Annotated in this window: 46 protein-coding genes (2 of these 46 cut by a window edge); 8 read left to right on the top strand and 38 right to left on the bottom strand. The window is 51.1% G+C overall.

The window, feature by feature from the left end:
- From ACTHPM_RS12760 to ACTHPM_RS12770, 3 genes are all read left to right on the top strand, one after another.
- Positions 1 to 733: the 3' portion of an extracellular solute-binding protein gene (locus ACTHPM_RS12760; RefSeq protein ID WP_440395990.1), read on the top strand. Its footprint begins 611 nt before the window's first position; only the last 733 of its 1,344 coding nucleotides appear in the window; its start codon lies off the left edge, out of view; its stop codon occupies positions 731 to 733.
- An 88-nt stretch (positions 734 to 821) separates the two neighbouring features.
- Entirely contained in the window at positions 822 to 1,703 is an 882-nt protein-coding gene (locus ACTHPM_RS12765; RefSeq protein ID WP_440395989.1) for a carbohydrate ABC transporter permease, read from the top strand.
- Positions 1,704 to 1,722: 19 nt separating this feature from the next.
- A complete protein-coding gene (locus ACTHPM_RS12770) occupies positions 1,723 to 2,607 on the top strand; it encodes a carbohydrate ABC transporter permease (RefSeq protein WP_440395988.1) in 885 nt (294 codons plus the stop codon).
- 124 nt (positions 2,608 to 2,731) lie between these two features.
- Here ACTHPM_RS12770 and ACTHPM_RS12775 read toward each other — a convergent pair whose 3' ends face one another.
- Positions 2,732 to 3,637 (bottom strand): Gfo/Idh/MocA family protein, encoded by a 906-nt coding sequence (locus ACTHPM_RS12775; protein WP_440395987.1) that lies wholly within the window; start codon positions 3,635 to 3,637, stop codon positions 2,732 to 2,734.
- A 266-nt stretch (positions 3,638 to 3,903) separates the two neighbouring features.
- Here ACTHPM_RS12775 and yhbH point away from each other — a divergent pair, with 266 nt between their 5' ends.
- Positions 3,904 to 5,061 (top strand): sporulation protein YhbH, encoded by a 1,158-nt coding sequence (gene yhbH, locus ACTHPM_RS12780; protein ID WP_440395986.1) that lies wholly within the window; start codon positions 3,904 to 3,906, stop codon positions 5,059 to 5,061.
- 87 nt (positions 5,062 to 5,148) lie between these two features.
- Here the strand turns inward: yhbH and ACTHPM_RS12785 are convergent, their stop codons facing one another.
- Entirely contained in the window at positions 5,149 to 8,001 is a 2,853-nt protein-coding gene (locus ACTHPM_RS12785; protein ID WP_440421598.1) for a DUF5704 domain-containing protein, read from the bottom strand.
- 639 nt (positions 8,002 to 8,640) lie between these two features.
- Positions 8,641 to 9,891 carry an S-layer homology domain-containing protein gene (locus ACTHPM_RS12790; protein WP_440395985.1) on the bottom strand — a complete coding sequence of 417 codons (1,251 nt, stop codon included), beginning with the start codon at positions 9,889 to 9,891 and terminating at the stop codon, positions 8,641 to 8,643.
- Positions 9,892 to 10,461: 570 nt separating this feature from the next.
- Between ACTHPM_RS12790 and ACTHPM_RS12795 the strand changes: the two genes are divergently transcribed.
- Entirely contained in the window at positions 10,462 to 11,901 is a 1,440-nt protein-coding gene (locus ACTHPM_RS12795; protein ID WP_440395984.1) for a SpoVR family protein, read from the top strand.
- A gap of 203 nt (positions 11,902 to 12,104) precedes the next feature.
- On the opposite strand, the gene ACTHPM_RS12800 is transcribed toward ACTHPM_RS12795, so the two are convergent.
- From ACTHPM_RS12800 to ACTHPM_RS12815, 4 genes are all read right to left on the bottom strand, one after another.
- Positions 12,105 to 12,797, bottom strand: coding sequence for a response regulator transcription factor (locus ACTHPM_RS12800; RefSeq protein ID WP_440395983.1), 693 nt, complete (start codon positions 12,795 to 12,797; stop codon positions 12,105 to 12,107).
- A 148-nt stretch (positions 12,798 to 12,945) separates the two neighbouring features.
- On the bottom strand, positions 12,946 to 13,965 hold the full coding sequence (locus ACTHPM_RS12805; protein WP_440395982.1) for a LacI family DNA-binding transcriptional regulator: 1,020 nt from the start codon (positions 13,963 to 13,965) through the stop codon (positions 12,946 to 12,948).
- Between the two features lie 165 nt (positions 13,966 to 14,130).
- Positions 14,131 to 15,138, bottom strand: a complete 1,008-nt coding sequence (locus ACTHPM_RS12810) for a protoglobin domain-containing protein (protein WP_440395981.1) — start codon at positions 15,136 to 15,138, stop codon at positions 14,131 to 14,133.
- Positions 15,139 to 15,304: 166 nt separating this feature from the next.
- Positions 15,305 to 17,200 carry a PrkA family serine protein kinase gene (locus ACTHPM_RS12815; RefSeq protein ID WP_440395980.1) on the bottom strand — a complete coding sequence of 632 codons (1,896 nt, stop codon included), beginning with the start codon at positions 17,198 to 17,200 and terminating at the stop codon, positions 15,305 to 15,307.
- A 435-nt stretch (positions 17,201 to 17,635) separates the two neighbouring features.
- Between ACTHPM_RS12815 and ACTHPM_RS12820 the strand changes: the two genes are divergently transcribed.
- Positions 17,636 to 18,385: a DUF2161 domain-containing phosphodiesterase gene (locus tag ACTHPM_RS12820; RefSeq protein ID WP_440395979.1), complete on the top strand. Its 750-nt coding sequence runs from the start codon at positions 17,636 to 17,638 to the stop codon at positions 18,383 to 18,385.
- On the opposite strand, the gene ACTHPM_RS12825 is transcribed toward ACTHPM_RS12820, so the two are convergent.
- Positions 18,382 to 19,605, bottom strand: a complete 1,224-nt coding sequence (locus tag ACTHPM_RS12825; RefSeq protein ID WP_440395978.1) for a PLP-dependent aminotransferase family protein — start codon at positions 19,603 to 19,605, stop codon at positions 18,382 to 18,384. The two genes, ACTHPM_RS12820 and ACTHPM_RS12825, sit on opposite strands and share 4 nt — an antisense overlap.
- Positions 19,606 to 19,699: 94 nt before the next feature.
- Positions 19,700 to 20,356, bottom strand: a complete 657-nt coding sequence (locus ACTHPM_RS12830; RefSeq protein ID WP_440395977.1) for a response regulator transcription factor — start codon at positions 20,354 to 20,356, stop codon at positions 19,700 to 19,702.
- Between the two features lie 326 nt (positions 20,357 to 20,682).
- Between ACTHPM_RS12830 and ACTHPM_RS12835 the strand changes: the two genes are divergently transcribed.
- The gene (locus tag ACTHPM_RS12835) at positions 20,683 to 21,090 is read left to right on the top strand and encodes a hypothetical protein (protein ID WP_440395976.1); all 408 of its coding nucleotides are present in this window, start codon (positions 20,683 to 20,685) and stop codon (positions 21,088 to 21,090) included.
- Positions 21,087 to 22,154 carry a phosphodiester glycosidase family protein gene (locus ACTHPM_RS12840; RefSeq protein ID WP_440395975.1) on the top strand — a complete coding sequence of 356 codons (1,068 nt, stop codon included), beginning with the start codon at positions 21,087 to 21,089 and terminating at the stop codon, positions 22,152 to 22,154. Before ACTHPM_RS12835 ends, ACTHPM_RS12840 begins: the two co-directional genes overlap by 4 nt.
- Before the next feature lie 326 nt (positions 22,155 to 22,480).
- On the opposite strand, the gene ACTHPM_RS12845 is transcribed toward ACTHPM_RS12840, so the two are convergent.
- The 29 genes from ACTHPM_RS12845 to metA form a co-directional block, all read right to left on the bottom strand.
- Positions 22,481 to 22,735, bottom strand: a complete 255-nt coding sequence (locus tag ACTHPM_RS12845) for an AbrB/MazE/SpoVT family DNA-binding domain-containing protein (RefSeq protein ID WP_440395974.1) — start codon at positions 22,733 to 22,735, stop codon at positions 22,481 to 22,483.
- Between the two features lie 173 nt (positions 22,736 to 22,908).
- Positions 22,909 to 23,373: a tRNA (uridine(34)/cytosine(34)/5-carboxymethylaminomethyluridine(34)-2'-O)-methyltransferase TrmL gene (gene trmL / locus ACTHPM_RS12850; RefSeq protein WP_440395973.1), complete on the bottom strand. Its 465-nt coding sequence runs from the start codon at positions 23,371 to 23,373 to the stop codon at positions 22,909 to 22,911.
- Positions 23,374 to 23,501: 128 nt separating this feature from the next.
- Entirely contained in the window at positions 23,502 to 24,593 is a 1,092-nt protein-coding gene (gene serC, locus ACTHPM_RS12855; RefSeq protein ID WP_440396250.1) for a 3-phosphoserine/phosphohydroxythreonine transaminase, read from the bottom strand.
- Positions 24,594 to 24,881: 288 nt separating this feature from the next.
- Positions 24,882 to 26,111, bottom strand: coding sequence for an alpha-L-fucosidase (locus tag ACTHPM_RS12860; RefSeq protein WP_440395972.1), 1,230 nt, complete (start codon positions 26,109 to 26,111; stop codon positions 24,882 to 24,884).
- 85 nt (positions 26,112 to 26,196) lie between these two features.
- The gene (locus tag ACTHPM_RS12865; protein WP_440395971.1) at positions 26,197 to 27,909 is read right to left on the bottom strand and encodes an ABC transporter substrate-binding protein; all 1,713 of its coding nucleotides are present in this window, start codon (positions 27,907 to 27,909) and stop codon (positions 26,197 to 26,199) included.
- A gap of 126 nt (positions 27,910 to 28,035) precedes the next feature.
- The gene (locus ACTHPM_RS12870; protein ID WP_440395970.1) at positions 28,036 to 28,935 is read right to left on the bottom strand and encodes a carbohydrate ABC transporter permease; all 900 of its coding nucleotides are present in this window, start codon (positions 28,933 to 28,935) and stop codon (positions 28,036 to 28,038) included.
- Positions 28,936 to 28,991: 56 nt separating this feature from the next.
- The gene (locus ACTHPM_RS12875) at positions 28,992 to 29,987 is read right to left on the bottom strand and encodes an ABC transporter permease (RefSeq protein ID WP_440395969.1); all 996 of its coding nucleotides are present in this window, start codon (positions 29,985 to 29,987) and stop codon (positions 28,992 to 28,994) included.
- A 210-nt stretch (positions 29,988 to 30,197) separates the two neighbouring features.
- The gene (locus tag ACTHPM_RS12880) at positions 30,198 to 32,462 is read right to left on the bottom strand and encodes a helix-turn-helix domain-containing protein (protein WP_440395967.1); all 2,265 of its coding nucleotides are present in this window, start codon (positions 32,460 to 32,462) and stop codon (positions 30,198 to 30,200) included.
- A 145-nt stretch (positions 32,463 to 32,607) separates the two neighbouring features.
- Positions 32,608 to 34,032 (bottom strand): type I glutamate--ammonia ligase, encoded by a 1,425-nt coding sequence (glnA, locus tag ACTHPM_RS12885; RefSeq protein ID WP_440395966.1) that lies wholly within the window; start codon positions 34,030 to 34,032, stop codon positions 32,608 to 32,610.
- Positions 34,033 to 34,282: 250 nt separating this feature from the next.
- Entirely contained in the window at positions 34,283 to 35,335 is a 1,053-nt protein-coding gene (gene aroF / locus ACTHPM_RS12890) for a 3-deoxy-7-phosphoheptulonate synthase (RefSeq protein WP_440396249.1), read from the bottom strand.
- A gap of 332 nt (positions 35,336 to 35,667) precedes the next feature.
- A complete protein-coding gene (locus ACTHPM_RS12895; protein ID WP_440395965.1) occupies positions 35,668 to 36,612 on the bottom strand; it encodes a 4-hydroxy-3-methylbut-2-enyl diphosphate reductase in 945 nt (314 codons plus the stop codon).
- A gap of 56 nt (positions 36,613 to 36,668) precedes the next feature.
- Positions 36,669 to 38,132 carry a sensor histidine kinase gene (locus tag ACTHPM_RS12900; RefSeq protein ID WP_440395964.1) on the bottom strand — a complete coding sequence of 488 codons (1,464 nt, stop codon included), beginning with the start codon at positions 38,130 to 38,132 and terminating at the stop codon, positions 36,669 to 36,671.
- A gap of 2 nt (positions 38,133 to 38,134) precedes the next feature.
- Positions 38,135 to 38,824 carry a response regulator transcription factor gene (locus ACTHPM_RS12905; RefSeq protein ID WP_440395962.1) on the bottom strand — a complete coding sequence of 230 codons (690 nt, stop codon included), beginning with the start codon at positions 38,822 to 38,824 and terminating at the stop codon, positions 38,135 to 38,137.
- Positions 38,825 to 38,973: 149 nt separating this feature from the next.
- A complete protein-coding gene (locus ACTHPM_RS12910; protein ID WP_440395961.1) occupies positions 38,974 to 40,614 on the bottom strand; it encodes a S1C family serine protease in 1,641 nt (546 codons plus the stop codon).
- 364 nt (positions 40,615 to 40,978) lie between these two features.
- Positions 40,979 to 41,635 carry a response regulator gene (locus tag ACTHPM_RS12915; RefSeq protein WP_440395960.1) on the bottom strand — a complete coding sequence of 219 codons (657 nt, stop codon included), beginning with the start codon at positions 41,633 to 41,635 and terminating at the stop codon, positions 40,979 to 40,981.
- A complete protein-coding gene (locus ACTHPM_RS12920; protein ID WP_440395959.1) occupies positions 41,632 to 42,693 on the bottom strand; it encodes a histidine kinase in 1,062 nt (353 codons plus the stop codon). The genes ACTHPM_RS12915 and ACTHPM_RS12920 overlap by 4 nt, the downstream gene beginning before the upstream one ends.
- Positions 42,694 to 42,697: 4 nt before the next feature.
- Positions 42,698 to 43,777: a cell wall-active antibiotics response protein LiaF gene (gene liaF / locus ACTHPM_RS12925; RefSeq protein WP_440395958.1), complete on the bottom strand. Its 1,080-nt coding sequence runs from the start codon at positions 43,775 to 43,777 to the stop codon at positions 42,698 to 42,700.
- Positions 43,778 to 43,996: 219 nt separating this feature from the next.
- Positions 43,997 to 44,167 carry a hypothetical protein gene (locus tag ACTHPM_RS12930; protein ID WP_440395957.1) on the bottom strand — a complete coding sequence of 57 codons (171 nt, stop codon included), beginning with the start codon at positions 44,165 to 44,167 and terminating at the stop codon, positions 43,997 to 43,999.
- A 188-nt stretch (positions 44,168 to 44,355) separates the two neighbouring features.
- Positions 44,356 to 45,156, bottom strand: coding sequence for a 3D domain-containing protein (locus tag ACTHPM_RS12935; RefSeq protein ID WP_440395956.1), 801 nt, complete (start codon positions 45,154 to 45,156; stop codon positions 44,356 to 44,358).
- 217 nt (positions 45,157 to 45,373) lie between these two features.
- Positions 45,374 to 47,314: a threonine--tRNA ligase gene (gene thrS, locus ACTHPM_RS12940; RefSeq protein ID WP_440395955.1), complete on the bottom strand. Its 1,941-nt coding sequence runs from the start codon at positions 47,312 to 47,314 to the stop codon at positions 45,374 to 45,376.
- A gap of 383 nt (positions 47,315 to 47,697) precedes the next feature.
- Positions 47,698 to 48,600 carry a sporulation protein YtxC gene (ytxC, locus tag ACTHPM_RS12945; protein ID WP_440395954.1) on the bottom strand — a complete coding sequence of 301 codons (903 nt, stop codon included), beginning with the start codon at positions 48,598 to 48,600 and terminating at the stop codon, positions 47,698 to 47,700.
- 214 nt (positions 48,601 to 48,814) lie between these two features.
- Positions 48,815 to 50,392 (bottom strand): hydantoinase/oxoprolinase N-terminal domain-containing protein, encoded by a 1,578-nt coding sequence (locus ACTHPM_RS12950; protein ID WP_440395953.1) that lies wholly within the window; start codon positions 50,390 to 50,392, stop codon positions 48,815 to 48,817.
- On the bottom strand, positions 50,389 to 51,504 hold the full coding sequence (locus ACTHPM_RS12955) for a DUF917 domain-containing protein (protein ID WP_440395952.1): 1,116 nt from the start codon (positions 51,502 to 51,504) through the stop codon (positions 50,389 to 50,391). The genes ACTHPM_RS12950 and ACTHPM_RS12955 overlap by 4 nt, the downstream gene beginning before the upstream one ends.
- A 4-nt stretch (positions 51,505 to 51,508) precedes the next feature.
- Entirely contained in the window at positions 51,509 to 52,819 is a 1,311-nt protein-coding gene (locus ACTHPM_RS12960; protein WP_440395951.1) for a cytosine permease, read from the bottom strand.
- 52 nt (positions 52,820 to 52,871) lie between these two features.
- A complete protein-coding gene (locus tag ACTHPM_RS12965) occupies positions 52,872 to 53,453 on the bottom strand; it encodes a TetR/AcrR family transcriptional regulator (RefSeq protein WP_440395950.1) in 582 nt (193 codons plus the stop codon).
- Positions 53,454 to 53,626: 173 nt separating this feature from the next.
- On the bottom strand, positions 53,627 to 54,760 hold the full coding sequence (mqnC, locus tag ACTHPM_RS12970) for a cyclic dehypoxanthinyl futalosine synthase (RefSeq protein WP_440395949.1): 1,134 nt from the start codon (positions 54,758 to 54,760) through the stop codon (positions 53,627 to 53,629).
- A 223-nt stretch (positions 54,761 to 54,983) separates the two neighbouring features.
- Positions 54,984 to 56,162: an aminotransferase class I/II-fold pyridoxal phosphate-dependent enzyme gene (locus tag ACTHPM_RS12975; protein WP_440395948.1), complete on the bottom strand. Its 1,179-nt coding sequence runs from the start codon at positions 56,160 to 56,162 to the stop codon at positions 54,984 to 54,986.
- A complete protein-coding gene (locus ACTHPM_RS12980) occupies positions 56,155 to 57,342 on the bottom strand; it encodes an aminotransferase class I/II-fold pyridoxal phosphate-dependent enzyme (protein ID WP_440395947.1) in 1,188 nt (395 codons plus the stop codon). Before ACTHPM_RS12980 ends, ACTHPM_RS12975 begins: the two co-directional genes overlap by 8 nt.
- A gap of 40 nt (positions 57,343 to 57,382) precedes the next feature.
- Positions 57,383 to 57,671 carry the end of a homoserine O-acetyltransferase MetA gene (gene metA / locus ACTHPM_RS12985; protein ID WP_440395946.1) on the bottom strand. It continues 647 nt past the right edge of the window, so only the last 289 of its 936 coding nucleotides appear in the window; its start codon lies beyond the right edge, outside the window; it ends in the stop codon at positions 57,383 to 57,385.

Consider the following 57,671-nt stretch of genomic DNA (forward strand, 5'->3'; position numbering starts at 1 on the left):
GGTCACCCCGATTGCCCTCGGCTCCAAAGATGCTTGGACCGGCTCCTTCTGGTACATGTACCTGGCGGATCGCATCGGCGGACCTGATGTGCAGGATCAAGCCGTCGCGAGCAGTACCTTCAGCGATCCGAGCTTGATACAGGCCGCCAAGGAAACCCAGGAGCTGGTGAAAAGCAACGCCTTTGTCAAAGGCTTCAACGGGCTTTCGAACGACGAGGCCAAATCGGAATTCATGAATGAAAAAGCCGCCATGTATGCCATGGGAACCTGGGAGGTTCCGAATTATACGACGAATCCGGACATTCCGCAGGAATTCAAGGACAAAATCGGTTTCTTCAAATTCCCGACGTATGACGGCGGAAAAGGAAACATCAACGACTGGGTAGGCGGCGTCGGTGTCGGATTATTCGTATCCGAAAATTCGAAGGTGAAGGATGACGCCAAGAAGTTCGTGAGCTACTTCGTGAAAAGATGGGGCGAGTTATCCGTGACCGAGGCGGGAATCATTCCCGGCACGAAGGTCGATACGTCGAGCGTCAAGCTGCCTCAAATGTTCATCGACGTGCTGAACGAGCTGAACAACGCGAGCAAGGTCATTCTTTATCTGGACGTCCAGATGAAGCCGGTGGCTTCTGAAGAGCATCATAACCTGGTCCAAGCGCTGCTCGGCAGCGCCGTGACGCCGGAAGAGTTCGCCAAGAAGCAGGAAGACGTGCTCAAAGCCGGAAAATAATTTTGCGGGAGGCAGAGGCAAAGGACGAGGTGATCAGCTGGCTTGGTCCCGTCCTTTTCTCTTTTTCCGCAAAGTAAGGAGGCATTGTATGGATAAAGTCATGTCCCACAAAGGAATCATCGCCCTGTATGTGCTGCCTTCCCTGCTTCTCCTTTTGGCTATCATCTATTTTCCGATTCTGTTAACCGGATATTATGGCTTGATGAAATGGGATGGCGTAAGCAGCATGACGTTTATTGGAATGGAAAATTACACGACCCTGATGAAAGACGACGCTTTCTGGAGCAGCGTAACCCATTCTTTGCTGTTCGCCGTTCTTTCAACGGTAAGTCTCGTTATCTATATGCTGATTGCCCTGGTGCTGGCAGGAAACATTAAAGGTGCCGGCCTGCTGCGGAAAATTTACCTGATTCCGATGCTGCTCTCTTCGGTCGCGATCGCGCAGCTGTGGCTCAAGATCTATCATCCGACAAACGGCATTCTGAATTCTTTTCTGGTCTCGATCGGGATTGCTGATCCGCCGGCTTGGCTGTCCGAACCGAAATTCGTGCTGGCTGCCCTGTTCGTACCGATTCTGTGGCAGTATGCCGGATTTTATATATTGATCTATTATGCCGCCTTGAAAAATATTCCCGCATCGCTCGTGGAAGCGGCGCGCATCGATGGCGCCAATCCATGGCAGATTGCGCTGCGGATCAAGCTGCCGCTGATTTCCGAGGTGATCAAGGTTACGATCGTGCTCGCCGTTGTCGGCTCCTTGAAATATTTTGACCTCATCTACGTCATGACGGATGGGGGACCGAACGGCGCCAGCGAGGTCATGGCATCCTATATGTATCACAAAGCGTTCCGCGGCTTTGATTTCGGCTACGGCAGCGCCATCGGCTTCGTCCTGCTGATCATTTGCATGATCGCGACCTGGGCGATCCGCAAGGCCACGGCCTCCAAAGACACGATTCAATATTCTTAAGAGTTCGGAGGTGTAACCTATGAAAACCGCAAGCCACGCTGTTATGAATCCCGCCATCCATGCTCCGCGACGATCGGCGGGATCCAAACTGGGCTACGGCCTGCTGTATATCGTTCTCATCCTAGCCGCGGTCATTCAAGTTCTGCCTTTGGTCTGGCTGCTTCTCTTCTCCTTGAAGAGCAACCAGGAGGTATTCAATCTTCCTCCGTTCGCGTTTCCCAGCCATCCCAAGTGGGAGAATTACGAGAATGTCTGGGTGCAGGGCCATATCGGCCGTTATTTCCTGAACAGTATCGTCATAACCGTCGTGTCCGTCATACTTACGATTCTGCTGGCAAGCTTTGTCACCTATGCGGTGACCCGCATGCGGTGGAGGCTGCAGTCGCTGGTTCTCGGGCTTTTCATGGTCGGAATGATGATTCCGGTCCACTCCACCTTAATTCCGCTGTTCAGCCTGTTCCAAAAAGTCGGGCTGACAGATAACCAGCTCAGCATTATTCTGTCTTATACAGCCTTCAATCTGCCGATTACGATCATGATCCTGCTCGGCTTCTACTATGCCCTGCCGCGCGAGGTCGAAGAAGCTGCGATCATGGACGGCTGCTCCGTAAACCGGATGTTTTTCCGAATCGTCATGCCGATGACAATATCGGTGATGGTAACGGCAGCGATCATCAACATGATTTACAACTGGAACGAGTTCATATTCGTCAACACCTTCATCAGTTCCGACAACCTGAAGACGCTGACCGTAGGGGTTCAGAACTTCGTCGGCCAATATACAACAGACTGGGGGGCGATCGGCGCTACGCTCATGATCAGCATTTTGCCGATCCTCATCGTGTTCCTGATCCTCAGCAACCGAATCGTGGAAGGCATTGCAGCCGGATCCGTGAAAGGCTGACAGGTGGAACGTAAGACGCAGCATGGAAACCGTTCACAGCGTGCACACGCGCTAAGACATGACAAACGGACAACGGTTAGCTTGCCGATGTCCGTTTCTTTATAGGCTTGATCCAGGCGCATCATTAAAGGCTTACCTTTTGCCCCGTGGCCCTGCTTTCATTAGCCGCTTCGATAAAACGCATGATTTCGAGCGTAATCGAAATATCGAGCGGATGCGACTCGCCCCTGAAAAACGTCATCACCTGCTCCAGCAGACTTGCATAAAAAGGCTTGGAGCCCGCGGCGATATCGACAAAGACATGCTTCTCTTCCCGATGAATCAACGCTGCAAAAGGGGTTCCGGCGAAGCGGCTCCCGCGGACGGTGCCAAGTTTGCCATGATCCCATTCAGCCACGATGATCTCTTCGTTTCCCGGTTCGCTTGTGCTCGTCGCGTATACATAACGGCAGCCCGTACCCATAATCGTATACAACATTTCGATACTGTGAATGCCGTACCAGAAATAGCCCTTTTGCGTTGATTCCATAGCCATGGGTCCGTAACATGCAGCGCCGGTAATCCCCCCTCCCTCGCTTCTTTGGAGCTCATCCGTCAGCGTCTTCTCAAAACGGAGGGCAGAAGAGCTCATGATCGGAATACCTGCTTCGCTTGCCATATCCGCCATCGCTTTGGCATCCGAATAACTTACAGCAAACGGCTTATCGATAAAGACCGGCTTCCGGAACCTTGCGATTCTCTCGAACATTTCCTTATGTAAGCGTCCATCCGCAGCCAGCAGCAGGATCGCGTCCGCTTCCTCGGCCACCTGCTCGGGCTGGGTCCTCATCTTCACTCCGTACAACGTTTGAAGTTTAGCCGCAAACTGCCCGACTCTGGTCCTGAAATCCTCGGACCCGCCTGCAAAAGCGGAGATTACTCGTCCACCCGGAACGTGAAAAGCATGGCCCGGATTGTTCAGCAGCTCCGTGAATGCCGTGGAATGGGACGTATCGGTCCCGATTACCCCAATCTTCAATGCTCCCTTCAATCTCGTTTCCCTCCCGCACCTAAACTCTTATCAGTAATAAAGGCCCCAACTTTATGTCTATTGTATAGGAATGCTTTTCGGTCGCCAAATTCAATGGAAGGCCTTGTCCGATAAAAGTAACTTCTGACTTAATATAAGGTGAGCTAAGCTTCCTAATCATTTTTAGGCCATCTCTATCACATATCGTCCCTTTGCGTGAATATACTTGATTCATAAGGATTCAATCGCTGCTTAAGCCGAGTATGCGCATATGGGAGGTGCTGAACATGAAATCCGACGATCATTCGCTGTTTGTCGTATCCAAAGAGGACTGGTCACTCCACCGCAAAGGTTATCAGGACCAGGTCCGTCATCAGGAAAAAGTAAAGGAAATGATTAAGCAGAACCTGCCCGATCTCATTACGGAAGAAAGCATTGTCATGTCGGACGGTAAACAGATCATCAAGGTCCCCATCCGGAGCCTGGACGAATACCGTTTTATCTATAATTTCCAGAAACAAAAGCATGTGGGCCAGGGAGACGGGGACAGTCAGGTTGGTGATGTGCTCGCGCGCGATCCGGCGCAAAAGCCCGGTCAGGGCGAAAAGGCCGGAGACCAGCCGGGACACGATATCGTGGAAGCCGAGGTCAGCATGGAGGATCTCGAAAACATGCTGTTCGAAGAGATGGAGCTTCCTTTCATGAAGCCGAAAGAGCAGCAGGACGTGGAAACCGAATCCATCACCTTTAACGACATCCGCAAAAAAGGCATGCAATCCAACATCGATAAGAAACGCACGATTCTCGAGAATCTGCGCCGCAATGCGACGACCGGCACCCCCGGCATCCACCACATCAGCCCCGATGATCTGCGCTACAAAACCTGGGAGGAAACCGTCGTTCCCCATTCCAGCGCCGTCATCATCGCCATGATGGATACGTCGGGCAGTATGGGTTCATTTGAAAAATACTGCGCGCGCAGCTTCTTTTTCTGGATGACCCGCTTCCTGCGGCGGCAGTACGAAAAGGTGGACATCGTCTTCCTGGCGCATCATACCGAAGCGAAGGAAGTAACGGAAGAGGACTTTTTCACCCGGGGGGAAAGCGGGGGTACGATCTGCTCCTCCGCCTACCAAAAAGCGCTTGAAATCATCGACCGCCGCTACCCCCCTTCCAAATACAACATTTATCCGTTCCACTTCTCGGACGGCGACAACCTGACCTCGGATAATGAACGCTGCGTACGACTGATCGGCGAGCTGCTCAAGGTCAGCAATATGTTCGGGTATGGCGAAGTCAATCAGTACAACCGCAGCAGCACGCTGATGTCGGCCTACCGCAATATTAAAATGGACCAGTTCATGTACTATGTCATCAAGGAAAAAGCCGAGGTGTATCAAGCGCTGCGCACCTTCTTTCAAAAACAGGAAGGTGCACTCACCTAAACGCTCCGACATTTGTAAAGCCATACTCAAGAAAAAGACGTTGTTTGTTCGCCGTTCACGGCTTCCAAACAACGTCTTTCTTCGTCTTTAATGCGGTACCTGCGAGCTGAAATCGTCCCGGCTGGATTTATCCGCGTTGTAGAACACGACATCGCCGTCCTTCAGCGTAAACCGGTATCCGTAGGCATCCTGGATGCTGCGGTTAAACCCTTCCAGCTGCCACTGGTTCATCAGCGGTGCGTTGATATACTGCAGATGCGGCCGGCTGAGATCCCCTTGCTGGATCGACTCGATATTAAAATTAACGATAATATAGCCGTCCTTCAGAAATACCGGTGATTTGGCATCCAATCCCCCGTGCGTCCGTCCATATTCGGCGACGTTCGTGCCTGCCGCAACGGCAAAGGGCTCCGCAGGCAGACTGTACTCGCCGTACCATTTCTGAATCGAAACGTTGGCCCGTTCCGTGTCCACGGATGTCGGAATCGGCTCCCTCAGCCTCAAGAAGGTTCGAAGCTGTTCGGGAAGGATCAGCGTGCTGTAGCCGCCGACCGGCGTTTTTTGCTTCGTAAACACATTCGCATATTGCTGGACATACTCATTCAAGCTCAGATGGCCCGCCTGACCATATCGCTTGTATTTATAGCTGGCCGTATCAGCCAGTTCTACCGCGGGAACATTCCGCAATCGTTCGTTCAAAAGGACATAACGCTGTACCTGATCCTGTGCCGAGCCGATTTTCACGAAATGCTGCTGACTGGTGTTGTAGTAAAGATCCACAGGAATGCGCCTGTCGCCCTTGCCATTCACGGCGCCTCCATCCTTGCGAACGAAGTCGAAGCTTGGCGTGATCCGGATGCCGTCGAGGGGGCCGAACATGTTTCCCTTCGTTTTAAAATCGAATTTGAAATGGTATCCGGTTTTGACGGACACGTTCTTGTATCCCTGCAGCGGATGGCTTCCAGGCCGGATCGGCAGTGTAAATATCGCTTGATTGCCCCTCGGTTCGCCGTCAATTCCACGTGGGCCGACCCAGTAGGACGCGCCAGTCGGATTCGCGCTGCCGGTTTGCACCCGGAACACCTTTTCCCAGTTATAATCCGCGATATCGGTCAGATGAAAATCATACAGGCGCCCGATAACCTCTACGGGTACCTTCAATCCCGCCGCATGGTGTGTCAGATTCGTGTTCGCGTTGGTTTGTTCCGTATATCCTTCCGGTGCGTTCTCGGCGATGTTACGGAAAGTGATATCGTAATCCCCTTCGTCCACCCATACCGGCAGATAAAACTCCGTGTTGATCTGGTTGACCGGGATGTCCACCCATGTCCCTTTCGGGATAAACAGCGTTCGGCTGCCGTTGTATACATCAAACGGAAACTTCACCTGCTTGGTCCGGAAATACTTCGCATAATCGCGGTTCCCGTAGCCGGGATAATTCGTATGCTGACCACGCGTCGGGATCGTTACCGTGAAAGGCCGCTCCAGGATTAGTGCATCCCTGCCCGGATTCGGGTAGGTCTTCTGGTTATGGGCCGCATCATCCGATACGGTGGAATAGTTCACGACCGGCGTATGGACCGTGACCGGGTTGATGCCGGGGATCGCAAAGCTCTTATCCTCACCTCCGTTGATGCTGCCATCCATGACCCCGTAAAATATTTCGCCTGTGCTGGGCTGGCTGCTCTTGTTCGTTTTGCTGATGCTGATCACATGGCCGGGACTATACAGTACATTTTCCGAGATGAGTTGCGGCTGTGGAATTTGGGTCGGAGTCGGACCGTTTTCCGGAGTTCGCTGATTGTTCATAATCGTTTGGCTGTTAAACTGGAGTGAATCGTTCTCGACCTCAACCTTGCCGACCGCCCTTTCCGCGATACTTTGAAATGCCCCTTGTTCATTCGGCACGCTCGGCTTCGTCTTTCCGCCATTCAGCGTTTGGGATGGAGCCGTTTGATCCCCGGGCTGGTCCGGCGGGGTATATCCGCCATCCTGGGTCGTCGTATATACCGGAGGCGAATAGCCTGCGGGTTCCAGCGTTACCGTATCCCACGCGTAATTATCCAAGGTCGCATGGTCGATACGGTACACTTCGAGATTGTCGATCTTCCAAAACGAATACGTACGCTCCACTTTATAGCTGTACTCTTTTTCCTCGGTATCATGCTGCGGATCGGGTTCCTCATGCGTCCCTTTGCCGTCAGCGTCCGGCACCGTTTTGCCGGGATCCCATTCCAGATTGTAGGTTTTCTTTACCCTTACCTCGTATGTACAGACGCCTTTCATTTGGGTAAACGTGTTCTGATACAGGTATTCCTTGGCTTTCGCGTTTCCGTACAGGCTTTCGGAAGTCGGGATGCCCTGCAGCACATCGAATTGCTCGCTTCCGCGCGCATCCGCTTTGATCACGGCAGAAACGCCCGGATCTAGCATTTTGCCCGTTTGGCTTTGTGCTGGGGCGGGGGTCGTGCAGGAAGCTTCCGGCGGGGTTGTCGGCTGTTGTTCACAGGTTTCACCTGGAGGACAGCCATCGCCGACGGTGACGGTGACGGACTCAGACAACCAGTACTTACCATCCTCACTCTTCCATTGTGCAGTAATTTTGGCGCTCCCCCTACTTTCACCCATTACTCTACCGAAACTATCAACAGTTGCTACTGAACTTTTATCACTACTCCATACTGTCTGCCCAGTTCGAGTCGTTACATCTATCCATTCTCCAAAGTTAGTTTGTCCGTTTGCTAATGTAGATACTTCAGCTTTGAAACTTGCAGATTCTCCTACTGTCAGCATATTTTTTCCAGTAGTTTGAATTTTTTTGGTTTCTGTAATACTACCTCGCCATTCAATAATGAGTGGTGTAGCATAGGCAGTTGTTTTTTTAGGATAATTAGTATGAAGACGTTTTGATTCATTGCCATCAGAGTCTATCTGATTAATATTGTAAGTTTGTCTGTATTTATATTTTCCATCTTTATCCCATTCTTCTTCTCCAGTCTGAGAAACAAGTCTGATGTAAGTCTTATTCTCTATTTTTAACTCGGTAATTAAAGCTGTATCTCCATTGTTATCTGTTGCAGCAGTTGCAATATGAGCATCCTTAATTTGACTAGGTGAATAAGGTATATTTTTATAATCTAGAAATTGGTCCGGTAGATAATTTGTATCCTTCAGATTCACTTTATCTGGAACACTCTTAATTACCGGCATAGGGAACCAGTCAGTATTATGGCTTCCTGGATTTGGATCCGCCACATTATCTGCAACTACTATTCCACCTTCAGTTTTGAATGCTACCCATTTTCCATCATCTCGTTGTACCCAGTAAACCCCTGGATTTGCAGGTTTTTCACCTTTTACAGTTGTAATAAGTTTTTGTTGTTTCGTTGGTCCTGATGGAGTAGCAACTGGCTCTGTTAATGGTCTTTGATCTGCTGGGTCTCCACTTACTGCAACTATTTTTTGATTAGTGGCTGCATCAAGCTTAGAAAGAAATATAATTGGGAAAATTAATAATACCAGAAAGGGACAGAATAATAACCGAATATACCTTCTTGATCTCATGAATTTATACCCCAATTATTCTTGGTTCGCTAACTTAAAAGTTACAAATACATTACCTATACTAAAATACGCGCCGTTTTCCCCACCGTTATAGTCTTTAGATAATTCCTTCATCATCCAAAAACGTTGAGCTTTATCTTTCACAAAAAAACCAGATCTCACATAATGATCATTATTTGGAAGTACATTTATGCCATAATTTTTTTGTGCCTTGCTACTAAACGGTGTTCCATTGAGGAAAACATATGGATTTGCCACATAAAATACTATATTGTCTAGATTATTTCCCGAGGGAATTATTGTAGATTCAAAGAATACAAGATAGGTACTTTCCTTTATTGTTCGATCAAAGCTCTTATCTACAAACATTTTCCCATATACACTATTTGACTTCTCATTAGATGCGTCAACAACTATCATTCGGTGCAACTGGGCAGTTCCCAGATTTCGAGTGAGCTGATAGACTGTATTTCTAGCCTTGTTAAACTCATACTTTTCTCCTGTAGCATCATTTTTCACAAAACGAAAAGGTGTCAGCGACTCCAAATTGGATCCGGTCAAACCGACCTCCCTCATCTCGTTCAAGTCCCGGAATGCATCAGCTTTTTTGCTCTGTACGTTCTCCAAGCGCATCAGGATGGCAGCGACCTCTGCTCTTGTTGTCGTTTTTCCCGGACCGAAGGTGCCGTCGGTGTATCCCGTCATTAATCCCGTGCCCAGCACCACCGAAACGTAAGGGTAATCAGCATGGTTCAGACCGCCTTTATAATACTCGGCAACCGGAACGAGGGTATCCTTCGTGTCCGCGATGGCTTGACCATAGTCGGAATCTGCCCGGGACAACCCCTCCGCCATCCATTTCGCCATCTCCACCCGCGTTAACGGGGTGTTAGGCTTGAATCCGTTCGGATAATCAACCGCTTTAAAATAACCCTTGCCCGCAGCCTCCTTCACTTCCTTCTCGCTCCAATGCCCAGCCAGGTCCGTAAAAGCTCCGGTATCCGCCTGTACCTCGTTCGTCGACACCCGGTCCAGAATCGCTGCAAACTCCGCCCGTGTCACTGCCGCGTTCGGTCGGAAGTACCCGTTCCCTCCCCCTTTCAAAAATCCCTTGGATACAGCATCCTCAATGGCTGCTTTGGCCCAGTGACTAGCCGGAACATCTTTAAAAGCTTCAGCAACAGCAGAGGCATGCCCCCCTTGTCCGATACCAAGCGTGCTCCACACTAGAATCCCTGCCAACAGAGACATTATTCTTTTTTTCATAGGTACACTCCTTATCAATCACTTTTTTGGTTACACAATCTCCGTCGCCGCTTTACTTTTAATTTTTTTCTTTATCCTACGGGACTGCTTGCCCACGTGAATGATCGGAGCACACCTCCCTCAAACGTATGTATGTGATGCTATGGTACTGAGGCTTAATCTATATCCTGCAATCCGCCGTATACAAATGCTGTAGTGCTTTTTATGCAGGACAATTGCAGTATACACCAAGATTTTCGCAATATTTGTCACAAACAGTCGAAAGCATTCTTTTTATCCCCTTTATGGGACTATTTACAATTAAAGAATTCAGTCCGGTGCTTTTGATCCTCGTACCAAAGCGCTGTACTGACTTACACATAAAAAAGGACGCTGTTGTCTCGCCAGAAATAGCGGTTCACAGCATCACATGCTATCTCTTCATCATACCCGGCAATCGAAAATACCAGGAAGAGCTGTCCTTAATTCGCCAAAGATCACCTACACCGGTTCATACTTCCGCCCTTTGCGAATATGTATAAATAAATCCCTGCGCACATTCTTCCGCAAACAGGAAGGAGAAATCCAAACATGAGTAGTCAAGACGAGATTAAACAGCTCGAATACGCCATTAGCGAAATTATGGAGATCGCTAACGGCTTTGGCCTGGATTATTATCCGATGCGTTACGAAATCTGTCCGGCTGATATCATTTACACGTTTGGCGCTTACGGCATGCCGACCCGATTCTCGCATTGGAGCTTTGGAAAAACGTTCAACAAAATGAAAATGCAGTACGACTTCGGGCTCAGCAAAATTTACGAGCTGGTCATTAACTCGAACCCCTGCTATGCGTTTTTGCTCGACGGCAATTCGCTGATCCAGAACAAGCTGATCGTCGCGCATGTCCTTGCGCACTGCGATTTCTTCAAGAACAATTTCCGCTTCTCCGCCTCCAACCGCAACATGGTCGAGAGCATGTCTGCCACCGCCGAACGAATCAGCCATTACGAGATGGAATACGGCACGGAGGCCGTTGAGAGCTTTATCGACGCCGTGCTGAGCATTCAGGAGCATGTCGATCCGCAGCTGATCCAGCCGCAGCACCATGACAAGCAGCGTTACATGGAGTACAAGATCAAGGAACAGAAGGAAGCCTTCAAGAAAGACTCGCCGGCCGGAGATTACGATGATCTGTGGAACCTTGACGAGCCAAAAACCAAAGACAAGGACACAGCGGCCTCCAAGCATTTCCCGCCAGAGCCCGAGAAGGATATCATGTGGTTTATTCAGGAATTCTCCGAAGTGCTTGAGGAATGGCAGCGGGACGTCATGAGCATGCTGCGCGAGGAAATGCTGTACTTCTGGCCGCAGATGGAAACGAAAATCATGAACGAAGGCTGGGCTTCCTACTGGCATCAGCGCATCATCCGTGAACTGGATCTCACCAGCGAGGAGACGATCGAATTCGCCAAGCTGAATTCCTCGGTCGTGCAGCCTTCGCGCAACAGCTTGAATCCGTATTATTTGGGCCTCAAAATTTTCGAGGATATTGAACGCCGCTGGGATCACCCGACGAAGGAAGAACGGGAGTTTGGCGGGAGAGCGCCGGGCCAGGGCCGTCAGAAAATATTCGAAGTGCGCGAATTTGATTCGGATACCTCGTTCATCCGCAATTACTTGACGAAAGAGCTGACCGAGGATCTGGATCTGTATGTATTCGAAAAGAAAGGACCGGAATGGAAAATAACAGACAAGGGCTGGGAACGCGTCCGCGATCAGCTCGTCGTCTCCCGCGTGAATGGCGGAAATCCTTATCTGGTCGTATCAGACGGAGATTACTTGCGAAGCGGCGAACTGGTCCTCCGGCATGAGTACGAAGGCAACGAGCTGGACCTGAAATACATGGAGCGGACGATGCCCTACGTTTACCAGCTGTGGGGGCGCACCGTCCATCTGGAGACGATTATCGAGGACAAAAAAGTGATGTTCACTTATGACGGCAAGAAGCTGCACCGCAAGTTCGTGTAAACGGCCTGCTTGGCTCGGTTTCATCAGAAAAGACCCGGGAACCCTCCGGGTCTTTTCTCTGTCGCTTGCTCTGCATTTTTGTTGCTATTTAAGCTTCTTCTATATCTCTTGCTGTGTCTGGTTGGGACCTCTATCTCTAGCGCAGTTCTTATCTTATTCCGCCAATACGTCACTGGTATTTCAAAGTGTTTCCGAGTTGTAAACTATTTCTCCATCGCCTTGTATCCGATCCCGTACACCGTCTGGAGAAGATACTGGGCATCCCCGAGCTTCTTGCGCAGACGCTGGATATGAATGTCCACGGTGCGCGTTCCGCCAAAATACTCCATTCCCCATACCAGCTCAAGCAGATCCTCGCGCGTATACACGCGTCCCGCATGAGAGACGAGCAGTGCAAGCAGGTCGAATTCTTTGGGCGTCAATTCCATTGGCGCCCCTTCAATGTCCGCGGTACGGCGCACTGTATCGATTTTGAGACCTGCCAGACGGTATACCTCCGAGTTCGCCTCAGGCAAAGCCTCGCTCCCCTTATCCAGCCGGCGCACGATGGATTTGACCCGAGCCACCAGCTCGCGGATATCGAACGGCTTACTCATAAAATCATCCGCGCCGAGCTCCAGGCCCAGCACCTTATCCACAATATCATTCTTGACGGTTAAAAGCAGTATGCCGAGCCCCTTGACATGCTCCAGGCGGCGGCACACCTCATATCCGCCCAGCTTCGGCATCATCACGTCCAGGACAAGCATATCCGGCCGGAAGGAGGCTACCTTCTCCAGCGCCTCCTCCCCATCTGCCGCCGTTGCCACTTCAAAGCCCTCTCGCTTTAGTGCATACGTAATGGCGCTGCGGATGCTTTCTTCATCATCGACCACAAGCACTCTTTTCTGTTCCATGAGAATCCCTTCCGTTTCAACCAATAGTTTGTAATGGCTCCATCCATGTGAAGCCTACGCTCCATTCATTATAAAGAAATATGTCCCTAGATGAAACGACGGCCATAATAAAGAGCATGCCGAAGGCGGCATGCTCTAAAGTCCTGATTCAATTGGCATCACTGGCTACCTTGCATCTTGCTGATGATGCCCGCACCACCAGACTGGAAGGCTCCGTTACGACCGGCGGCGGATATTCCGTGCTTTTGATCATCGAGATCAGCTCTTCAATCGCTTTGACGCCGATCGCGTGAATATTCTGATTCACCGTAGTTAATCCCGGCTTAAACAGCTCCGCCTCGAAAATATTGTCGAACCCTACGACCGATATATCATCCGGCACGGAAAGGCCGTTCGCTTCAATGGCGTGAATGACTCCGAAAGCCGTCATGTCGGACACACAGACGATTGCCGTCGGCCGCGGATCCATCTGCAGCAGCTTCTCCACTCCCTGAATGCCGCTGTCGTAAGAATAATCTCCGCTTAGAACATATTCCTCACGGTACGGTATGGAGAACGCCTCGAGACCTTCTTGGTACCCGGCCAATCGGCCTTCGTTCACGGGCTGCCCGGGTATGCCTGCCAAATAGGCAATCCGCCGGTGCCCCAGCTCGTATAAGTGTTGAACAGCCTTATGTACGCCGTTCCGGTTATCCGTCGTAATGTTGCCTGCCCGATGGCCGGTAGCATCCGTATCGATGAACATCGTCGGGATTCCCGATTCGATCAGCTCCTGAATGCAGCGGTGATCCTTCTCTACCCCGAATACCACGATGCCGTCCAGATTGCGGCTCTGGCAGTGGTCGATAAAAGAATAGTCCGGGTCATTCAGCCGGGCAGATAGACGCATCAGATCATATCCGCTGTCCTCCAGCGCCGTCTTGATGCCTTCCAGCAGCATCGACACATATGGATTGGTAAAAGGTATATTAATGAGGACTCCTACAGTCCACGATCTTCCGGTCACCAGACCCCTTGCGATGACATTCGGTCTGTAACGAAGCAGCTCGATCGCGTTTTTCACTTTTTTTCTTGTTTTCTCGCTGACGTCCGGATAATGATTAATTACCTTGGACACGGTCGCTACCGAAACTCCTGCTTCCTTGGCGACATCATGAATTGAAGCCATTATCAGATCACCTCGAACTACGGATTGCTATAACTCGTTTCAACAACAGTTCCTTTATCCCTTGTATTCATGATGTTTTACTCTATTATACTTGAAAAAAGTAGCCATAGATATAGAGAATTCTGCATGAAACTGGAAAAGGCAATCCTTCTTCGAGCATGAAATTCAGCTTTTATTCTGAATGTCCGCCAAGTCCTGGGTCAGCTTCTCGATCATCGTGACGAAGGAAGCAAGCTCCTGCGAACTGCTGGCCTGCTCTCTGGCATGGACCGTCGTTTTCTCGGTTTCGCTTCGCACACTGCCGAGACGCTGCATAATGCCCGCCACTTTATCTTGAATCTGTTCCAAAGCCTCACGGGAATGCGCGGCGAGCTTGCGGACCTCTCCGGCCACAATGGCAAAGCCCCTGCCCATTTCCCCTGCATGCGCCGCCTCAATCGCGGCATTCAGGCCTAACAGATGCGTCTGGTCCGCAATCCCTTTTATCAGAGAGCCCATGTTTTCGATCTGCTTCACATCTTCATGCAGCTCGTCCATCAAGACGTGGGCCGTTTCTTGGGAATCCGCGGTTACCTGCGCCGATGTCGCAATTTGTCCCGCGCTTTCATTCAGCTCGGCTATCATGCCTGTCAACTGCTGCACGACTTCTGTAACCGCTTGCAGTACATGCTCTTTTTCATCGGCCAGATCCTTCAGCTTCTCTTTTTCCTTCAGTTCATATGCCTCCAGCACCAGCTGCGAATCCAGGTTAAACATCTTGCTGAGCGAATGGATCACGGATACCCACTCATCCGGGACGACCTGGCGCATCAAGTCCGTCGCGATATCCAGATAAGTCATATAGCTGCCGAGGTAGTATTCTACGCTTAACCCGACACGCGAGTGCACGAGCCCTATGGCAATTCTTTTTTCCAAGTACGCGTCATCGATTTTTCCGTCGGCGAGGGACATCCAGTAATCTCTTTGCGTGTCTTTCAATCTCTCGATCGTCGTCGTTCTCTTGATCAGATCCATGAGCTCCGGCTCTGTCGCAATATGCTTGTAAAAATGATCGACCACTTCCTCGACGACTTTGGCAAATACGGGGCGGAACTGCAGCAAATTCTCCATGTCTTTTTCGGTCAGCCGGATATAATCGATCTGCTTCTTCCGTTTCTGGGACACTTTAATCATGTAGAAAGGGCTCCTTCTATATACCTATAATTTTCCGTTGATACAGCAACTTTGTATATTATAGACCATATTCACCGCTTATCCACTAGAATTTTACTCTTTGTTTAATATTTTTAAAGAAAACGACAAAAAAACCGCCCTCTTTCGAGGACGGTCCTGCGTCCGTTTACCTATTCAGCAAACTTCCCACGTACTTCAGCAACTCGTTGGCGCATACCGGGCAGTACCCGTGATCGTCCATCAGCCTCTTGCTGACCTCATTGATCCGTTTCAACTGGTTGGCATCCGGCGTTTTGGTGGACGTTGTGATTTTGACGATATCCTTCAGATCGGTGAACAGCTTCTTCTCGATCGCTTCACGCAGCCGGTCATGGTTATGGTATTCGAATTTTTTCCCTTTTCGTGAGTAGGAGGAAATGCGGATCATGATTTCTTCCCGGAACGCTTTCTTCGCATTCTCCGAAATGCCGATCTGTTCTTCAATCGAGCGCATCAGCCGCTCATCCGGGTTCATCTCCTCATCCGTCAGCGGATCACGGATTTTGGTCATGTTGCAGAAGGCTTCGATGTTATCCAGATAGTTCTCGAACAGCGTTTTGGCGGATTCGTCAAAAGAATACACGAACGCTTTTTGCACTTCTTTCTTGGCCAGCTCGTCATATTCCTTGCGCGCGACGGCGATGAAATTGAGGTAACGTTCCCGTTCCTCCTTCGTTATGGAGGCATGCTGATCCAGCCCGTCTTTAATGGCTCTCAGTATATCGAGCGCGTTAATGCATTGGAGATCCTGCTTAATCAAAGCACTGGATATCCGGTTAATGACATACCGCGGATCGACGCCGGACATGCCCTCTTCCAAATATTCAGTCTGCATTTCCTTCAGGTCGGCTTCTTTGAAGCCCTCGATTTCCTCGCCGTTGTACATGCGCATTTTCTTGACCAGGTCCATGCCATGCTTCTTCGTTTCCTTCAGCCGCGTCAGGATGGAGAAAATAGCCGAGGAACGAAGGGCATGCGGCGCAATGTGCACATGCTTCATGTCGCTTTGCAATATCAGCTTGTTGTAAATTTTCTCTTCCTCGGATACCTTCAAATTGTATGGAATCGGCATGACAATCATCCGCGATTGCAGCGCTTCATTCTTCTTGTTGGATATAAACGCTTTGTATTCGGCTTCGTTCGTATGAGCCACGATGAGCTCATCCGCGGAAATCAGCGCGAACCGTCCCGCCTTGAAATTGCCCTCCTGGGTCAGGGACAGCAGATTCCACAGGAATTTCTCGTCGCACTTGAGCATTTCCTGAAACTCCATCAGTCCGCGGTTGGCCTTGTTCAGCTCGCCGTCGAAACGGTATGCGCGAGGATCGGATTCGGAGCCGAATTCCGTGATCGTTGAAAAGTCGATGCTGCCCGTCAGGTCGGCGATATCCTGCGATTTGGGATCCGATGGGCTGAACGTCCCGATCCCGACTCTCGCATCCTCGGAAATAATGACCCGCGTGACAGGCACCTTTTCGATGTCTCCGCCATACTCCAGCTTCAGCCGCATTTGGCAGGACGGGCACAGGTTTCCTTCAATCCGCACGCCCAGCTCCTTCTCCACTTCGTGACGCAGCTCGAGCGGAATCAGATGCAGCGGCTCCTCATGCATCGGGCAGCCGTCAATTGCGTATAGTGCGCCCTGTTCCGTTCGCGAATATTTCTCTAGACCCCTCTTCAAGAGCGTTACCAACGTGGATTTGCCGCCGCTCACCGGACCCATCAGCAGCAAAATCCGTTTGCGGACGTCGAGCCGCCGTGCCGAGGAGTGGAAGTATTCCTCCACCAGCTTCTCCACCGAACGGTCCAGGCCAAAGATTTCCTGCTCAAAAAATTTATAGCGCTTATGGCCGCCCACCTCCTCCACGCCGTACGACTTGATCATGTCATAGACGCGGGCATGAGCCGTCATGGCCGGTGAAGGATTTTGACGGAGCAGTTCGACGTAATCTTTAAAAGTGCCGTTCCATGCAAGTTGATCGCTTTCTGCCCGATAGGCCGCTACGCGTTCGAAAATATCCATGCTAGTACCTCCTATGACTACGTTTTGAGTTGTCAAAAAATCCATCAAAGCGTCAAGGGTCAACTTCCTCCCGTTAGATCCCGTTTATCGGATGACTCTCAAATCAAAAAGTGTATTACATACCTATGCTGAAAATGGGGATTAGTTGACCTATTTTTTCGCGAAAGAAGGATTGTCTTTTAAAGGTAATTCAAAAAATTCGCTTTTGATCACGATGTATTTCAGGAAGCTGATTCGACATCGAATATTGAATTCAGCCGGGCCTTCCGATGCTCACGTACCCATTACGTACGCTCCGCTTCTCAGTCCCTATCTTCATTCAATCTTCTTGGTGCTGAAAACCGTCCTTTTTGAACACGTATTTTTATCGAATGTTATAATAAAGGAAACGAAAGAAATGACGGCTTGGCCGTCTTTGAGCAAAGGGGAATCGACATGACCGTACAGCATGAAACCGAGCTGTATGAGCCGCTCAAGGCTTTTTTTGAGCAGCATGGCTATGAAATTAAGGGAGAAGTCCGGAACTGCGATCTGGTCGGGGTTCATCCGGACCGGTCCGAGCCTTTAATCGTGGAAATGAAAAAAACGTTCAATCTGGCCCTGCTTCTGCAGGGGATGGAACGTTTGCAAATGAGCTCTCAGGTCTATCTGGCCGTCGAACGCAGCAGGACCAAACGCGGAGCCGTGAACCAGCGCTGGGGCGATATCACGAAATTGTGCCGCAAGCTGGGCTTCGGTCTGATAACGATCACCTTCTTCAAAACGAAAAAGCCCTTCGTTGAGGTGCTGTGCGAACCGGAGCAGCATGATGCACCGCCAAAAATCAAAAAAAGACGCACCGAGCGTCTTCTTTACGAATTCCATGAACGAAGCGGCGATTACAACGTCGGCGGCAGCAGCCGCGCAAAGCTGATGACTGCCTACCGCGAGAAAGCGCTGCGCGTTGCGCTTGCGCTGGCCAGCGCGCCGCCGGAAGGCGCCTCCCCCGCTTCGCTGAGGGACCTTACCGGCATCGGCAACACCGCCGCAATTTTGCGAAATAACTATTATGGATGGTTCGACCGGATCGGCCGCGGACGCTATATTCTGACACCGGCAGGCTCGGAAGGCCTGAACCTTTATGCAGCCATCATCGAAACAGCCCCTTCGTCGCTTCCCGGTGACAAGGACCAAGACAAAATTTAACTGCGGGCGGTGAATTCCGAGATGGCCTCGCCGATCAAACTCATGCCGAGCAAGAGCTCATCCCGGCCCGGATGGGTGAAGTTCAGACGAATATACCCGCTGCCCTCCCCATCGGCATGGCAGAGCGTCCCGGGCAGGAAGGTGACTCCCTTCTGAAGCGAGCATTTCAGCAGCGCTACGCTGTCCAGACCCTCCGGGAGCTTCACCCAGATAAACATGCCGCCCTCAGGTACGGTATAACTCGTATGTTTCCAGGCGGGGCGCTTCATAAGCTCCGTCATCAGCTTGAGGCGGGTCTCATATTCACGATTCAGCATCTGCACATGATCGCGGATATCAAAGGTGGAAAATTCCAGCAGGTAGTGCAGCAGACACTGGTTAAAATGGCTTGACTGCCAATCGGCCAGCTGCTTGGCCATGACCATCGTGTCGATCAGTACCTTGCTGCCCGCGGCCCAGCCCGTCCGGAGCGCCGGAACGACCGTCTTGCTGAAGGAACCGATGTAGAGCACCTGGCCTCCTTTTCCCGCCTCATCAAGCGCGAACAAGGACGGATACTGGTTATAGAACTGGTCCTCGGTGATGCCCCCAAAATGCAAATCCCCGTATGAATTGTCTTCCAAAATCAGAATGTCCCGGTCTTTGCATATCTCCAGCACTTCCTTACGCCGTTCAGTGCTCCACAGGATTCCCGTCGGATTCGTGAAGTTGGGCGAGATCAGCAGCAGCTTGGGCCGGCGGTTCGCAAGCTGCCGGAGCAGGTCACCCGGGCTGATGCCCTCCCCATCCCCTTCTACCGGTACGATATCCGCCCCCTGCATGCGCAGAATCTGCAAAAAGCCCGGTGATGTCGGATGCTCCACCAGAACCGGATCCCCCGGCTCGATATAGACGCGGGCCAGCAAATCGAATGCCTGCTGGCTGCCTGTGGTCAGCAAAATCTGATCGGCTTCCACTTCGGTATGCTTCATCTGTTTAAAATTACCGCACAGCCATTCCCGGAGCGGCAAATAGCCCTGGGGCTCGCCGTACTGCAGCGCCGCAGGGCTTTTGGATATGACGGCTGCCGCGGCAGCCTCCAGCGACGACAGCGGAAACAGCTCCTCCGCAGGCAGCTCCTCTGCAAAAGAGATCAATGAATTCCGGGCCTGCAGCGATCTCATGAAATGAAGCGGCGATGCCAGCATGGATTTCGTGCGCTCCGCAAACGAATACCGCATGATATCTCCTCCTTCCAGTTCCTATCCACCGTCTCTGGCTTATGATGCACTCCATCAGGATTATGAAAATCCTCACATGTATATATATCCCGGTTTAATTGAAAACAGGACTTTTTTGACGCGCAGTCAGTGCAAACTTTTCAATGGCCTGCGCCCGCGTGGATACTCCCAGCTTGACGTAGATTTTACGCAGGTAATTGTCGATCGATCTTCGGCTCACCGCAATTTCGGTTGCGATTTTATCATATGTAATGCCCTGCACGATCCTCTCCATGATAAAAACCTCGGTGTCCGTCAGATGGTACATGCCCCCATCGATGACCGGAGTTTGTACCTGCCAGATCCCGTTCTTGAGCCAATCCATCGGCAGCGTCGCAAGGCCTTCCCGCAGACCGTCGATCATGAGCATCAGTTGGGCCGCGGATGCCTGTTTGGACAGAATGCCGCTTCCGCCCAAATTGACAACCGAATGGAGCAATTTGATGCCATCCGTGTCCGTCAAAATGATAATGCGGCTCGATGGCGCGGCGTGCGACATTTTTTCCAGAATCGTTTCCGCGGTTCCTTCCGGCATTTGGTAGTCCAAGAGCACCAGTTCCGGCTGCTGCTCCGTAACCAGCATCAGTCCTTCATCCCAGTTCGAAGCCATACCCGTGACTTTCAATTCTTCCTTTTCTTCCAGAATTAATTTGGTTCCCAGCATACTTGTGGGGTGACTGTCTACAATCACGACCCGCCAAACCTTCGTCATTTCAATTGAAACCCCCTGCGAAATAGAGTGGAATGATTACATGGATGTATAATTCGGCTATGTCGAATAACGCGTTAAATGCTTGTTTCAAGACGTATGAAGCGTGTAGAATGGTGTCGGAGGCACTTTTTACTAAAATTTGTTAAAGTTCAGTGTCGTTCTGCCTACATTGCAAATAATCTAACAAGATTGTATCGCAACGCTTCCATTTGGTGCAATCTCTTTTTAGGCTTTTCTGTGACTTTAGATTCATTTTTGCGAAATAAGCAGGGGAATGTTAGAATGAGGACTGGAAAAAAATCCAGTTGTAACCGGGGTGATGATAAATGCAATCTTCAACACAGCCTTCCGCACCTTATCAAAACCGGACGAAACGGGACAAATCCCCCTCAGTGAAAATCATACTGCTGATATGGGTATTGCTTATTGCTGCAGGAATTACCGCCGCCTATTTATACAGCAATCATGTTAAACATGAAATGCTTCAGCAGCTTCAAGCCGATTCCCAGAAGCAGATGAACGAGCTGAAAATGAGCTATGAGGCAAAATTTGCAGCTCTGTCCGGTGAAGTGAAGGAGCTGGAAAGCAAGGTACAGTCGTTTAATGAGCTGCTGACGTTTACCAAAGATAACGCCACCAGCAAAACCGATAACAGCAACAAGCTGTATACGCAGCTGAATGAAGTCAAAAAACAGCTGAGCGCACTGCAGCAGAAGATGGATCTGCTCAAATGAACATTGAGAAAAAGCAGATCAACCGATTTTTTTTACTTGCGACTGCGCCCTTTTTAGGACTTTTTCTATTTTTATTATTCAGCGTGAAGCCGATGCATCTGGAGACCGATACGGCGTCTTTTGTTCCCGAAGTCTCCTTAAAGAATCAGACGGAACACTTAAAGCAAAATTTGGACAAGGCCGATCAATCCGTCAAAGTGACCATCGCTTCCATACGGAAACAATCGGCGCTGTACAAACAAACGACCACGGCCATGAATTCCATCGTGACGAACGCGAAGACCCAGGCGATGCGGCCGGAAATCATTTATAACCGCCGGATTACGGCCAAGCTGGGCGCTCCTTTCGAACGCGTCGAGAGCGACCGGATACGTATCGAGCTGTACCGGGTGAATCCGGGTGTGTATCAGGGCTACGCCATGAAGGTCAAGCTTAAAGACCCTGCAGCCATGCAGATGAGTCTGGGGCGGGATCAAATGGGCGGCTCGGAGACCACCATGCAGGCCGTGAAGAGACACGGGGCCGTAGCCGGCATCAATGCGGGCGGCTTCGCAGACAATGGCGGCAAGCGTTATCCGCTCAGCACGACGGTCATGAACGGCAAATACCTGACTGGCTTTGAATCCAGCTTCAAAGATCTGTTCTTCGTCGGGCTCGACCCTTCCGGCAAGCTGATCGGCGGCAAGTTCAGCAGCCAGACCCAGCTGGACAGCTTAAAGCCGAAATTCGGGGCCACGTTCGTGCCGGTGCTGCTCAAGAATGGACAACCGATGCCAATTCCGGACAAATGGCAGATATCGCCGAAGCGCGCGCCGCGTACGGTCATCGGCAATTACAAGGATGATCAGCTGCTTGTCATCGTGGTCGACGGTTATAACGAGAACGGAAGCTCCGGAGCCACGCTTCAAGAGCTGCAAAGCAAGATGTACGGGCTTGGCGTTCAGGATGCTTATAATCTGGACGGCGGCGGCTCCTCGTCCCTCATCGTGAACGGACGCGTGGTGAACCATCCGTCAGACGGCAGTTTGCGGCCGGTGCCAACCCACTTCTTATTTTACAAGTAGCATGGGGTATCCCTTTAATTTCACAAACTTGGACAATTCTCATTTATTTTTCGCGAAAGTCTGGGTATAATATTCTTAATGAGCATGGTAGATTAGCGGGAGGTGGCCTTCATGTCGTTCTCATTAGTGTTTTGGATTACTGCAGTAGTGCTTGTCATGTTCCTGACCGGCATCCTAACCGCAGGTTATAACGAAGATAAAACCAAAGGCCTGTAATCCACGGCCAAGAGGGCTTCCTGAATAAGGAAGCCTTTTTTCTTCGTGTTCCTCCAGAAAAAAAGAAACATCACGAATCCTCGTGATGCCTGTACGGTGGTTATGCGTGGTTATGCGTGTTTTTGCAGCTGTGCCATATCGGTTTGGCACTGTCCGCAAATATAACGTTCTTTAAATTCGCTCACATCATCCATGGAGCCGCAGAATACGCATTTGGGACGATAACGTTCCAGGATGATATGATCTCCCTGCACCAAAATTTCTACAGGGTCCCCCTCATTCATCTGATACCGTTTTCTGAGCGATTTGGGTAAGACAATTCTCCCCAGCTGATCGACTTTGCGAACTACACCAGCAGGTTTCATAGACCAACTACACCTCTCCTATTAACTAGTCAACTTCTTTTATGATTAGAAAGTACTCCCAAGACCGGGAATCCGCATTTCCAATCCAAAAAAATGGGTCTTTCTTAATAGTTCGATGTGAGGATGTCGAATCCTGCTAACATTTTGAATTTTTATTTCTTTCTTTTAGAAACTTACTTCATGCCGGGAAAATCCAGCTGGCGAAGCGCCTCGAAAACGATGATCGCAGCCGAATTGGACAAGTTCAGGGACCGAACATTATCGGTCATCGGCATGCGAATGCACGTTTCGGGATTCGCGGCCAGCAGCTCTTCGGGCAGCCCTTTCGTTTCTTTGCCGAACACGAGGAAATCTCCGTCCCGGAATTCGATATCGCTATATCTCTTGACGGCTTTCGTCGAAGCAAAAAAGAAGCGGCCTTCCGGGTATTTCTCCTGTACCTCCGCAAAAGAATCATGGTATTCAAGCTTCACCGAATGCCAATAGTCGAGACCCGCTCTCTTCAGCTGCGAATCATCCGTACTGAAGCCAAGCGGCCGGACCAGGTGCAAATGGGTATCCGTTGCCGCGCAGGTTCTAGAGATATTGCCGGTATTCGCCGGAATTTCAGGTTCTACAAGCACGATGTGCAGTGCCATAAATGAATCACTCCATCCTTCAGATATGAATTAATGTTTCCTATTTTCATCAAAAAACAGCAACGAAAAAGCCTTCCGCCATGGTGGCGAAAGGCTGTACGTTCAGGCAGGCTGCTCTCCAGCCTGCATTATCCATGACTCTTTTGGAAATCGGCCATGAAATCGACCAGAGCTTTGCAGCTGTCGTAAGGGACGGCGTTGTAAATGGAGGCGCGCAGACCGCCCACGCTCCGGTGACCCTTCAGACCTATGAATCCTGCTTGCTCCGAATCCTTGATGAACTGCTTCTCGAGTTCCTCCGATGCCAAACGGAACGTAATGTTCATGATCGAACGGCTGCCGGCATCGACTGGACCGCGATAGAAGCCTTCGCTGCTATCGATTATATCATAAATCATGCCCGCTTTCTTGCGGTTAGCCTGCTCGACTCCAGCCAGGCCGCCCTGCTCATCGATCCATTTCAATACCTCGTTCACCATATAAACAGAGAAGGAAGGAGGCGTGTTGTACAGAGAGTCGTTCTTCAAATGCGTACTGTAGCGAAGCATCGTTGGGATATGCTTCGGAGAATCCGCCAGCATTTCTTCACGGGCGATCACGACCGTGACGCCGGAAGGACCCAGGTTTTTCTGCGCTCCGGCATAGATAAAGTCGAACTGGTCCGCGTCGAATTCCCGGCACAGGATGTCGCTCGACATATCCGCGATCAGCGGTACGTTGCCCGTCTTCGGGTATTGCTGGTACTGCGTGCCTTCAATGGTCTCATTGGAGGTTACGTGCAGGTACGCCGCGTTATCGGGAATTTCGATGCTTCCTAGGTCTGGAATGGACATGTACTTATCCGCTTCCGAAGAGGCGGCGATATGCGTCTCACCGATCAGCTTCGCTTCCTTGATGGCTTTGTCGGCCCAGCTGCCGGACAATACGTAGCTTGCCGTTTTGCCTTCGCTCAGAAAATTCATCGGAATCATGGCAAACTGCGTGCTTGCTCCGCCCTGAAGGAAAAGCACCTTGTATCCTTTCGGGTTGCCGAGAAGAGATAACAGGCGGCTTTCCGCTTCATGATGGACTTCCTCATATACCTTGCCGCGATGCGACATTTCCATGATGGACATGCCCGTTCCCCGAAAATTAACAAACTCGTCCTGTGCGCGCTTCAAAACCTCGAGCGGCAGTGCCGCCGGCCCCGCATTGAAATTGTAAGCTCTCTTGCTCACGATAACTCCCCATCCTCTCTCTGTAACTGATTTTATAAAATGATAGCAGGTATCCCGGAGACCATCAAGTACCAAAATGCACAAACACTTCATCCCCGGTACGCATTCCCTTTCCATTCCACTTTAGCACAAATCTTTTACTTATATAAAGCATTACAGAAATAAAATATGCTGCAGCGGGATTAGAAAAAACAACGGTGGGAATGCTTCCCGCGAAGGATGGCGGCAGTATGCTGATAAATGAAAAAGCCTGTCCGTCAGGGGCGGACAGGCATAACCTCTTCGTTTATATCAGTCCACTTGGTATGCAGCCAAACTGCGGATTAAGGGCTTCTCCACACTAGAAAGAATCGTGAGGCGCAATCGATCGGTTTCAATCGTCTCGAAACGATCAATTTTTTTATGCCCGATCGCGCTTCCACGTAGTAGCTCCCTCCATTCACCCTCGCTATATGCTTCAAGCACGTATTCACGTATACGCTCCCCGTGGATGATGTCTTCCATGATGACCGCGTGATTTAGCGGCTGAAGGTGCGCAAGGGTCAGCAGTAGTTCGCTTCCTTCTCCATTCGTTTGGCCAACCGGCTGCCCGAATCTGCGGCGGATTTCATCTCCGAATTCGATGACCCGCTTCACGTCCGCTTCAGGCAGCAGCCCGCGGTTGTCCGGGGATACATTCAAGAGCAGCGTAGCGCCATGGCCGACCGAGCGGTAATAAATATCCATGACTTCCTCCAGGCTTCTTAAGCTGGCTTCGTCGTCAGGATGCCAAAACCAGTGAAGCTTGCGTATCGGAACATCGCATTCGGCCGGTACCCAGGCCGGGGTTCCTTCCATCCAGGTCATCATATCGCTGGTGAACATGCTCTCCCTTGCCGTGTTCGCCGTATTCCAGCAAGGGTAAGGCGCGACGCCGTCTTCATTCCCTACCCAGCGGATCGTCGGACGTCCCATATTAAAGACCATCGCATCCGGCTGGTACTTATCCACCAGACCGATGATTCTGCTCCAATCGTATTCCCTGCCTTGGGATCCGGCTCCGTCGAACCACACTTCGACCAGCGGACCATACCCGGTCAGCAGCTCCGTTAATTGCTCCGCATAAAAATCATCATACGCCTCCTGATCCGGATAACAGGGTTCATGCCGGTCCCACGGGGACAGGTACAATCCGAAACGGAGCCCCTCCTCCCGGCAGGCATCAGCAACTTCGCGGACGACATCCCCTTTGCCCTCTTTCCATGGACTTGATTTCACAGAATAATCGGTCGTACGCGTCGGCCAAAGACAGAATCCGTCATGATGCTTTGCCGTCAATACCAGGTACTTGAAGCCGGCACGTTTGGCGGTTCTGGCCCACTGCCGGGCATCAAACTGCTCCGGATTGAAGAGCTCCGGGGAATCCGTCCCTTCTCCCCATTCCTGATCGCAAAACGTGTTCATGCCAAAATGGCAAAACATGCCCAGCTCCATTTCCTGCCATGCCAGCTGCTGCGGAGACGGTTTTGCTAGTTCGTTCATTAAATCATACACCTGCTTCCCATGAAGTTCGATAATCCTCTCCCCGCACATGGAATGTCCGTGTGCAGGGAACAGGTTCTGCATGTTATTTTCTGGCATCCAATGCCTTTTGATAGATTTCCAGGTACTGGCTCAGCTGCATTCCGTCGAGCCCCTTCACATAAGCATCCCATTCTTTGTTGATGTCTTTGGAGCCTGTAATAAACTGGGCCATATTGGATTTCACGTAGCTGACAAGCGTCGTCTTGATCTGCGCTACCAGCTCGGCATCTTCAAGCGCTATGAACAGTCCCTCGGGATATTGCTCCTTGGAGTGATACGGTTCGTATTCCTTGGAGACCTGATTCAGGCGGGTGCCGTATCCGTCGGGAGCGAGCGGATCCTGAGGGGACGTCCAGGATGCGCGATACGCATAAGTTCTAAGCGATGGACCGATCTGCTCCCAAGCATCATTACGCGTCGGCTTTTTCTCGGCTGCAGGAATAGCCGTATATTTGGCCTGCTGTCCATTGATATCCTTTTCACCCGGCTCCGCTTTCCGCCACCCTGGGCCTTCAGGACCGTATTCCTCCAACAGGATCGCTTCTTCCGTGTACAGATAATCCGCGAGCCGGATGGCTGCAATCTGCTGCTCTTTCGTCGCTTTATTCGTAATCGCAAATTGCGAGCTTCCGATGCCCGCAAAATTCAGCGTCTGCTGTACGCCGTTCGGGCCTTTCAACGGCGGCAGGGCAACATAATCCTTATGGCGCGGCGCCTTATCATCCATACTGTAAGCATAACTGATTAAAGCAGTGGACAGTGCACCCATCAGGTTGTCCGGTTCACGATTGGCCATTTGCTGAACCGCGTCGGCATTCTGCGTGAAGGCCGCGGGATCAATTAAACCTTCTTTGTACAATTGATTCAGGTAAATGAGGCCCTGTTTCCACTCTTCTTTGTTTGCCGTAAAATCGACTTTGCCATCGATAACACGGAGGAACGTTCCCGATCCCTTGTCGACGTAGTCATCGAGGATGAATGAATTCATCAGGAAGGCCGATACGTTACCTGCCCACATTTCATCCGAGCCTGTCAGCGGGATTTCATCCTTTTTGCCGTTGCCGTTCGGGTCCTTTTCTTTGAACGCCTTCAGCACCTGATAGAATTCGTCGGTTGTCGTCGGTACGGACAGCCCCAGCTTGTCGAGCCATTTTTTGTTGATCCACATTTTGAGCGCATTGTCGCAATGATAGCATTCATTGACCTGCGGCAGCGCATAGATGTTGCCGTCCGGCGTCGTAATCGAGGCTTTCATATAGGAGATGTCCTGCATGGCTTTCTTGATATTGGGTGCATATTGTTCGATCAAATCATTCAGAGGGATAAAAACGCCCTGCTGCCCATATTTCATCTGCTCTTCCTTGGTCAAATTCCCGTGAAGAATAACTTCCGGATAATCACCGCCGGCCAGCATCAGCTGCTTGCGGTCGTTCAATGCGTTATCCGGTACGAGGTCCCAGTCGATTTTGATGTTCGTCTTGTCCTCAAGGTATTTGGTAAATAAGTTGGTATCCATATTCTCGATCGTTGCGTACTGAGGCGCGAACATCTTAATGGTCATCGGCTCCTTCACGATCGGATAGGAACCTACGGGCGTAAACAAATCGTCTGCAGCCTTGCTGTCCGCCGCCTTGCCATTGGCCTGATCGCCGGAATCGGCCGATTTGGAGCCGCTGCAGGCGCTAAGCAGGAGCACGCAAACCATCAGAGTGCAGATGGCGCCTGACCAGGTTTTCTTCCTCAAGCTCTTTCTCATTGGATATTTCCCCCATTCATCATCAAAATTGTCGGGGCGCTTGGCCCCATCCCTTCGCACCAAAAGCCTGCACTGCAACTGAATAACGTACCGCCTCACCTCCTTCATGTCTTTATCTGCCATAAATCAGCCCTTCAACGAGCCGATCATGACACCTTTAACAAAATGTTTCTGGACGAAAGGATATATGATGAGCACTGGCGCGCTGGCCACGACGATCAGCGAGTATTTCAGCAGATCCTTGAGCCCCTGCTGCGCCTGCATCTGGCTCACGTCCGCCATCATGGAAGCATCAACGGTATTTAAAATCAGAATATTGCGGAGAATGATTTGAAGCGGGAACAAGTCAGGCTTTCGCAAGAAGATCAGTGCATCAAAATAAGCATTCCAATGACCTACTGCGTACATCAACGTCATGACCGCAATAATCGGCTTGGACAGCGGCAGGACGATGCTGTAAATGAACCGGATGTCACTGCATCCGTCCAGCTCCGCAGCTTCCGCCAATTCATCGGGAATTGTGGTTTGGAAAAACGTCCTCGCGACGATGACCTGGAACACCCCCAGCGCCCCCGGCAAAATCATGGCCCAGCGCGTATCCAGCAGATGGAGATTTTTGACGACGAGATAATACGGAATCAGTCCTCCGTCAAACATCATCGTGATCACCAGCAGAACCATGAAGAAATGACGACCGTAAAGCGTCTTCTTCGCCAGCGGATAGGCAAGCATAACCGTCAGGGTTACATTGATGGTCGTTCCGACGACGGTGTAAAAAAGCGAATTCAGATAACCGACGCCAATTTGCGGATTACGGAACACCGCCTTATAGCCCTCCAGCGTAAAATCTACGGGAAACAGCCACACCTTCCCCGACACGACAGCCTGAGGCGAACTAAAGGACGAGCTGAGGATGTAGATCAGCGGCACCGCCACAAGGATGAGGACCACGGATAAAAACAGATAGATCAGGAACATAAACAGGCGGTCACCTTTCGGTTCACGTATAGCGGTTGCTTTGAACATAAAGTCTCCTCTCTTTCCAAAAGCAGCTTTTGTCATTTAAACAAAGCAGGTCCGGTTTACCACAAGCTGCTGCTGGACAACTTTCTGGCGATGTAATTGACGGATACCAGCAGAATTAGATTGATGACCGAGTTGAACAGGCCAATTGCCGTCGAGAAGCTGAAGCTGGATCCAAGCAAACCAACCTTGTACACATAAGTGGATATGACTTCGGACGTGCTTAAGTTAAGCGGATTTTGCATCAGGTATATTTTTTCAAATCCTAATTTCATGATGTTCCCCAAGTTGAGAATCAAGAGAATGACGGATACGGGAATGAGGCTCGGGATATCGATGTTCAGAATCTTTTGGATGCGGGACGCGCCGTCTACTTTGGCCGATTCGTAGAGCTCCGGGTTGACGCCGGACAGCGCCGCAATGTAAATGATTGCTCCGTATCCCGTAAACTGCCATACATCGGACCAGACGTAAATGGACTTAAACAAGCCCGGCATGCCCATAAAATTCGTATTGCTTAAACCGAGCATCTCAAAAAACTTGCTGACCATCCCAACGTTTGGCGTCAGGTTGACGACAATGATCGAAACCATGATGACCGTAGAAATAAAATAAGGGGCGTAAGATACCATCTGCACCGTCTTTTTGAATAGACCGTTACGAATCTCATTCAGCGCAAGTGCCAAAAGAATGGGCGCGGGAAAGCCTACAATCAATCCATAGAAGCTGATGCCAAGCGTGTTTTTGATATAGAGCCAAAAGTTCGGCGACTCGAAGAACTGGTGAAAATATTTCAATCCAACCCAGTCGCTGCCCCAGATTCCCTTGATAACGTTATAATTTTTGAATGCGATTACAATACCGCCCATCGGAATGTATTTGAAGATAATCAAATACAGGACGGGCAGCAGCAGAACGAGATACAGTTGCCAATGACGCCTGATCTGCTTTCTTCTCGATTTGCCTTTTCTTCGGTCCGGCGGCAGTTTCAATGACACGGAATGCTCCCGTGCCAGGCTTGGTTCGGTTTGAATCTTGGAGGTCAGTCTCGGCATGCGGTTAGCTCCTTTCGTATTCCTGACTCTCGGGTCCGGCAATGTAAGCCGATTGTATACAACAACGTCATCCGGCAACAAGAAACAAAAATTAAAACGCCTAACCATTTTCGCCTCCGGCTTCATGATCGCCTTTGCTCAAAGCAGACTGGCCGCTGATTAACAGGCTCCGTTCCCATCAAAAAAAGGCAGCGATGCAGGATCGCCGCCTTAACCGTTTTCTACTGCTGAATCATTTTCCACCTTTTGAGCTGCCTTCCGGCCGGTCCGGTATTCACCCGGGGCCATGCCGGTCGTTCTCTTGAAGACGCGTGTAAACGAAATGGCATGGGCATATCCGACCCGCTCTGCGATCTCCTGCACAGAATGTTCTGTTTCTGTCAGCAGCCCCTTCGCTTCCTTCATTCGGATCTCGATCAGGAAATCAACGAACCTTTGTCCGGTGTTTTCTTTGAATAATTTACTCACATATTTGGCGTTCAGCTGAAAACGATCACCCAGCATTTCAAGAGACAAGTTCGGATTGGCAAAATCCCGCTCAATCATTTCGCATATGTTTCTGATGATGTTAGAGTATTGGTTTTCGTTCTGGAGCTTTTTCATCATTTCATAATGGTCCGTCAGCACATGCTTGATTTCCTGCCTCATTTGTTCCAGAGAATAGGAATTATCCACCTTTTCCGTCAGCTTCGGCAATTCTTCCTGCACCCATCTGTTGTAAATCTCCTTGCTCATGCCGGACATTTCGCGGCCGGTATAATAAATCAGATAATTCATCAGGCTGAAGATTTCATCATTGTTCAGGAAGCTGTTCTTCAACTGCTCGAACCATGTTTCGTAGTCGTCGCTCCAGTGATCTTTGAGCATTCTGAAGGATTGGATGATCGAACGGATTTCTCCCAAATGCGTATACACCTCGGCGATGCCATGGCTGGAAATATCCTCGTTTTGGATCAGACGGTTTTCGCCGAGCACGATTTTATATTTTAAAGCTTGCATCGCGCCTTTATACGAATCCGGAATTTCGTTAATCTGATCCGTGTCCCCTCCTACGCCGATCGTAATCGTAAACTTCAAATTTTGATGGGTCCAAGCAATGATTTGTTCGGCAAACGGGACAAGCACGGCGTCCTCGAAGCTGTCCTGGCCCCGTTCTTCAAACAGCATGATGGACAGATTGGAAGGGGACGTCCACTCCGACCACAGCCGGCAGTCCCTTTTCGAAGCGATCTCGTCCACCACCGTCCGCAAGGTAAACTTAAGCAGATCTTGGTCCGTCTTCGAATAATCTCTACAGAAGTCTCCGTACTTATCGATTTCAATGATGAGCATTCGATATCGATCCAGCGGTGGCGGCAAATTCAGCCGAGCTGCTTCAGTTCTCCATTCGGAAACGGTTGGAGGCGAGTCCCCTTCGATCAACTGGCGGAACATATACCGGGTCCGTACATGGAGGTCCTCCCGGTATTTCTCCTGATACTCCTTGGATTGTTCCAAAATGTGGTCGAAGGCGGATTCAATAAAAGCAAATTCATCCGGTTTTCCCTTCCACCAGCCGCCGCCGACCGCCGGGAGCGAATAGCTGCTGAACCGGGCGGCGATTTCCTCAATCGGCTTGGAATTTCGTCTTGAAACATAAATCATCCAAACGAAACCGATGACAATCATGACGATACCGACAATAAACCACAGGTTATAGAGAAAAGAGACAGCGCTTACAATACTGCTGTTTAACAAACCGCTTCCATATTTCCAATGGGTATAGCTCGATACGTAATGGGAAGAGACCTGGGATGCCGGCACATCCATCGAAGTGCCGAACAAGGCATTTCCGGCAGCATCCTGAACCTGAATGAAGCTGACCTTGGAATCCAGCATCTCTTTTGTAAGCCTGTTCAGAGATTCCGCAGCTACATTGATGACGATCATGCCGAGATCATTCTTCATGTAAGGCGACCCTCTGACCAGGCTGACCACCTGCTTGCCGCCTTTCATTTTAAATTGTTCAAAATTTCTGGCGCCTGTCCATTTTGGCGTTTTGGATAATTGATATTGCTCGATAAAATCGCGGTCCGGATAGGAGCTTACATATCCGTTCGTAGCGTCGCTGAGCACATAGCCGTCGGAATTCCTCACCAGATAAATCGAATCGATTAAGGGATAATAATTAATGATTTCCTTGAGCTTCTGGACGGCTTGGATATTGATATACGGATCACTTGCAGCTGATGATTGAAAAAAACCGTTCAAGGGATCGCTGTTAATGATTTCGAGGACGATCATGTTGTCGATCACCTTCAGGGACGTGTCCACCATTCGCATCGCTTGCAGGGAGAGCGATTTATTGACGTTGAGCGCCTCCCGCCGGCTCTGTTCGCTGAATAGCTGAAAGAAAACAAAAAATATAAAGGTAATCACAATGACAAAAATGGGCATATAAGAGAGCAATAGACGTTTGTACCATGATCTTCGCATGTTTAACCCCCGTACATTTTTCCTTCTTTTAGGTTGCCGCTGTTTCATCATAACCATTTTAATATGGAAATGGAATGAAAAATTGTCGTTCTGTCACGCCAAAAAAGACTGCCCCATACGGGACAGTCTTTCACGCAACGCAGGATTAGCAGTCGAAATACAGGCTGTATTCATGCGGATGAATACGGATGGAAACGGCTTTGGCTTCGCCGCGTTTCAGGTCGATAAAGTTATCGATGAATTCTTTGGTGAATACTCCGCCTTCCAGCAGGAACTCGTAATCGGCTTTCAGAGCGTCAAGCGCTTCATCCAGCGTACCCGGAACACTGCGGATCTGCGCTTTTTGATCATCGCTCAGCTCGTAGATGTTTTTGTCCATCGGGCCGTAACCAAGCTCAACCGGATTAATCTTGCGTTTGATGCCGTCCAGGCCGGCCATCAACATGGCGGAGAATGCCAGGTAAGGGTTCGCCGTGGAGTCCGGCGTACGGAACTCGATGCGGCAGCCCTTCGGCGTTACGGCAGCGACCGGAATACGGATTGCCGCGGAACGGTTGCCTTTGGAGAATACCAGGTTTACGGGCGCTTCGTAACCTGGAACCAGACGTTTGTACGAGTTCGTCGAAGGGTTCGTCAGGGCCAGAAGCGCTGGCGCATGATACAGAATCCCGCCGATATAATGCAGCGCCATTTCGCTCAGGTTGGCATAGGCGCCTTTTTCATAGAACAAAGGTGTGTCGCCGTTGAAGATGGATTGGTGAACGTGCATGCCGCTGCCGTTGTCTCCAAAGAGAGGCTTCGGCATAAAGGTTGCCACTTTGCCATACTGGCGAGCCGTGTTGTGCACGATATATTTGTATACGAGCAGGTTATCTGCCGTTTTCTTCAAGGTATCGAAGCGGAAGTTAATTTCGGCTTGACCGGCTGTAGCCACTTCGTGGTGGTGACGCTCCACGCGCAGTCCTGCTTCATCAAGCAGACGGCACATTTCGCTGCGGATGTCCTGCTGCGTGTCGACCGGAGCTACCGGAACATATCCGCCCTTCACGCCGACTTTAAAGCCCAGGTTGCCGCCGTCTTCTTTGCGGTTCGTGTTCCATGCGGCTTCTTCGGAATCCACATAGAAGGAAGAACTGTTCATGCCGCTTTCGTAACGGACATCATCAAAAATAAAGAACTCGGACTCCGGTGCGAAAAATGCTGCTGTTCCCACGCCGCTCGCCTGCAGGAACTCCTCAGCCTTCGCTGCGATACTGCGCGGATCGCGCTCGTAACGCTCGCCGTCCGGCGTATAGATGTTGCACATAATGTTCAGTGTCGGATGCGCGGTGAAAGGATCGACGAATGCCGCATCAGGATCCGGCATCATGACCATGTCGGATTCTTCGATGCCCCGGAAACCAGGGATGGAAGAGCCGTCAAACGCTACCCCGTTCACAAACGTTTCCTCATCCACTTCTTTTGCAGGCAAAGAAATGTGATGGGCACGGCCAGACAAATCTACAAAGCGAAAATCTACCCACTCAATTGCATTATCCTTGATTGTTTTCAACACGTTTTCAACCGACATGATCTCTTCCTCCCAATATCCGAACATTAACCCACTTAATTAGCGCGAACGTTCAGTATCTAATATTTATGTCGTCATTATAAAACGAAAAACCTGACATCGTCAATATCCATGTCAGGTATTTTTTTAATATGTGTTAGGTATTCTTACACCTTTAGCCGAGTACCCATTTAAAGCATAACAAACAGCCTGCCGAACGGTTGATCCCGTATGGCAGGCCCATTATATGGTTTGGTTATGAATAAACGAATCAAACAACAAACGCTTCAGCTGGTGCTTTCTCGGTATGGAATGTACGGCCGACTAGCGGTGCCAGCTTCTCCAGGTCCTTCAATAATGCCGCAAACTGGTCCGGGAACAGAGACTGTACTCCATCACCGGTCATCGAGTTGTCCGGATCGGTATGCATTTCGATGATCAGGCCATTGGCTCCGGCAGCAACAGACGCCTTGGACATCGGCTCTACCAGCTCGCGGCGGCCCGTGCCATGGCTTGGGTCGGAAATCACCGGCAGGTGGCTCAGCTGCTGCAATACAGGGATCGCGGACAGATCAAGGGTGTTGCGGGTATAGCTCTCGAATGTCCGGATTCCGCGCTCGCACAGCATGACATTCGGGTTGCCCCCGGCCAGGATGTATTCGGCAGCGTTCAAGAGCTCGTCGTACGTAGCGCTAAAGCCGCGTTTCAAAAGCACTGGCTTGCCGCAGGTTCCCAGTTTGCGGAGCAGGTCAAAGTTCTGCATGTTGCGCGTGCCGACCTGGAGAATATCGGCGTACTCCGCGCAAATATCCACGTACTCGGGTGTCATGACTTCGGTGATCGTCAGAAGGCCATGTTTTTGGCCGGCTTCGGCCATCATGATCAAGCCTTCCACGCCTACGCCTTGGAAGCTGTAAGGCCCCGTGCGGGGCTTGAATGCTCCGCCGCGGAGCACCTGTCCGCCTGCCGCCTTGACCAGTGCCGCGATTTCATCGATTTGCGCTGGAGATTCGACGGCACAAGGACCGCCCATGACTACCAGCTCTTCACCGCCGATTTTCACGCCTTTAATATCGATAACCGTATTTTCCGGATGGAAGTCACGGCTTGCCAATTTGTATGATTTTGTAATCTTCACTACATTTTCAACGCCTTTCATCTGCCGCAGATGCTCTGCAATCATTGGATCCACCTGTCCGACTAAGCCGATGACGGTGCGATCCGAACCTCTGGAAATGGATGCCTGCAGTCCGCTTTTCTCTATGACACGTACGATATCCTGAATTTGTTCTTCCGGAGTCGTGTTGGACGTAATAACGATCATGAATACCATTCCTTTCGTATTGAAGCGCAGAGCCTGCTGCGCAGCCTTGATATTTTAATTTAAAAGCTAGCGATAGGCTATTACATTTATCTCATCACTAATTTACTTAGACGCGTTTTAGCTTTTAAGCTTTTAATCACTAAAGCAACTATAACGTATTTACCTTCCTTCGTCAACACTAAGTCTTTACCAGGGAGGAATTCCGGCAATAAACCTGCATCTCTAAAATCGATCCGACCCAGCCATGACCCCGGAGCAGACAATTAGTTGAAATAAGCAGCATAACAAAAAAAGCAGTCCTCCCATACACGGGAAGCCTGCTTCGTTAACGATTATTTTTTGGCTTTGACCGGAGGCAGCAGCTTCTGCATGTTCACGGTCCGCTTGATTTCCCAAGTCTCCGGGTTGCCCGGATCGTACTGCTCCAGGTAGTTGATAACCTCTTTCGTGATCGGCGTCGGCGTCGATGCACCTGAAGTTACAGCTACCTTCTCAATGCCTTCCAGCCACTCCCGCTTAAGCTCGGTAATATCCGCGATCCGGTAGGCTTTGACATTCGCAATTTCTTCGGATACCTGAGCCAATCGGTTGGAGTTGTTGCTCCGAGGATCGCCGACGACGATCACCAGATCGGCTTGGCCGGCCTGCTCCGCTACCGCTTCCTGCCGCACCTGCGTCGCAAGACAGATTTCGTTGTGAACCTCTGCCCAAGGATACAGCTCAAGCAGACGCTTAACAATATGCTTGATATCCCATTGGCTCATGGTCGTCTGGTTCGTAATGATAATTCGCGAAGCGTTGACCTGGAGATCTGCGATCTCCTCTTCCTTCTCGATGAGATGCACGTGATCCGGGGCAATGCCAATCGCGCCTTCCGGCTCGGGATGGCCTTTTTTACCGATATAAATCACTTCGTATCCGTCCGCTACTTTCTCGCGAATCAGATCATGCGTTTTCGTCACGTCCGGACAGGTCGCGTCAACCGTTGTCAGACCTTTATCGCGGGCGATTTTGCGGACCTCGGGAGAGACTCCGTGCGCCGTAAAGATAACCGTCCCCTTCTCAACCTGGTCAAGGATATCCAAACGATTCGCACCGTCCAGCGTGATGATGCCCTCATCCTCAAATGAATTCGTGACGTGACTGTTATGCACAATCATGCCCAGTATATATATAGGCCGCGGGAGATCGAGGTTTTGCGCTGCCTGGCGCGCGAGCACCATGGCATCCACAACGCCGTAACAGTATCCGCGCGGTGATATTTTAATGACTTCCATTGCTGACTTCACCTGCTTTCCTCATGCTTAAAAAGCTATCGACTCCTTATTATACCCTATTCGAGGGGCGTCGGAAAGACAATCGGCAGCCAGATGACGAAGGTCGTCCCTTCTCCCTGTGTGGTGACCACTTCGACGGAACCCTGCAATTCATCGATAATCCATTTTGCGATGGACAGGCCAAGCCCGATGCCCTCGGTCATGCCGCGGGATTGATCCGCACGGTAGAAGCGTTCGAAGATATGAGGCACTTCCTCCTTGTCCATGCCTATTCCGGTATCGCTGATGCGAAGACCCACTTGATTTTGGTAAATGAAGGCGTCGAAGGTAACCTCCCCTTCAGGCGTGTATTTGAACGCATTTTCAATAAAAATGAACAGCATTTGCTGCATGTAATCCTTATTGCCGTTCACATAAATACCATTCAGGATGGAAAAGTCCCCTGTAACCCATTCCGCCTGACGCGGCAGCATTTGAGCCCTCCGCGCAACTTCCTCCACGAGAATCTCGAGAGGCACGGGCTCCTTCTCAAAGGTACGACCCGTATCCGCGCGGGCCAGAGACAGCATGTCGCTAACGAGTCGGCTCATCCGCTTGGATTCGTCTGCAATATCGCTGACGGCTTCCAGAGACATCGCATTCAGCGTTTCCTCATCCAGGTTCGGACGGTCCGAAACGTCTTTGGACCACATCTTTTGAAGCAAGTCGACATTCCCCCGGATGGTGGTGAGCGGCGTACGCAGCTCATGGGAAGCGTCCGACACGAATCGGCGCTGCGCCGCATAGGATTCCTCGAGGTTTTTATAAAAGCCCTCCATCCGGCCGAGCATGCTGTTGACCGTGTTGATCAGCTGTCCGATCTCGTCCTGCGGACCGTCGTAGGCAATCCGCACGCTAAGGTCCGATCCGTTCTGAATCTGTCCCGCGGCTTCAATGACCTTGCCGATCGGCGCCATGGATTTGCGGGCAAGGAAGAGCCCGAAGGTCGTCGCCATGAGGACCATAATGGTGCCGCTGATGATCAAAATCGTCCGAAGCAAATTCATTAGATTTTGCTCATGCCCCGTAAATACGGCCAATTGCAAAAAACCGATTACTTGTTTTTGAATTAGTAAGGGCTCTTGATAAACTAAAAAAGAGCCTCCATTCAAATAAATTGTAACAAATTGTTTAGCGGCAGTGGCATTTTTGACAGTAGGTACAGGAAATGCGGACTGAAGTTGAAGTTGATCCATATTTCTTGAAATGTAATTTAGGCCATTTTGGTAATTATGGATTTGTCCATAAATCTGAGCTGCCTGAAAATCTGTTTTACTGTCTAGTCCAAGATCAATTTTGCCACCTTGGTTCAAATCTAAAATAATATTCGTAGTGATTTGCTGACGCTGACTTATAAGTTTCTTTTTCAAATCGGAGTACGTATTATAATGAACCACTCCGTACACCGCCGACCCAAACAAGATGAGCGTAACCGCCAGAATGCAGGTATACCAGGCCGTTAGACGGAGACGTATTGACATGTTTATGAGTCACCTCGCAAAATATAGCCCGCTCCCCGGATGGTCTGAATCAGCCGTCTGCCTCCATGTTCCTCGGTTTTTTGGCGCAGCATCGCGATATAGACTTCAAGCACGTTGGATTCGCCGCTGTAATCATATCCCCAAATTTTATCCATAATCAGGTCGCGGGACAGCACCCGCTTCGGATTTTGCATGAACAAGTGCAGCAGCTCGAATTCCTTTGCCGTCAGCTCGAGCCGTTTGCCGCTGCGCAGCACCTCTCTTGAATCAACGTCGAGGACAATATCCTCAAAGGTCAACCGATGATCCTCTGCATCCTCCTGGCCAGGCTTGCGGCGGAGCAGCGCCCGCACGCGGGCCAGCAGTTCTTCCAGCGCAAACGGCTTGACCAGATAATCGTCGGCTCCAAGATCCAGCCCTTTGACCCGATGCTCGATCTCGTCCTTTGCCGTCAGCATCAGGACCGGGACGCGAATGCCTCCCTCGCGCAGGCGGCGGCATACTTCGAACCCGTCTATCTGAGGCATCATGACATCCAGGATGACCAGATCCGGCTCGCTGTTCAGCACGCTTTTCAACCCTTCCGCCCCGTTACTCGCGGTAATGATATCATACCCTTCAAATGCCAGCCCCCGGCGCAGCATGGAAATAATTTTGTCGTCGTCGTCAATAATCAATATTTTAGATCGCATATCTGAATGCTCCTTCGTTCCAGTACTCAAGCTTTGTCAAACAATGCTTTTGCTTCTATTGTAGCAGTGAATTTTTGCCTTTGCATCTTTATACAGCAACAGCGGAAGGGACCTTCCCTTCCGCTGTTAAAGTGGATATCTCCTTCTGGTTATTCCTGACCGGTTGTACTAGAAGGAATTTTGTATTTATTTTTGTCACCGATGGTTACTTTCAGATCCATCTTTTTGTTATTGCGGACAATATTCAATGTTACCGAATCGCCAACCTTTTGTTTTTGGATAGAAGCGACCAGGTCGGAGTTGGTTTTGAAGCTGGTACCATTAATGCCAGTAATGATGTCATACGGACGAAGATCGGCTTCATAGGCAGGGGATTTGAATGTAACGGCAGTAACCACACAGCCTTCCGTTATGTTCGTTCCCATTTCTTTTGCCACTTCACTGGTGAGTGTCAACAATTCAGCGCCGATGAATGGAACCGGATCTTTAGGGATCTCTTGATTATTTTCGAGCTTGCTCACCACGTTCTTGATGGTGCTGGTCGGAATCGCAAAACCAATGCCTTGGGAATCCGCGCTCACCGCAACGTTCATGCCGATGACTTCACCGTTCATGTTCAGCAGTGGACCGCCTGAGTTACCGGGGTTAATCGAGGCGTCCGTTTGCAGCAGATGCTGGTATTTGCGCGTTCCGGATCCTGTTTCTTCATTGATGTCAATGGTACGTTCACGGGCACTCAGTACGCCGCTTGTTACGGTATGATCGAAGCCTTGCGGGTTACCGATCGCAACGACGGGCTGGCCGACCTTCAAGCTGTTGGAATCCCCAAGAGGAACGACAGGGAAATCCTTGCCTTCGATTTTCAGAACGGCGAGGTCAAGATCCTTCGATTTGCCAAGAAGCTTGGCTTCGTAAGTTTTGCTGTCATTTTCGATCGTTACCTGAATGACATCGGCATTCTCAACCACATGCTCATTCGTGAGAATGTAACCTTCTTTATTGTAGATAAATCCGGAACCGATGCCGTAAGGAATCAATTTGGATTGATTTTGATTTTGAGACTGTGATTGGGATCCTTCGTTCGATTGGTTTCCATAATAATCGCTTCCGTCTCCGTTCTGATTTCCAAAGAAATACGAGAACGGGTCATTCAAGAACGGATTGGATTGGGATTGGGAGCTGCGGTTGCTTTGCTTCACGAGCGTTTCGATCTTAACGACCGCAGGTCCTGCTTCCTGCACGACACCGGATACATCCGTTGGCTTGCTCAAAGGAAGCGACGTGTTCGATGTCGTACCGCCGCTGCTGCCCGTTTCCGGTGCAGCCGATACGGTGGTGCTAGGCTGTTCGACCGATGACATCGCCGTATCCGGCGTAAAAAGATTCATTCGGTCCGAAGTGAACATCAATGCGCCAACCACTACGACGCCAGCCAGAAAAGAAATCAGGATCGCTTTAACAGAGGTTTTCGGCTGCTGCTTTTGGTTGAACTGCCAGTTGCCGCCTCCTCCTGTTCCTCCGCTGTTTCTGCCTGCATTGCCGGAATCGGTGGAAGAGTAATAAGGATTAACGGACGGAAGCGGCCTTACCGGATTCGGCGGCGTGATTTCGACGTCCTCCTGTTTATGGCTTTCCACTCCGCGCTGCTCGGCATTTTCCTTACCGATCGATTGGAACGGTCCGTAGGAATAGTAGTATGATGAAGTACCCGATTCAGAAGACTGCTGACGTTTGGTTGTGTCGTTTTCGAATTCATCTTCCGGTTGACCGGATCTGTTTCTTTCGTCCATGTGTTATGCCTCCTATACCCTCATTTATATTATTTCCGTATGGGAACTGTTTAACTGTTTATATCATGTACTATAAACCTTAATAGCAGATTAAAAACAATTAAAAAGGAGATAAGAAAACACAATTATCGATGAAATAGCACAGAAGCCAGACCGCATTTAGAGGAAGGTTTTCTTGCGAAATCAGGTGGGCTCATCAGCGATGCATCTCATTTCTGATTTCTAAAGAAAAAACCGTTTATCGACGAAAATCCTCAGAAGCCAGACCGCGTTTAGATGAAGTTTTTCTTGCGAAATCAGGTAAGTTCCTCAGTGAAGCTTCTCAATTCTGATTTCTAAAAGAAAACAAAAAAAGCGCAGTCCTCTAGGACTGCACCCATCCCTTCCGATGCGCATAAATGGCCAGCTGCGTACGGTCCTCCAGCTCGCATTTCATCAGCAGGTTGCTGACATGCGTCTTCACGGTTTTGATGCTGATATGCAGCTCCTCTGCGATATCCTTGTTGCTTTTGCCCTCGGCAATCAGCAGCAGCACTTCCTTCTCCCGCTCGGTCATGCCGGAGGAATCGCCTTGTACGGTGCGCTGGCGGATGCCGCGCGTAAGCGCCTGCGATACGTCGCCCGTCATGACGGGCATGCCGCGGTTAGCTCCCTGCAGGGCATAAATCAGCTCATCTGCCGACACGGTCTTCAGCACATAGCTGACCGCACCGGCCTCGACCGCGTCCACGACCAGATCGTCCTCCAGAAAGCTGGTCAGAATGACGATTTTCATTGATGGGTACTCCGCCAGGACCGCTCTCGTCGTCTCTACGCCGTTCATCACCGGCATCATCAGATCCATTAGGATCAAATCGGGAAAATGCTCCGGCGCTGCATTTCGCAGCCACTCCACGACCTTGGAGCCGTTATCCGCCTCCCCCACCACTTCAATGGAGGGATCCAGCATCAAATACGTTTTGAGCCCCATCCGCACCATCTCATGATCATCGACAATCATTACTTTTATGATATCGGTCATTCTTCCTCTTCCTCTCCCATCTGATGTTCCATGCCGGCCGCTTCTTCCACAAACTTCGGTATATGTACGCGAATCGTCGTTCCGGATCCTTGTCGGCTGATGATTTCCACTTTGCCGCCTAATTTTTCCGCACGTTCCTGCATTGTCGACAACCCATAGGATCCTGTCTTGTGCGGGACCTCGTTAAAGCCCTGTCCATCATCGCTGATGCTGAGCACGACCTGCCGCTGCTCCTCCCGGAGAGACATGCTGACGAGACGCGCATTCGCATGCTTGACGATGTTGGCCATCGCCTCTTGTATGATCAAAAACAGCTGATGCTCGATCGCTTCCGACAGTTGCCCCTGCAGCTCGACTTCCTTCATGCCCTTCAGGCCGTTTTGGCGGCAGTAATCCGGAAACCACATCTCAAGAGCCTCGGCCAGGTTCTTGCCCTCAAGCTCTACCGGCCGCAGCTGGGCGATCAGAGCCCTCATCTGCTTTTGGGCCATCTGCGACATCGAGATCAGCTGGGTCATGACGACCTGCCCCTGCTCCGCATTCCGCTCCAGCACCTTGGGAAGGGAAGAGGCGGACATATGGATGGCGAACAGCTGCTGGCTCACGGTATCGTGCAAATCCCGGGCCATGCGCCGACGCTCCTCGAGCACAGCCCGCTCCGCCGCCTTTTCCTTCTCTACGACCTCCTGCTCGCCCATCCGCTGCAGCAGCATCATTTTCTTTTCCATCGCTTCCATCAGATTGTTGAACTCGTGATAAAGCCGCGTAAAGGTGGGGTCATCGGATTCCTCGATCCGCACCGCCAAATTCCCTTTGGCTACCTGCAGCATGTTGTACTCCAGAATATCAATTCTGCGCTGGATCCGCTGCCCGGCCATGTAACCGATCACGATGGATAACAGCAGGAAGCCCAGGCTTGTGTAGACCCAAACCCAGGTTCCTTTGACGACCAGATATCCGCTGTCCGCCCCGATATACAGAACCGCGCTCATCAAGAGTCCGGTCAGGAGAAAATAAAACAAAAGCACCCATTTTGTGTTTTTCAGAATATTCCGCATCCGCTCAACCTACTTTGTTCACTTTAATGTCGCCGATAAACGCGCTGATGTTAATGCGTATCTTTTTCCGCGCTTCCTTATAAAAAGGCGTCTTCGTCTGGAAGCTGCTCATGAACCCGCTCCGCGCCTCGTTCAGAACCGACATATCGCCGATAAAGGAGCTGGAGTTGACCGAGATGCCCAGATCCGTATCCTCAGGCACATATACCTTAATGTCCCCGATAAAAGCCGAAATGTTGATCTTCGTTTCCCCGAACGGAATATGGGCATTGGTCAGATCGAGCACGGTATCCCCAATAAATTGGGAAAGGTTCGTCGGTTTCAATTCAAAATAATCCCGGCCCAGATGAATATCGCCGATAAAAGCCGAGCGGTTGATCTTTTCGCCGTCCCGGTGCGATTCGTGATGCTCATCCCATGCAGCATGATCGTGGCGTCTTTCATGTCTCATCTGCTGCCGGATATGCTGGTGATGCTTCTTCTGTTCCTTGTATCTCTTTTTATAATGCTTGTAACGATCCTTCACATCATCGTCCAGTTCATCCGGATCCAGATCATCGTCGTCATCGCCACCCATGCTGAAGCTTTTACGTTCCGCTTCTTTGCGCTCGCGCTCCGTATAAGGTATGCCGAATTTTTCCTCAAACTGCTGATCGAGCGTGGATTTGGCGGTCAAATCCTCCGGCTCCGGCGGTTCGGGAGTAAATGCGGGCTCGTTGTCCCTGTGCGGCTTATTCGGCGGCGTATGAGGGTCATTCGGCTTGAATATGACATATAGACCCGCGATAATCAGCAATGCCGGAATGAAGATTTTGAAAAAGCTGCCTGGCGTAAGCCATATCCACCCTTCGTTCCTTCCCAGAAAGTAAGTCCCGATGAGCAGCAGAACCGCCCCACCGATAAAAGACTTTCTTCCCTTCAACAATTCCTTCAGCCCCAAAATAATCAGTATGACTGGCCAGTATTGGCCGATGACATAACCGAGACTGACATCGATGACTTCAAGCTGGTTGAGCAGAAATATAACGCCGATCCCGATCAGCACGACGCCGCCGAACAGCCGGTCCAACCATCGTCTCTTCATGTTTCATGTCCCCTTATCCGTTAAACTTCATCTCGGAAAATAATCTGCTTTCGTGATTTGATATCAGTGTACAACATCTGCTGCATAACGGATAGCGGCGCGGGAATGATGTTATGCTCGGTCTCCAGACCGAGGCGCCTGGATAACATTTACAGCAAGCAAAAAGCACCCGCTCATACCGAGCGGATGCTTCTTGTTCAAAACGTATGTTTCCGGAGATTAGTTCTTTTCTTTGAATTCCTCGTCAAACTTCTCATCCGGTGTTTTGTAGTTGCTGTTTTGAGCCGTTTGGCTCGTTTGACTTGTTTGGGAAGAGTCCTCTAGAGCAAATTCCTCATCGAACTTTTCGTTAGGCGTTTGGTAGTTATCTTGAATTTTTTGCTTTTTCATCTGGATTCACCTCCCTGTTTCTTATATGCTCATAGCGGCGTTAAGGCAGCCCAGGGGCGTGATTCTTTTCCCCAGTCCGTAGTATGTGACGCTTCGTAAAATTTATGCAGGCTAGCGGCTCGCCAGGTTCAATTCCACAAAAAAAGCCTCTCCCCTCGATTACAGAGGGAAAAGGCTTGTTCTTCAAGCTAGACGGCTTCTTCAAGTAAAGATGCAGGAAGTGATTTGTATGTCTGGATGGCTTTGCCCAAAGCGTTCAGCATCTTCTCGCTGCATTTTCCGTTGCCGCGTTTAATGACCTGAACCTCCACTTCCTTCTTGCCCCACTCTTTGTAAACCTGCTTGGTCGTAGCGAAATACAGGTCTATTTTCCGTCCTTTGATCGCTGACCCCACATCCGCAACAATGGCATAACCATACTCAGGAATGTACAGGATGGTCCCGAGTGGAAATACGCGCGGATCGGCCGCGATGGTCGAGATGGTGTTTTTGTCCCGGCGAACCTTGACGCCTGAATACGTAATTCCGTACTGCGGATGCGTCGGATTCTTCCCTGTCGACTCATACCCGGCGGTATAGCCGGTAGCCATGACTTTCATTGTGTGGATAATCTGCTCCTGCTTTGGAGCGGTTACGGCGACCGCACCCCGTTTCGGAGCGGCCGGAGCGACCTTCGTTTCCGGTTTGACCAGCGCCGGCAATGCCTTCGAAGTGAATTTAGGCATGAACTCATTTTGAGTGACCGCGGCAAACTGCTCGGTTTTCTTCTTGTTTATGTCCACGATTTTGAACATTTCCGGCTGGGCTGCATATTTGAATGGTTTAAGATAGTAGTCGTTGGTCGAGATCATCGAGTTGGTGCCGGTGCTGTCCACCGTATAGCCGGGCGTCATTGAGAACGAACCCGCATACAGGTTTGGCATGTCCGCGAGCAGCCCAAACAAAAGCATGCATAACAAAATCCTCTGCCATGTTGTACCTTTAATCATTTGAAATCCTCCCCCTTACTAGCGAGGATGTCCAGATGATTCGGCAATTATACATGTTTTGTGAACATGAGTTCACGGCAGAGGATGGATTCCTTCAAAGACAGCTGCGGTTACGGATCGTCTTCCGATCGCTTCTTCAGAACGATTCCGTCCCCTCCGCTACTTCGCTTTTTTTGTTAATCAAATCATGTTTCTGAATCTTATTGAGACATATGCTTTAGAAAATCACGCGGTTCACGATCTGCTCCTTCAGCATGGATACCGCCTCGGACAGAGGCATTGCACCCAGGTCTCCTTCTCCGCGCTTGCGGATGGAAACGGAATTCGCGTTCATTTCGTTCTCGCCGACGATGAACATATAAGGGATTTTCTCCAGCTGTCCTTCGCGGATTTTGTATCCCAGCTTCTCGTTGCGCAGATCGGCATCCACGGCTACACCGCTAAGCTGCAACTGTTCGGACACCTGCTTCGCATAGCTTTCGAATGCAGTCGATACCGGAATGACTTTGACTTGTACCGGAGACAGCCACAGCGGCAGTGCTCCCGCAAAGTTCTCAAGCAGGAAGGCCGTAAAGCGTTCCATCGTGCCCAAGATACCGCGGTGAATGACCACCGGACGGTGTTTTTGGCCGTCGTCGCCCACATATTCAAGCTCGAAGCGTTCAGGCAGCAGGAAGTCGAGCTGAACGGTCGAGAGCGTTTCTTCCTTGCCAAGCGCCGTGCGAATCTGCACGTCCAGCTTAGGACCGTAGAACGCGGCTTCGCCTTCCGCTTCGAAGAATGGAATGCCCGTTTCTTCGACAACCTCGCGCAGCATGCGCTGGGACATTTCCCACATCTCGTCGTTCGGGAAATATTTCTCGGTATCCTCCGGATCGCGGTAAGACAGACGGAAACGGAAATCGTGGATGCCGAAGTCTTCATACACCTTCGTGATCAACTGAATGACGCGCAGGAACTCTTCCTTGATCTGATCCGGACGGCAGAAAATATGGGAATCATTCAGCGTCATCGCACGTACGCGATGCAGGCCGGTCAATGCGCCGGACATCTCGTAACGATGCTGCATGCCAAGCTCGGCAATACGGATCGGCAGATCGCGGTAGCTGTGCATGGAGCTCTTGTACACCATCATATGATGCGGACAGTTCATCGGACGAAGCACGAGTTCTTCGTTATCAAGCTCCATTTTCGGGAACATATCCTCTTGGTAGTGCTCCCAGTGACCGGACGTTTTGTACAGCTCTACGTTGCCAAGCACCGGTGTGTATACATGCTGGTAGCCGAGGCTCTCTTCCAGGTCCACAATATAGCGTTCCAGCGTGCGGCGCAGCTTCGCGCCTTTTGGCAGCCACATCGGCAGGCCTTGTCCCACAAGCTGGGAGAAAGTGAAAATTTCGAGCTCTTTGCCAAGCTTGCGGTGATCGCGTTTCTTGGCTTCTTCGAGCATGTGCAAATGCTCGTCCAGCTGCGCCTTTTTGGCAAAAGCGGTTCCGTAGATACGCTGCAGCATTTTGTTCTTGCTGTCCCCGCGCCAGTATGCGCCGGCCACGTTCATCAGCTTGAACACTTTGATTTTGCCTGTGGAAGGCAGATGCGGTCCGCGGCAGAGGTCGAAGAATTCGCCCTGCTCGTAAATCGTAATAATGCTGTCTTCCGGAAGCGCATTGATCAATTCCAGCTTATAAGGATCGCCCAGCTCGCCGAATACGTTCAAAGCCTCCTGGCGGCTGACTTCCTTGCGTACGATCGGCAGGTTCTCGCCAACGATGCGTTCCATTTCCTTTTCGATCTTTTGCAGATCTTCCGGGTTCAGCGGATGCTCAAGATCCATATCATAGTAGAATCCGCCTTCAATGACCGGACCTACACCAAGCTTCACCTCTTTGGCACCGAACAGGCGTTTAACCGCTTGCGCCATCAAGTGAGCCGTGCTGTGACGCATCACTTCCAGGCCATCCGGCGAATCCAGCGTTACGATTTCAATCAGGGAGCCGTCCTTCAATGGCGTGGACAAGTCCACGACAATCCCGTCCATTTTGCCGGCTGCGGCATTTTTTTTCAAACCGCTGCTGATCGAAGCGGCGACATCCTCAATGGTACTTCCTTCTGCATATTCCCGAACGGAGCCGTCCGGAAGCTTGATACTTACTGACACAAAAATTCCTCCTTCAAATGATCAAACCTTTAGCGGCATTTTCCAAAAAAGAAAACAAAAAAACACTCATCCCTCCTGCAAGGGACGAGTGTTTGCACCCGTGGTTCCACCCAAATTTGATAATGATCCATTTCCGAAAAATGGCATTATCCTTCATCAGCATCTGATAACGGAATGACCCGGCGGTCCTTACTGGCTTCCTCCTTATCAGGGAAAACGTTCATCACCGCAGCTACAAAGGGGTAGACCAAAGCCGGAATCACGGAAGGAAATTTCAGCCGCCGTTTCCTCTCTCTGCACCGTCCATCTCTTGGGCCCATGTCTTTGTCGAAGCTTTTATCGAATTATGAGTAATTATAAGTCCCTGCCCATCCGCAGTCAAGTCATAACTTCCCCGTTTCCCGGAAATAGGCGTGACAATCGGGGCAATATCTGCATATCTCGACCCGGTCCTCAAAAATTTGCGTTAACGTGCGGATGACGGCCATCTGGGGCTCACGCGTATGGATGACGATTTTGGCGGGAGAAACGGAAATCAGCGTGGTGACCACGGCATCCTCCATCTGCAAATCCTGCTGGTCCAGGCGCTCGACCACGACGCCTTCGTCCACACGGTAATCCAGGGGATTCAAGTCCTCATCGAGCAGCAGCAGATCCTGGCCCCCCTTATGAATGACATGCACGAGCGGGACCTGCGGCTGCTGAAAATATACGAAATACTTCAGCATGCCAACAAACTCCTCATACTGCCGGTCCATTAAAAATTCATCCACTGCATATTCCACGATTTCCTTTAACTCTTTGATGTACGCCCGGGACCGAAAGGTCAGAAATCCATCCACATGAAGCAGCGGCCTCTCGGTCAAGCACTGCTTGATGCCCTGTACCAGCATATCCGAGCGCCGGCTCCATGAATCATTCAGCTCCTGGCTTTTTTCCAGAGTCATGCTGCAGTGCTTCAGAATTTGGCTTCGCTCCTCCGGATCCGGAAAATCGAACTCCTCCTCCAATATATGCTCAACCAGGCGCTGCTCCTTATCCTGCAAAATGTATTCCGCCACCGCCCGGGCCGCGGTTTCATATACCTGCTGCAGCTGATTCCCCTTGAAAAAGCGCGGGTCGTCTTCACGACAGCTCCAAATGATCATGTCCTCATGGACCGTACAGCTGATGGCTAAAGATTTGTACTTTTTATGTAAAACCTGATTCGCTTCCGCAACCGTGCTTCTATATCGCTCCGCTTCCTGCGGAGTAGGCATTTGGGCTGCAATGCTGAACAGTTCCATGGAGTTCACTCCTTTCAATAATCCTTCTTACAAAGTATATGTGTATGCAGGGGGGATATACGGGAGTGATCAATGGAAAACAGGCTAACATTTCTCAGGTTGTACCGGGCATGTAATTGTTGGCATTCGGGTTTGTAGTATACGTATAAAATGCCAAAAAAACTCCTTCCTCGCCATGAACGGCAAAGGAAGGAGCTGTGTGATGAAATGCAGCCTATAACCGTCCTGCTGCTTTGACCTTGACCAGGAGCGCATTTCCCGGCAAATAAGCAATCGGAATGTCTTCAGTCAGCACGATTTGAACAGTGTCACGGCTGGCTCCGGCGGAAACCGCCTGCTCCATGGCATGGCTTTTTGCATCCGACATGGCCTCATCATAAGTCATATCGTCCAGGGAATAGATCCGCTCCGTCTCTCCGCTCACTTCGCCCAGAGCAGCGCCGATCGCATTAGCCGCATCATAGTGATCCGGTTTCACGATCCGTGCGACGCCTTCGAGCTTATCGGCGACAAGGATACTTCCGCCTCCGACGAGTACGACATCCACGGCCTCGGCGCTCGTCTTCATCCGGTCGATGGCATCCTCGATGTCCCGCGTGATCATCTCGTCCGCTTGGCGGCACACGTCTTCGTCGAGCGCATCCGTCAGCGCGCCCTCCCATGTGTGGCGTCCCAGCTTTACGGCGACATCCGTCGCCGTGAGCGTATCGCCGCCGAAAATGCGGCCGCGCCGCAGCAGCTCATACCCGACGCTGTCCGGTCCGACGGTTACGGCCTCGCGTGCGGCATCTTGGCGAACGATCGTCCCGCCGCCAATGCCGATGGAAAGAATATCCGGCATGCGGAAGTTGGTGCGCACGCCACCGATTTCTACCGCGGCCGAAGACTGGCGCGGGAAGCCCTGGACCAGCACGCCGATATCCGTCGTCGTCCCGCCGATATCGACAACCAAGGCATCATTCAAACCTGACAGATGCGCCGCGCCCCGAATGGAGTTCGTCGGTCCGCAGGCAATCGTCAGAATAGGGTATCGAAGCGCATATTCGCTGCGCATCAACGTTCCGTCGTTCTGGCAGATGTAGACGCCTGCGTCAATGCCGAAGCTGCGTAGCGCCTGCTCGAAGCCTTGAACGACCCCCGCAATGACGCGAAGCAGCGCGCCGTTCAGCAGCGAGGCGTTCTCGCGTTCGAGAAGCCCGATGCTTCCGATTTGATGGGACAGCGTAACCGGCATATCCTCTCCCAGCACCTGCTTGGCAAGCTGTTCGATGCGCTTCTCCTGCGCCGCGTTCACCGGCGAGAATACACCGCAGATCGCCACGGCGTCGACCTCCCCTTTCATCCGGAGGAAGCAGTCCGCAATTTCCGTTTCATCGAGAGCAACGATCTCGCGTCCATCGTATTCATACCCGCCGCGGATGACGTAGGCATGGTTACCGACTGCGGATTTAAGCGCATCATCCCAGTCCGCCAGCGGCGGGATCGAGGTCGTTGCTGGCGCACCGATCCGGATCAGGCCTACTCTGCCCAGATGCTTGCGTTCGACGATGGCATTGGTGCAGTGTGTCGTGCCGAGCATGGCGTAACGGACCTGCGCAGGATTCACGCCGCTTTCCGTAAGCAACCGGCGGATCGATTCGACAATGCCCTCGTTCACGTCGCGCGTCGTGTGCACTTTCACCGTATGAACCGTATTCAGCTTGGAATCGAGCAAAGCGGAGTCCGTATTGGTCCCGCCGACGTCGACTCCTATACGGTATACTTCCTCCTGCTCTGTGATCGTCAGAATCATGGACGTTCTCCTCCTTTCGCTGCGGCGATTTCTTCGATTGGAACATAGGGCGTATCATAGCCAAAATATTGCGGTCCTACCGTTTCAAGGCCTTTGGCCGTCCGCCATTTCGGATCGCAAGGGAAACCGACTGCCGTGACTCTGGCTCCGTATTTCAAATTCTCCGTCGTTATCGGCATACCCGTATCCTGATCCAGAAGCGAGATCAAGTCGGGGGTAACGGCAAGCGGCTCCCCATCTTCGGTCGCCAGCAGAAACTCATTCTGAAAAAACAGCCGCATGGTGCGTCCCTTCTGGGCATCGGTTCCTTCGAATATAGCCTCACCCCGCGTAAATCCGCCCTCGGTCCGGCGCCGGATGTCCACGGCTTTGCCATGAAACAAGGCGTATCCGTGAAGCTGACTCAGCAATGCCTCGATCGGATTTTGCTTCAGCTCCTTGGATTCGTACAAGGTTTTGCCGATTTCGTAGGCAAGCGTCAAGGTATGATGAATCGCGCTTTGCTTCACCTGCGCGCCCGTCACCGGATAGTCGCAGATGGAGGCCGACCCTCCCATTTGGATCGTAACCGCACGGGCCATCCGCTCTTCCCAGATGCCATCGATGGCATGCATGAGAACGGCGTTGCCGCGTTCATCCGCCATCGTGATCGGGCTGCAGTCGATGCCGTCGAGATGGAAGGTTACCATCTGGGATTCGGGGAAAGCCCTCCCCATCGCATCAGCGTCCAGCAGCGGAATTCCCCGCTCCGCCGCGGCGATGACGGGCACGAGTGAATTGCCCCCGCCGACTTCGATCGGCATGACCGCGCTCACCTTGCACCCGAGCTCCTTCTCGATCAACTCCAGCGGCTTCGTCATTTGCTCCGTTGAGGGAATTTTCTCATTCATGACGGTTGGCGCACCGATCATCGACAGAGGCACGACCAATGCGTCGTCCTCCAGATCTTCCGGTCTTAGGACCCGAACCGGTCCATATTTGCGGATGGCTTCCATCGCCATTAATTTGCCGATGTGAGGGTCCCCGCCTCCGCCGGTTCCGAGCACCGCTGCACCGACGGCGATATACTGGACCGCTTGTTCGTTCAATTCCGTTAACTTGTAGTTATTCATGATGTCATCCTTTCTTGCTCGTGATTTTCCCGATTATCCACTGCACGATGAAGGCGAATATAAATGCGTCGAGGGCTGGCACGTGCGTCAGCTGGAACAAGCCGAAGCCATCCGGAGCCGCCGTTGTCATATAGGCGAACAGCGTTGCCGCCACCCACACGGCCAAAGAACGAATCACCCAGTTTTTGTTCCGGTCAATCCCTGCAAAAGTGAATTTTTTGCGATCCACAAGCAGATATTCCGAAGTATATATCCCCCCGATCGGAGACACGAACATCGTGATCACGTTCAGGAAAGACAGGAACTTGTCATAGATACCAAATACAGCTAAAGATGTAGCGATGAGTCCGGCAATAATCGTAATGAGCTTTTTGGGCACGCGCTGGAACACTACGGAAAACCCGAGCGAAGCCGAATACAGGTTATTCGTGTTTGTCGTCCATTGGGCAAGCGTCAGCACAATGATCGCAGGCAGACCAAGTCCAAGTGTAATGAAAATATTCGTCAAGTCATCGGTATCCATCAGACGGGATAAGAAGATCGCGATTACCGTCATAAAGCTGTTCCCTACAAAAAATCCGATAAATGCCGCAGTTACCGCATGCTTCGGCGTGCGGGCCCAGCGCGCGATGTCCGGCGACAGCACGGTCCCGACGATAAAGATGCCGATCACCAGCGAAATCGCAGTTCCCATCGGGATAGGAGTGCCATTGATCGGTTCCCAGATGGCCGATGTACCTTGGCTGTGAAAAGCCATAAAAATAGCGATTGCAATGAGCAGTACCAGCAGCGGAACCGACCACACGCTTAGGCGCTCGATCGAGCGGTATCCCCAAATCGCCGTCGACATCATCAGCATGCCGCCGATGAACGACAGCAGCCCCAGAGATAGATCAATTCCCCATAATTTATGGAATGCCGTCTGCATGTTCGAGGCGAAGAATCCCGCCTGCACGCCGAACCACCCCAGGGAGAAAATCCCGAGGACGATCGATACGACGCGCGCCCCCACATTTCCGAACAAAAACCGGCTGATCATGGCCGTTGACAACCCCGTTTTTGCGCCTACATAGGCGCAAAGCGCGCCGATAAGTCCCAGAATGACGGAGCCGATCATCGTCGCTGTTAAGGAGTTGGCCAAATTCATGCCATTTCCAAGCTCTGCCCCAAGGAACATCGCCGATAAGTCGATACCGATCGCGATCCAGACAAGCGACATGGACAACCATTTTTTGCGCATATGCGCGGGAACGGGCTCCCTTTCAAAATCCTGTGCATTCGAATCTCTGCTGCTGACTTGGCTAACTTCACTCATGATACCCATCCCCTTGTAGTGAGCTTTTCTTGTTGATGCTTGCCCATTTTTCTTAGGAGCGTACGCCGTTCCAATACGTCTCAAACACATTGTTCAGCTTGCGCTCATAAATCTCCCTGGAGCTGTAATAGAAATATTGCATACTAAGTCCATCCATGACGTTCAGAAAAGAATCCACGAGCGGCTGCACGGGCTGATCACGGATGGATCCCTCCTCCATCCCCTGTACGATCAGGCTTTCGATGATCTTGGTGAGCATTTCATCGGAGAGAAGAAACGCCTTCTCGATCGTCTCTTTGAGAAAGGCTGGCGGAAATACGACGTATCGAAGCACAAATACGCTCTCTTCCGGACGCTTCTGATAGAACTCATATTGTCTTGCCAGCACTCTATACAGACTGTCGCGCGCGCTCTTGGCCTCCTGCTCCTCTGAAAGCTCCTCGATGTGCGTGTTGTAGGAATGCATCGCATCACGAAATACGGTCATGAACAAATCCTCTTTATTCTCGTAAAAGGCATAGATCGCCGGGGTTTTCACCCCAACCTCCTTCGCGATTTCAGAAAGCGCCGTACCATCGTACCCTTTCTCTCCAAACAGCCGCAGCGCTGCTTCTTTCAGCTTGTTCCTGGTCATGAATAGGTTCACGCTCCATTTTTAATTAACGTTAATTAAGTAAACTATACAAATTTACGCATAAAAATACAATACTTAATTTAAAAAAGAATCTTAGGTTTACTTTTATCCATACAAAAATCCCGCTTCGAACGAAGCGGGATCGTAAAATGTATGTTCGTTTAAAACGTATATTAGTTCTGCATAACGAAATCTCTTTCGATTTCCGTTCCCTCGTTGAACACCTTCAAGATGTCGTAGCGGGTATTGCGCTGTGCCGGAATTTTGCCGGCCTCACGGATCAGCTGGAGGATCGAAGCGATGTTGACTTTATGCACTGCACCGGCTGACGAAACCACGTTCTCTTCCATCATTGTGCTGCCAAAGTCGTTGCAGCCGTAGCTGAGCGACAATTTGCCGACCTCTGGGCCCATGGTTACCCAGGAGGATTGGAGATTCGGAACATTATCGAGCACCAGACGGCCGATGGCAACCGTTTTGAGGTAGGCTTCCGGCGTCTCGCGTTCGCGCTTCAGACTCGTGTTATCCGGCTGGAACGTAAACGGTATAAAGGCAAGGAAGCCCTTTGAATCATAGCCGTTCGCTACACATTCATCCTGCGCATCACGGACGCGCAGCATATGAAGCGCACGCTCTTCCATCGTTTCTCCAAAGCCGATAACCATCGTCGCGGTCGTGTTCATGCCGACTTTATGGGCCATTTGCATGACATCCATCCAATCGCGCCAGGTGCCCTTGTGGCGGCTGATTTTTTTGCGGATGCGGTCATCCAGGATTTCGGCTCCGCCGCCAGGCAGTGAATCCAGGCCGGCTGCTTTGAGCTCTCTCATGACCTCTTCGAGCGAAAGGCCGGATACTTCCTGCATTTTGCGAATCTCAGCCGGGGAGAAAGAGTGCATCGTAATATTCGGGAACCGCTGCTTGATGCCGCGGAGCAAATCGGTATAATAGCTGAAAGGCAGATCCGGATTCGTGCCGCCCTGCATGAGAATTTCGGTGCCTTCCACGTCCTCGGTTTCCTTGATTTTCTGGAAAATCACTTCATCGGGAAGCAAATAGCCTTCATTATGTCCCGGTCTGCGGTAAAATGCGCAGAACGTGCAAAAAGTATCGCATACGTTCGTATAGTTGACATTCCGTCCAATGACAAAGGTTGTGATCGGGTCCGGATGTTTTCTTTTCATCATGATATCGGCGGCGTGGCCTATTTTTTCAATTTCTTCACTTTCAAACAGGGTCACGCTGTCTTCCAAGTTCAGACGTTCACCCCGCAGCGCTTTGTCCAAGATCTGGTTCACTGTGCTCATCTTCGGCAGCCTCCTTATCATATGGCGAATGATAGACTTAATTAGAACTTATTTCCTTAAACCATCTTCACCATCTTATCACAATTTCACCTTGAGAAAAACTTCACTTTCTTTCTTGCCTTACTCCATTTTTTTGTAAATGCCGCTGTCCCAGGCATTTAGCGTCTTTTTTTCACAAAATAGACACAAAAGAAGCGCCGCGATGAGCGGCGCTCTTCCTGATTTATCCCTGCAGGGCCTGATCCAGGTCCGCGATCAAGTCGTCAATGTCTTCCAGTCCGACCGAGAAGCGGAGCAGTCCATCCGTAATGCCCCGTTCAAGGCGGACTTCAGCCGGCATGGCGGCATGGGACATCATGGCCGGATAGGAAAGGATGCTTTCCACCGCTCCAAGGCTGACGGCCACAAGCGGAATGCTGACCTTGTTCAGAACCTGCTTGGCGCGTTCGCCAGAGCCGACATCGAATGAGACGACAGCCCCGTATCCCGTGGATTGTTTCTCATGAATTTCCCTGCCCGGATGATCCAGCAAGCCAGGGTAATACACGCCGGCGATGTCCGGACGTCCTTTCAGCCAAGCCGCTAGCACGGCCGCGCTTTGCTCGCTGTGGTTCATTCGTGCCTGTAGGGTTTTCATCCCCCGCATCAGCAGCCAGGAATCCTGCACGCCGAGCACCGTTCCCAGCCCGTTCTGCAGCTGCTTCAGCTGCCTTCCGATGGACGCCGTGCGCGCTACGGCAAGACCTGCAAGCACATCGCTGTGCCCTCCCAAAAATTTGGTTGCGCTGTGCAGCACGATATCGACGCCCAGCTCTATCGGACGCTGGTAATACGGCGTCATGAATGTGTTATCCAGCATCGTCAGAAGCTCATGCTCCTTCGCCCACGAGGTTACCGCAGCGATATCGGTAATTTTGAGCGTGGGATTAGATGGCGTCTCCATGTATACTGCTTTCGTATTCGGTTTCAGCGCCGCCTTGACCTGCTCCAGATCCGTCATGTCCACGAACGTGCTCTCGATGCCCAGACGACTGAGGATACTGGTGAGCAGTCGATATGTACCACCGTATACATCCTCTGTCACGATCATGTGGTCTCCCGCGGACAGCATCATGAACGTGCTTGAGATGGCCGCCATGCCGGAAGAATAGGCAAACCCGCGCTCGCCGCCTTCCAGCAGGGCGATATAATCTTCCAGCGCCTGACGGGTCGGGTTGCCGGAACGGCTGTAATCATGTACCGGAGGATGGAATACATCCTCATGATGAAACGTGGATGCCTGATAAATCGGGACGCTGGATGCTCCCGTCGTGCTGTCGATTTCAGAGCCGAAATGCAGAAGCTTGGTTGCGAACTTCCGCTTGTTCCCGGAGCCTTGGTGTTCACTTCCCTGGTTACTCATGTTGTTGTCCCCCTTCAATTTCCTCCACGGCTAAGTTCAATGCTCCACCGAGGTCCGCAATCAGATCATCGATATGCTCAATGCCTACCGAGAAGCGCAGCAGCCTGTCGTCCACGCCCACGGCTTTGCGGATTTCCTCTGGTATATCCGCGTGCGTCTGTACCGCCGGATACGTCATCAGTGATTCCACACCGCCCAGGCTCTCGGCGAAAGCGATCAGCCGGATATGCCGGAGGATCGGCTCCACGTAACGGGCATCCTTGACTTTAAAGGAGAAGATCCCCGTGTTGCCGCTGGACTGCTTCTTCTGGACATCATGTCCGGGATGCTCCGGAAATGCCGGATGAAAAACATCCGTAACGGCGGGATGCGACTTCAGGAACTCCGCGATTGCAACCGCATTACTTTCATGGCGCTCCATCCGCAGGGCGAGGGTCTTCATCCCTCTCATCAGCTGATATGAATCGCTCGCGCCGAGCACAGCTCCAATGGAGTTATGGAGGAAGGACATTTCTTCCGACAGCTCTTTGCCCTTCGTAACGATCAATCCTGCAAGAACGTCATTATGGCCGCCCAGGTACTTGGTCGCGCTGTGGATGACGATATCGGCTCCAAGCTCGATCGGACGCTGGAAGAACGGCGTCAGCAGCGTATTGTCGACGATCGTCAGCAGCTGGTGGCGCTTCGCCCACTGCGCTACCTTCTCGATATCCGTGATCATCATGAGCGGATTGGTCGGCGTCTCGATAAAGACCGCCTTCGTTTCAGGGCGGCGCGCGCTTTCGAGCGCATCCAGATCGTTCGTATCCAGGTAGGAAGCACTCACGCCGAATTTAGCGAAAATCCGCTCGAGCATGCGGTACGTTCCCCCGTACAAATCCAGGGATACAATCAGGTGATCCCCCTGGCCGAACAGCGAAAAGATCGTCTGCAGCGCGGCCATGCCGGAACTGCAGGCAAATCCGGCGTCTCCTGATTCGAGTTCTGCCGCTGCTTCCTCGAGTACCTTGCGGGTCGGACTTTTGGTACGCGCATAGTCAAATCCTGTGCTTTGCCCGAGCCTCGGATGACGGAATGCCGTCGCCTGGTATATCGGGAAATTCACCGCTCCCGTAGCCGGGTCCTCCAACGATCCGATCTGTGCCAGCCTGCTTTCAATGTTCAGTGGTTTCTTCTCCATGTTCTCTCCCCCATATTCTGCTGTGATGGACACGCTCTTGTTAAATTTGCGGCCAGATTTCGACGGTATCTTCAATGTCATAAGGCGTTTCCTGATATACATAGTAATTCAGCCAATTAGAGAATAATAAGTTTGCGTGGGCACGCCATACGGCCGGAGGAACCCGGCTGGGATCGTCGTTCGGGTAATAATGCTTCGGAATCTCCATCTCCATGCCCTTCGCAATATCCCGTTCATACTCCCATTTCAGGGAGTACGGATCGTATTCGGAGTGGCCTGTAACGAAGATCTGCCTGCCGTCTTTGGTGGCGACCAGGTATATGCCGGAT

This window comes from Paenibacillus sp. SAFN-054 (genome assembly GCF_051966755.1).
Taxonomy (GTDB): Bacteria; Bacillota; Bacilli; order Paenibacillales; family Paenibacillaceae; genus Paenibacillus_AQ.

What these genes read in the sequence shown, in the direction of transcription:
- ACTHPM_RS12900 (WP_440395964.1), bottom strand. Translation starts at nt 38,132, where the DNA reads ATGTCAATACGTCTCCGTCTAACGGCCTGGTATACCTGCATTCTGGCG.
- ACTHPM_RS12800 (WP_440395983.1), bottom strand. Translation starts at nt 12,797, where the DNA reads ATGGAACAGAAAAGAGTGCTTGTGGTCGATGATGAAGAAAGCATCCGC.
- ACTHPM_RS12795 (WP_440395984.1), top strand. Translation starts at nt 10,462, where the DNA reads ATGAGTAGTCAAGACGAGATTAAACAGCTCGAATACGCCATTAGCGAA.
- ACTHPM_RS12905 (WP_440395962.1), bottom strand. Translation starts at nt 38,824, where the DNA reads ATGCGATCTAAAATATTGATTATTGACGACGACGACAAAATTATTTCC.
- mqnC (WP_440395949.1), bottom strand. Translation starts at nt 54,760, where the DNA reads ATGAGCACAGTGAACCAGATCTTGGACAAAGCGCTGCGGGGTGAACGT.
- ACTHPM_RS12840 (WP_440395975.1), top strand. Translation starts at nt 21,087, where the DNA reads ATGAACATTGAGAAAAAGCAGATCAACCGATTTTTTTTACTTGCGACT.
- ACTHPM_RS12915 (WP_440395960.1), bottom strand. Translation starts at nt 41,635, where the DNA reads ATGACCGATATCATAAAAGTAATGATTGTCGATGATCATGAGATGGTG.
- ACTHPM_RS12950 (WP_440395953.1), bottom strand. Translation starts at nt 50,392, where the DNA reads ATGATTCTGACGATCACAGAGCAGGAGGAAGTATACCGTATAGGAGTC.
- trmL (WP_440395973.1), bottom strand. Translation starts at nt 23,373, where the DNA reads ATGGCACTGCACATCGTGCTTGTAGAACCTGAAATTCCGGCGAATACC.
- ACTHPM_RS12790 (WP_440395985.1), bottom strand. Translation starts at nt 9,891, where the DNA reads ATGAAAAAAAGAATAATGTCTCTGTTGGCAGGGATTCTAGTGTGGAGC.
- ACTHPM_RS12920 (WP_440395959.1), bottom strand. Translation starts at nt 42,693, where the DNA reads ATGCGGAATATTCTGAAAAACACAAAATGGGTGCTTTTGTTTTATTTT.
- ACTHPM_RS12820 (WP_440395979.1), top strand. Translation starts at nt 17,636, where the DNA reads ATGACCGTACAGCATGAAACCGAGCTGTATGAGCCGCTCAAGGCTTTT.
- ACTHPM_RS12865 (WP_440395971.1), bottom strand. Translation starts at nt 27,909, where the DNA reads ATGAGAAAGAGCTTGAGGAAGAAAACCTGGTCAGGCGCCATCTGCACT.
- ACTHPM_RS12815 (WP_440395980.1), bottom strand. Translation starts at nt 17,200, where the DNA reads ATGGATATTTTCGAACGCGTAGCGGCCTATCGGGCAGAAAGCGATCAA.
- ACTHPM_RS12965 (WP_440395950.1), bottom strand. Translation starts at nt 53,453, where the DNA reads ATGACCAGGAACAAGCTGAAAGAAGCAGCGCTGCGGCTGTTTGGAGAG.
- ACTHPM_RS12955 (WP_440395952.1), bottom strand. Translation starts at nt 51,504, where the DNA reads ATGAATAACTACAAGTTAACGGAATTGAACGAACAAGCGGTCCAGTAT.
- ACTHPM_RS12980 (WP_440395947.1), bottom strand. Translation starts at nt 57,342, where the DNA reads ATGGAGAAGAAACCACTGAACATTGAAAGCAGGCTGGCACAGATCGGA.
- liaF (WP_440395958.1), bottom strand. Translation starts at nt 43,777, where the DNA reads ATGAAGAGACGATGGTTGGACCGGCTGTTCGGCGGCGTCGTGCTGATC.
- ACTHPM_RS12825 (WP_440395978.1), bottom strand. Translation starts at nt 19,605, where the DNA reads ATGCGGTATTCGTTTGCGGAGCGCACGAAATCCATGCTGGCATCGCCG.
- ACTHPM_RS12830 (WP_440395977.1), bottom strand. Translation starts at nt 20,356, where the DNA reads ATGACGAAGGTTTGGCGGGTCGTGATTGTAGACAGTCACCCCACAAGT.
- ACTHPM_RS12875 (WP_440395969.1), bottom strand. Translation starts at nt 29,987, where the DNA reads ATGCCGAGACTGACCTCCAAGATTCAAACCGAACCAAGCCTGGCACGG.
- ACTHPM_RS12835 (WP_440395976.1), top strand. Translation starts at nt 20,683, where the DNA reads ATGCAATCTTCAACACAGCCTTCCGCACCTTATCAAAACCGGACGAAA.
- ACTHPM_RS12770 (WP_440395988.1), top strand. Translation starts at nt 1,723, where the DNA reads ATGAAAACCGCAAGCCACGCTGTTATGAATCCCGCCATCCATGCTCCG.
- ACTHPM_RS12810 (WP_440395981.1), bottom strand. Translation starts at nt 15,138, where the DNA reads ATGATTAAAGTGTCCCAGAAACGGAAGAAGCAGATCGATTATATCCGG.
- ytxC (WP_440395954.1), bottom strand. Translation starts at nt 48,600, where the DNA reads ATGGAACTGTTCAGCATTGCAGCCCAAATGCCTACTCCGCAGGAAGCG.
- ACTHPM_RS12960 (WP_440395951.1), bottom strand. Translation starts at nt 52,819, where the DNA reads ATGAGTGAAGTTAGCCAAGTCAGCAGCAGAGATTCGAATGCACAGGAT.
- ACTHPM_RS12805 (WP_440395982.1), bottom strand. Translation starts at nt 13,965, where the DNA reads ATGGCTTCAATTCATGATGTCGCCAAGGAAGCAGGAGTTTCGGTAGCG.
- ACTHPM_RS12895 (WP_440395965.1), bottom strand. Translation starts at nt 36,612, where the DNA reads ATGGAAGTCATTAAAATATCACCGCGCGGATACTGTTACGGCGTTGTG.
- ACTHPM_RS12880 (WP_440395967.1), bottom strand. Translation starts at nt 32,462, where the DNA reads ATGCGAAGATCATGGTACAAACGTCTATTGCTCTCTTATATGCCCATT.
- ACTHPM_RS12910 (WP_440395961.1), bottom strand. Translation starts at nt 40,614, where the DNA reads ATGGACGAAAGAAACAGATCCGGTCAACCGGAAGATGAATTCGAAAAC.
- ACTHPM_RS12975 (WP_440395948.1), bottom strand. Translation starts at nt 56,162, where the DNA reads ATGAGTAACCAGGGAAGTGAACACCAAGGCTCCGGGAACAAGCGGAAG.
- ACTHPM_RS12765 (WP_440395989.1), top strand. Translation starts at nt 822, where the DNA reads ATGGATAAAGTCATGTCCCACAAAGGAATCATCGCCCTGTATGTGCTG.
- ACTHPM_RS12845 (WP_440395974.1), bottom strand. Translation starts at nt 22,735, where the DNA reads ATGAAACCTGCTGGTGTAGTTCGCAAAGTCGATCAGCTGGGGAGAATT.
- yhbH (WP_440395986.1), top strand. Translation starts at nt 3,904, where the DNA reads ATGAAATCCGACGATCATTCGCTGTTTGTCGTATCCAAAGAGGACTGG.
- ACTHPM_RS12870 (WP_440395970.1), bottom strand. Translation starts at nt 28,935, where the DNA reads ATGTTCAAAGCAACCGCTATACGTGAACCGAAAGGTGACCGCCTGTTT.
- ACTHPM_RS12860 (WP_440395972.1), bottom strand. Translation starts at nt 26,111, where the DNA reads ATGAACGAACTAGCAAAACCGTCTCCGCAGCAGCTGGCATGGCAGGAA.
- aroF (WP_440396249.1), bottom strand. Translation starts at nt 35,335, where the DNA reads ATGATCGTTATTACGTCCAACACGACTCCGGAAGAACAAATTCAGGAT.
- glnA (WP_440395966.1), bottom strand. Translation starts at nt 34,032, where the DNA reads ATGTCGGTTGAAAACGTGTTGAAAACAATCAAGGATAATGCAATTGAG.
- ACTHPM_RS12935 (WP_440395956.1), bottom strand. Translation starts at nt 45,156, where the DNA reads ATGATTAAAGGTACAACATGGCAGAGGATTTTGTTATGCATGCTTTTG.
- ACTHPM_RS12930 (WP_440395957.1), bottom strand. Translation starts at nt 44,167, where the DNA reads ATGAAAAAGCAAAAAATTCAAGATAACTACCAAACGCCTAACGAAAAG.